Source organism: Caballeronia sordidicola (genome assembly GCF_000729995.1).
Lineage (GTDB): Bacteria > Pseudomonadota > Gammaproteobacteria > Burkholderiales > Burkholderiaceae > Caballeronia > Caballeronia sordidicola_A.
In genome coordinates this window covers 113343-170875 of the sequence record NZ_JNFG01000015.1, presented here as the reverse complement: position 1 = coordinate 170875, position 57533 = coordinate 113343, and the positions used below count along the sequence as shown (strand labels likewise).

The following is a 57533-nucleotide window of genomic DNA, read 5'->3' as shown; positions in this document are numbered from 1 at the left end:
CGCCGCGTAATATCGCCGTGCTCGGCGACTCTATCGATGGGATCGTCAATGGCTTCGATCCGGCTGAAGCCTACGACGAGAGCGTGGTAGTTCTGTCGAATCTCTATCGCACACTGATGACATTCGATCCGTTCAAGCCTGACGGACTCACAGGCGATCTGGCGGAGCGGGTGGATATCTCCGCCAGCGGACTCGAGTATCGCTTCACGCTGCGCGCAGATGCCAAATTTGACAGCGGTGCGCCCGTGACAGCGCAGGATGTCGTGTACAGCCTGCAGCGGGCGGTGAAGATGAACAAATCGCCGAGCTTCATGTTGACTCAGATCGGTCTCACCGCCGCATCGGTGGACGGTGCGTTGCATGCTTCCTCTGGCAACGTCGTGACAATCACACTACCTCAAGCACTCGCTAGCGGGCTTGTGCTTGCTACGTTCTCGACAACCGTGTCCGGCATCGTCGAACAAAAGACGGTTATGCAACATGACGTGAACGGAGACATGGGCAGTCTATGGCTGCGCAAGCATTCCGCCGGATCGGGGTCGTATCGCCTCGTCGATTGGCAGGCTGGTTCGCAGATCGTCCTCGAGGCCAATGCGAATGCAGCGGTGCAGCCGAAAGTACCGCGGCTTGTGATCCGTCATATGGCGGAACCGTCGGCCGAATTGCTGCAACTGCAGAAAGGTGATCTTGATGTCGCGCGCACGCTGGGTTCAGACGAGTTGCATACGGTGTCGTCGGATAAGTCGATCGGCGTGACCGGCACCGACGCGCTCACATTGATCTTTGTGCAGATGAATATGGGTGTACCGATGTTTCAGAAACGCGAGGTGCTGCAGGCGATGAAGTGGGCGATCGACTACGACGCGATCGCGCAGCACGTCACGCCGGGTCTGTGGATGCAATGGCAGTCGGTCCTGCCGAAGGGGACGCCCGGTGCTCTTGTCGAGAAGCCATTTCACAGGGATGTCGCCAAGGCGAAGTCATTGCTTGCAGCAGCCGGTTATCCCAACGGCTTCACGGTGAAGTTCGACCATCCCAACACCTGGCCATACCCGGATATCGCGCAAGCGCTGCAGGCCCAGTTCGCGCAAGTCGGGATTCGCCTGCAACTGCTCGCCGGAGACTACGCGCAGGTACTCGCCAAGCGTCGTGCACGAAAGCATGAGATGCAGATCGGCCGTTTTTTTGCGGACCACGTCGACGCGAGTTCATTTGTCTCGTACTTCGCACCCAACGTGGACGACAGCGATAGCGCGAAGGTTCACAACGGCGCGTGGAACAACCATTTCGTCAACGCAAAGCTTACTGCTGCGTCGCAGGCAGCAGACCGTGAGCTCGATCCCGCCAGGCGTCTTGCGATGTACGCGCAGATCCAGCGCGACTTCTGGGAAACCGCTCCGCTCATTTTCATGCTGCAAAAGCGGAATGTGGCGGCCACTCGCGCGGGTGTGAGCGGTCTGTCGCTTGGACCCATTGATGCCTATACGCATTACGCGGGAATTCAAAAATCATGAGTACGCTTAGGACAGGACCGTTGGCCTCGCGCGTCCATACGTCGGTGTCAGCGCTTTTGGCCATTGTTGCCACGTTCTTCGGGCTCGTGCTCGTAACGTTTGTGATCGGCCGTGCAATGCCGCTCGACCCCGTTCTGGCCATTGTCGGTGATCGTGCAACTCCGGATGTGGTCGAGCGGGTACGACAGGAGATGGGGTTCGACAAGCCGTTGCTCGAACAGTTCTGGATCTATCTGCAGCACGTCGCGCACGGCAATTTTGGCACCTCGGTGATGACGGGGCAATCGGTGATCGCCGACATCCGCCAGTTTTTTCCCGCGACGCTGGAGCTTGCTACGGTCGCGATCCTGGTTGCTGTACTGATCGGAGTGCCGATCGGTGTTCTCTCCGCTGCGCGTGCCGGATCGCGTGTCGACGGTTTGATCCGCCTGATCAGCCTGAGCGGGCAGTCGATTCCTGTGTTCGTACTGGCGCTGCTTTGCCTGCTGGTGTTCTACGTGAAACTGGGCGTTGCGCCGGGTGTCGGGCAGCAGGACGTCGCCTATGACGGGATGGTGCCCTTCGTCACCGGCGCGCTGGTGATCGACGCGGCGCTCGGCGGGCAGTGGGACGTGTTTCGCGACGCGCTCGCGCATCTTGCGATGCCGGCGCTGATGCTCGCGTTCGTGAGCATGTCGATGATCGTCCGGATGACCCGTACCTTCATGCTGGATGCGCTGGCTGGAGAATTCATCGTGACGGCGCGCGCCAAAGGACTCTCGCCGATGCGGATTGTCTGGCGGCACGCGTTCGGGAATATATCCGGACGATTGGTTGTCGTAATCGCACTCGCTTACGCAGGCCTGCTCGAGGGCTCGGTGTTGACCGAGACGGTATTCAACTGGCCGGGACTCGGTCAGTACCTGACGCGTTCTCTACTGAATGCAGATATGAATGCGGTACTGGGCGCGACGCTGGTGATCGGCGCCGTGTATGTCGCGTCGAACTTTGTCGCCGACGTGGCTTACCGGCTGCTCGATCCGCGCGTGAAGTGAAGGAGGACTGGAAATGGATACGCTATTGAGTGGTAACAGAATGAGACATTGGCGCAGTTGGGTACTGTCGGACACGCCGCAATCGAGGCGTCAGGCTGCGATCGGGATGCTGTACCGCGGCTGGTTGCAATTCAGCCGGAACTGGCTTGCGATGACCGGTCTGATCGTATTGCTCGCGCTGTTTGCGCTCGCGATCTTCGCGCCGCAACTGGCCACGCATGATCCAGATGCACAAGACCTCGCACAGCGGCTTGCCCCGCCGTCGGCCGCTCACTGGTTCGGCACAGACCAGCTCGGCCGCGATCTGTATAGCCGACTCCTGTTCGGCGCGCGCATCACACTGGGCATGGCTGCGCTGATTGTAGCGATCGTCGCACCCGTCGGCCTTCTAATGGGAAGCGTGGCGGGTTATGCGGGCGGCTGGACTGACCGCATCCTGATGCGTATCACCGACGTCTTTCTGGCGTTTCCCAAACTCGTGCTGGCACTCGCATTCGTGGCGGCGTTGAAGCCGGGTCTCACGAGCGTCGTGCTCGCGATTGCGCTGACCGCATGGCCCCCGTATGCGCGCCTTGCCCGCGCGGAAACGCTGGTGATTCGCGAAGCGGACTTCGTTTCTGCGATACGCCTGACAGGCGCGTCGGCCACGCGCATCGTGCTACGCCACATCATGCCGCTGTGCATCTCCTCGGTGATCGTGCGCGTCGCGTTGGATGTCAGCGGCATCGTACTGACGGCGGCCGGTCTGGGCTTTCTCGGCATGGGTGCACAGGCGCCGTCGCCGGAATGGGGGACGATGATCGCGAGCACGCGCGGCTTCATCCTGCAGCAGTGGTGGGTGCCCGCGATTCCGGGCATTGCGATCTTCGTTGCATCTTTTGCATTCAATCTGCTCGGCGACGGTCTGCGCGACGTCTTCGACCCAAAGTCGGAGTGAGCGATGGAAATCAACGTTAGCAATCTCAAGATCAGGTTCGCTTCGCCGGCCGGCGAGGTCGAGGTGGTAAAGGGTGTGTCGTTCCGTCTGGGAGAGGAGAAGCTCGGCATCGTCGGCGAGTCGGGATCCGGAAAGTCGCTCACCGCGCGTTCGATACTCAAACTGTTGCCGACCCAGGCGAGGGTGTCCGCAGACACGCTCACGTTCGACGGAATTGATATTCAGCGCGCGGACGACGCTCAGATGCGACAGATTCGCGGCAAGCGCGCGGGTCTCATCATGCAAGACCCGAAATACTCGCTCAATCCTGTTATGAGCGTTGGCGCGCAGATCGCCGAAACATGGCGCGCACATCGAGGCGGTGGTCGCAAGGAATCGTTGGAGGCCACCTTCAATCTGCTTGATCAGGTCAAGATCCGCGATCCGCGCCGCGTTGCCTCGGCGTATCCGATGGAATTGTCCGGGGGCATGGGGCAGCGCGTCATGATCGCAATGATGCTCGCGCCCGACCCGGAAATGCTCATCGCGGACGAACCCACCAGTGCGCTCGACGTCTCCGTCCAGGCGGACATCCTGCGGTTGCTCGAAGGCTTGGTCGCGGAGCGTGGCATGGCGTTGCTGCTTATCAGCCACGACCTGCCGCTGGTTTCGCGTTTCTGCGACCGGGTGCTGGTGATGTACGCGGGACGAGTTGTCGAGGAACTGAAGGCAAGTGAGCTGACCCACGCGCGTCATCCGTACACGCGCGGCCTGCTCGAATGCATGCCGTCGCTTGCGCGCCCGCAGGCGCGTCTGAAGACCCTGGAAAGGAGCGCCGCATGGAGCGAATGATCGAAGTCGAAAGCCTTAACGTGCGCTTCAGCGGCTTCCAGGCCGTCAAGCGCGTGTCGTTCTCGGTTGAGCAGGGCCAGGCATTCGGTCTTGTCGGCGAAAGCGGCTCAGGCAAGTCGACCGTGCTGCGCGCGCTCGCCGGGCTCAACGGCGCCTGGGATGGCTCGGTGCGGATCAACGGGCGTGCCGAGGGTGTGAAGCGCAGCAAGGCCTTCTATCGCGATGTACAAATGGTGTTCCAGGATCCCTACGGTTCCTTGCATCCGCGGCAGACCGTCGATCGCGCGCTCTGCGAGCCACTAGCGATTCATGGCATCAGGGACGCGGACAGCAGGATCGGACGCGCGATGAGTGAAGTCGCATTACCGATGTCCGTGCGTTATCGATATCCCCATCAGCTTTCCGGCGGACAGCGCCAGCGTGTTGCGATCGCACGCGCGTTGATCGCGGGCCCGAAGATCTTGCTACTCGACGAACCCACCAGCGCACTCGACGTCTCTATACAGGCCGAAGTGTTGAATCTGCTGAAGGATCTGCGCATGTCGCTCGGACTCACCTACATCATGGTCGGCCACAACCTGGCCGCAGTCGCACATCTATGCGAGCAGATCGCGGTCATGAAGAGCGGCGAGATTGTCGAGTGCCTGTCGGCAAAAGACCTTCGCGAGCGGCGCATCGAGTCGGACTATACGCGCCGTCTTCGCGAACTGAGCGACGACATCGAAGATCCGTTCGCTATCGGCGCACATTGAATTCAGGACGCGGTTGTCCGTGAACGGGATAGTCGTGTCGTAGCTCTGCGAAACCGGAAATAAAAATCTAATCATGGAAATTGAATCAAGCATCCGCCAGATCGTCAATCAGGCGACGGTCTGGGAAAACCACGCGTGTATGCCGCTTCGTGCGGACGACAGCTTTCTTCCGCAACTCGAACGATATCGGCAGTCGGGTTACACCATCGTGTCGCTCAACGTCGGCATGGATCTTAATTCGATTCAGGAAGTTTTCAGCACACTTGCGCACTTCCGGAACTGGGTGAAGCGTCACCCTGATCGTTTTTTGCTCATCAACGATGTCGAGGAAGTGAAGCTCGCCAAAGCCGAAGGGCGCCTCGGGATCGTCTTCGATCTGGAAGGTGCCGCGTTGCTGGGCGGCCAGTTGAGCATGGTCCAGATGTACTACGAGCTCGGCGTACGCTGGATGTTGATCGCCTACAACCGCAACAACGACGTCGGCGGTGGGTGTCTCGACGACGATCCGGGTTTGACGGATTTCGGACGTGATGTGCTCGACGAGATGAAACACGTCGGCATGGTGCCGTGCTGTTCGCACACAGGTTGGCGCACTGCGCGAGAGGTCATCGATCACTTCGAAGGTCCCGTCATTTTTTCGCACTCGAATGCTTACGCGGTGTACGGGCAGCCGCGCAATATCCCTGACGACCTGATCGTCGCATGCGCACAGACGGGTGGCGTAGTGGGCTTGAACGGTCTCGGCCGTTTCATCGGGAAGGACGAACACGGCAATCTCGATAATCGCAATGAAGCACTGTTTCGGCACCTCGAACATATGATCCACCTCGTAGGCCCGGATCACGTAGGCATCGGATTCGACTATGTGTTCGATGTCGACGAGCTGGTGGCTCATTACAAGGCACGTCCTGACCTGTTTCCACCGGCACGTGGCTACCCAGCGCCCACACCGATGGTCGAGCCAGAACGTCTTCCGTCGATCGTGAAGATGATGCTTGACAATGGCTACCCGGTCGATGCCATCGGGAAAATTCTTGGCGGCAACCATCTTCGCGTTGCCCAGGCGGCATGGAAATAGGTCGGAGTTCAACTTGAACAGCCCTGGCGGATCGATGGGCCGCGACGGAGTCGGTGCACTTTCGAACAGGTCGTCGATCCGGTTGGGCTAGTAACGGCGCGTCGCTTATCCCGATGTATCCAGAGGCGAGGTGTGGGTGTTGGAGAGATCGATGAACGACATATAAGTTAGGTTAGCTAATAAAAAATGTTTTTTACAACGATGGCGGATCGATAGACCGCATGCACAAGGAGAATGGAATGAAAACGAAGCTCATGTCGACGGCGGCCATACTGATGGCGATCGATTCGATTTCGGTGGTACATGCGCAGAATTCGGTGACGCTGTATGGCTTGATCGACGCCGGGATCAGTTACACGAATAATGTTGCAAATTCCACGGGGAAAAATAGCAGCCAGATTGCGTTCACTCACAGCACACTTGACGCTGACAGATGGGGCATGCGCGTTAAGGAGGACCTGGGTGGGAACCTGTCTGCGATCGCCGTTCTGGAGGGGGGATTCAATATAGGTAACGGAACACTCAGTCAGGGCGGGCGAGAGTTCGGCCGGCAGGCGTATGTCGGGCTAAGCGGGAAAGACTGGGGAACGCTCACGGTGGGTCGTCAGTATGATCCCCTCAAGGATCTGCTCCAACCACTGACAGCAGACAACATCTGGGGCACTGTCAACGTCACGCCAGGCGACCTTGACAACTATGACGACTCACTTCGAGTGAGCAACGCGATCAAATACGTGAGTCCTGACTGGAATAACCTGAAGTTGGACGCCATGTACGCACTCGGCGGCGTAGCGGGCGATTTCACCGCCGGCCAGACCGCAGCGGTGGCTCTAAGCTATAAGTTCGCCGGCCTGGCCGTTGCGGGCGGTTACTATCTCGCCAAATACAATCCGAATAATGCTGCCGTCGGCACATCGGACCTAAGCGACAACTCGCTCGCGAACAGTGGATATGCCACGGCTGCACGTTCGCTTCAGATTGCTCGGGCTGTCGCCAGCTATGACATCAACAGCTTCACCATTGGCGCCGGTTACAGCAATACGCGTTACAAGCCGGCGTCCACATCCGGTACAGCATTCACCGAGACGGAGGCATTTAATTCGCTATCGGCATTTGCCAATTACAAGTTCACCCCGGCGCTTACCGTTGGGCTGAACTATAGCTATACGAAGTCTAACGGAGCGCAATCCGCACACTACAACCAGATCGGTGCCGGAGTGGAGTACGACCTCTCGAAGCGAACCGCGCTCTATGCGCTTGCGGGCTATCAGCGTTCCGCGGGCCAGACGTTGAATGGCAATATGGCGGTTCCTGCAACGGCATCGATAGGCGATTCCGGCTATCAGTCCGCGAGCATGTCACAGATCCAGACGTACATCGGTGTGGCACACCATTTCTGACACTCGTATCCCTTCTTGTACAGAGAGGGCTGGCTGCGTGTGGCGGTGTCTGCATGCAGGTGAAAGTGCAGCACTACCGCCGTTCGCTATTGAACGATGTACCGTTACTGCGCGGTTAGCCATCTTGTTTAACAGAGCGGACAAAGGACATCCGGGACAAACCAGGCGATAGATCGTCAGACGAAAATCACCTGGTATGCCGGCCTGATTGATGAAGGGAACGCGACTATAATCGCTTGAACATCACGAGCCTCTACCCGCCAGTCATGGACCTCTCAGACAGTTCGCCCAAACGCTACCCGGAATGGGAGCCTCTGATGACGTGGGTCGCCGTTTTCGAAACAGGTTCAGTTTCCGCAGCGTCTCTTCGGCTTGGTTTGTCACATGCTGCTGTATCACAGCGCATCAAGCTGCTGGAAGAAATCTTCGGTACGCTCCTGCTCGACCGCGCAAGTCGTCCTGCGCGTCCGACTGCTGCCGGCGAAAGATTATATGACCATGCCACGTCAATGCTGCGCAGCGCGGATCATATGATGGAGGGGGTGCGACGCATTTCACGCTCAAAGCGGCAAATCGTGCGCCTTGGATGCACAGACTCCGTGGCCGCGGCGGGCGGTCCGACCATCATCCGGGCTTTGTCGTCGACCGCTCATCAGGTACGCCTGTGGTCGGGGTCCACGGAGCAGCTTGAGAGGGAACTGGAACAACGTCAACTCGACATTGCTATCACTGCCGCAGAAGGCTTGTTTACCGAAGGGATCAGGCGGGTAGAACTTTTCTCAGAGCCCTACGTGGCTGCGTTGCCGGCGTCAGGAAATTGGGACAGCTTAGGAACGCTGACCGAACTGGCGAGGTGTTTGCCACTAATCCGCTATTCCGCCCGTAGCCGGATCGGCAAATCCATTGAAGCGTATCTCAACGGGAACGGAGACACGGCAGAACGAACGTGCGAATTCGATACGACGGAACCGCTGCTTGGCATGGTAAGCACGGGGATGGGGTTTGCCATCACCACGCCCCTTTGCATCTGGCAGGTGCGTCATCACATTCCAAATCTTAAAATCGTCCCGCTTACGGCTTTTCGTCGTATGGGCGTGGGATACACCGCGCTGTCACGGACGTTTTATCTGTCGTATCGGGAGAGCGAATTCGAGCCTCTCATCAATGAATTGCATAGTCTTATCAAACAGACATTCAGCCGCCAGGTGAATCGGGATGTCGTTACCGCCCTGTCGTTTGGAAAGGAAGATGCCATCTCAGTGGCCTCCTAGAAGGCTGAAGAAAAAGTTCGGGTACAGCTATCCTCGCCGGTATCGGCCCGGCGTCGTGCCCAATACGCGATGGAAAGAAGCGGTCATGTGGGCTTGGCTGGAAAGACCGCATGCGATAGCAATCTCCGCGAACGTCTCGTGATCCTCTCGAAGCATTCGTTGAGCGCGTTGGATTCTTTGCGCAAGAATATATTGGTGCGGAGTTTGTCCGACATCATCAATGTCTGTAATTCAATCGGCAAGGACTTCTCGGTAGTCTTGGACATGGCGGATGATGGCCAAGGCATGGTCGGCCAGTCCTGCAGGCAGTTGATGATTACTAGGCTGCTCGCGCTTGCGTGAAATCAAACCCGTGGCACCTTCGATCCGATACCGGCTCGTCAGCCGTTCCACCTGACGCCGGCTGATACCGAGTCGCTCAGCGGCACGCCAAGGCATCAGCAGTCCATCTGCGACCGCTTGGATTGCCTTCAGTCGATCAAGCTCATGCATGCTCATGGTGATCATCCCATTGCGATCCATGATCGACTCCCATCCACGACGGAGCTTCAGGATGGACCTGACGAGCCTCAAGTGCGACATTTCTACTTGGCTCAAGTACGACATTACTACTTTGCCCTTAGAGTTTAAAAGTTGATAATTTATGTTATGTCAAGTTACGACTTGAACCGTTCGCCGGCAGGAAGGTCCCTCATCGGCGATCATCGCGCATGTGGACTATATTGCACATGTTTTCAAACATGGAGATGCGCATGGGAAAAACGCTCGAAGTCCGCACGCGTAAGTCCACGAACGTCACGTTGCCGCTTGAAGTCATGGATCGAGCCAAGGAGATCGGAATTAACCTTTCGCGCGCGAGTGAGCGTGGTGTGCGTGAAGAAATTCAGGAGACTGAAGCTCGCCGTTGGGCCGACGACAATTCTGAGTTAGTCGCAGCATACACTTCGATGGTCGAACGCGATGGGCTGCCGCTTGCGAAGTACAGGACATTTTAATGGCGCGTTTTGATTTCTACGATAATCCCGACGATGGGATATGCGGCGCCTTGCACCGTACCTGCTCGACGTACAGAGCACGCATGTCGGAATCTTGCCGACGCGCATCGTGATTCCTCTGCGACCTATCCCGGATCTCGGGTTCCCACGCAAACCGTCCGATTTGCTGCCAGTGTTCGAGATCGATGGCAGAAATCATTTCCTCGACACGCCTGCCATGAGTGCTGTTCCCTTGAACGCGCTCGGCAGGCACATCGACTCGCTTGCGGGTCGCCGCGATGTCATCTTGGCCGCGCTCGACCGGATTTTCGCGCCTACTGAAGGCAACATGGGATCGGTCGGTCTCGCAGGCGGAAACTGCCCAAGTGGGGACATCAGCGGGTCTTTTTGCACTTCGCGTTGCGCGCTAGAGTTGATCTCCAACATTCAGAACCAGCCGCATCTTCAAGTTAGCCATCCACTGGTGAAAATCTATCCAATCGAGCCCCGCCAGAAACAATCAGTTCTGCGCATCGAGCCGCCCACCAACCCGCGTCAATATCTGATACGCAGCAGTCACCCGCTGAGCGATCGGATAATTCTTATTAGCAAGCATGACGATACCCAATTTCTGAGCCGGAACAAACGCGACGTAAGTCGCAAACCCGTTGGTTGATCCCGTTTTGTTGATAAACGCATTCGCTTGCGGCTGCAGCGGAGGGTTCAACGCGATCACCTTCGTCGCCTGATAAGCCATCGCGTCCGAATTACCCGCCAGTAGTGTTTTCAGCGCCACGGGATACGAATATTGCTCCCATATAAGGTCTTGCGTTATTTCACCCGCCCTGAAATATCCGGTGTGAGTCTCATTGATCGCGCGCTGCAACTCGCTGTCAATTTTAATCATTCCCATGTTGGCTGCGACAAACCGGATCATGTCCGGTGCGCTTGCTTTAATTCCGTAGGCTTCCGAAGACAAAACCCGCGCGCTCAACCTGATCGGAGCGCCCTGCTTCGTGTAGCCTTGCGCGTAGTCCTTCATCTGATCCGATGGCACATTAATATAGCTGTGCGTGATTCCGAGCATAGGGAATAATTTCTTTTCAATCGCATCATCGAAAGGCTCATTCATGCTCCGGGCGGCAATCATGCCGAGCATGCCAATACTGGGGTTCGAGTAGACCCTGTATGTGCCGGCAGCATAAGACGGTTGCCACTGCCGGAAATAATCCGTTAGTTGATCGTCGTTGTGAATAAAATCAGGCACTTGCAACGGCAGGCCGCCGGCGGTGTGTGTACCCAGATTTAGCAGACTAACGTTGTCAAAGCTGCTGCCGCGCAGCGATGGCAAATACTTGCTGGCGCTATCGGACAACGCAAGCTTGCCCTCGACCTGAGCGTAAGAAGCTAACGTCGCGGTAAATGTTTTGCTGGCTGACCCAATCTCAAAAAGAGTTTGATCTGTAATGGGTTGCTGCGTTTTGAGCGATGCCACACCGTAGTTATAAAAGTAGCTCTTTCCGTCGACGATGACCGCGACCGCCATGCCTGGAATTCGATATTCCTGCATTAGCGGACGTATGACGCTGTCCATCACGCGGGAAATCTCTGCCTGCTTGTCATTGCTTTCGCCATATGTGCTGGAAGCGATCAAGCCGGAAAACATCAAAGTGGAAAACAAAAGGCTCTTAAAAATACCGCAACGCATGCATTCTCCTTGGGCTAATAGCATGAATAAATACCGATTACTGCGGAACACTCACGTTAAACGGTTTCCCGGGCGTGGAAACCCAGGTTGCGATGACTGTCGCGCCTGCGAGCCCGGCCTTGGTGACATGAATTGCGTTAGCCGGGATCTGGAAGCTCCCTCCCTCGCGGATGACTTTCACCGGCCGACCCTCTACCTGCAAGATTATCTCTCCCCTCATGACGTAGCAGACCTCGGGTCCGGTCGCCAAGTGGCGGGGTTTTTCGGCGTTGGGCGGGAACTCGGACACTCCCATGCCCATTTCGCGATTCGTCCCGCTCACATTGACTCTTTCCAGTACCTGCGTCTCCTTTGCCGTGGGTACCGCAACGGCGGCCATGGAAGATTGCATCACAATCAAGGCGCCGAGAATCGTGGGGACAGAAAGGCGTGATTTCACAATTGTTCCTTCAGCTAAAAAAATCGAACCCACAACGCAGTGTGTCAACTGCAGCCAATCCAGGAATTGGTGAATTGCCATCCTGTGGCCCGCGCAAATTCACAATCGAAAACGTCCAGCGCGGAGCAGAATATCGTCCCTTTGCGAGTCGTCTACAAGCGAGCATAATTTCTGTTTGGGTAAAGAAAAACTTATGTCATGGCTTCCATCCGTCCTCGTCTCCCGTTGAATGCCCTGCGCGCCTTCGAATCATCGGCGCGACACCTCAGCTTTACGCGCGCGGCACTCGAGCTCAACGTGACCCAGGCCGCCGTCAGCCAGCAGGTCCGGATGCTCGAAGAACGACTGGGAACCACCCTCTTCAAACGGTTGCCGCGCGGACTTGGCATGACCGATGAAAGCCGCGCGCTGCTTCCCGTATTGACCGATGCATTCGGTCGTATCGAGGGCGTGCTCAAGCAATTCGAGGGCGGCCATTTTCACGAAGTGCTGACGATCGGCGTTGTCGGGACCTTCGCCGTTGGCTGGTTGCTGCCACGGCTCAAATCGTTTCGGGAGACACACCCCTTTGTGGAGCTGCGGCTGCTTACCCATAACAATCTGGTCGATCTGGCAGCGGAGGGACTGGATTTTGCAATTCGCTTTGGCGAAGGAGCCTGGCCTGCGACACACAATGTCATGTTGCTCGACGCGCCACTGAGTGTGCTTTGCGCACCGGACATTGCCAGAAGGCTTGCCACACCGCGTGATCTTGCGAAGGAAACACTGCTTCGTTCGTATCGTACCGACGAATGGACCGGCTGGTTTAGCGCCGCTGGACTCGATCCGTGGCCGGTAAATGGTCCGGTTTTTGACTCGTCACGCTTGATGGTGGAAGCCGCCGTTCAAGGCGCGGGAATCGCCCTGGCTCCGCCTGTGATGTTTGCCCGGGAACTGCAAGCAGAACTGCTCTTCCGCCCGTTCGATACGGAAGTCAGAACCGGCAGCTACTGGCTGACGTGGTTGAAATCGCGTCACATGTCGCCCGCCACGGAATTGTTCCGTCACTGGATTCTCGCGGAAGCGGCCGATCCAACGGCAATGACCGATCCAACTAGAATTGCTCCACCTGAGACCGCCAAAAAATCCGCTTCCTAAAGCAATGCAAGGTACTCAAGACAACGCACCCCATACCGGGCGATATGAACAACCACCCGGACACGAGCCTTCCCCGAGGAACCATCGATGTTCTTGCCACAAGAAATCGTTCGAAAAAAACGCGACGGACAAGCGCTCTCGAAGGAGGACATCGCCGGTTTCGTGCGTGGCATCGCCGAGGGCAGCGTGACTGAGGGACAAGTCGCTGCCTTCGCGATGGCCGTGTATTTCAACGACATGAGCATCGACGAACGCGTGGCGTTCACGCTCGCGCAGCGCGACTCGGGCCAGGTGCTGCAATGGCGTTCGTTCGACCTGCCGGGTCCGGTTCTCGACAAGCATTCGACGGGTGGCGTCGGCGACCTGACATCGCTGCTGCTCGGTCCTATGGTCGCAGCCTGCGGTGGATTCGTGCCGATGATCTCCGGCCGCGGCCTCGGCCACACCGGCGGCACACTCGACAAGCTCGCCTCGATCCCCGGCTACAACATCGCGCCCGACACCGGCACATTCCAGCGTATCGTGCGTGACACCGGCGTCGCGATCATCGGTCAAACGGCGCAACTGGCGCCTGCAGACCAGCGCATCTACGCCATCCGCGACACCACCGCGACGGTGGAATCGGTCGCGATGATCACTGCATCGATCCTCTCGAAGAAGCTCGCGGCGGGCCTCGATGGACTGACGATGGACATCAAGGTGGGTTCGGGCGCATTCATGCCGACCTACGAGAAGTCGATGGAACTGGCGAGAAGTATCGTCGACGTGGGTAACGGTGCCGGGTTGAAGACGACTGCCGTGCTGACCGACATGAACCAGCCGTTGGCGCGCTGCGCGGGTAACGCGCTCGAGATCCAGTGTGCCATCGACTACTTGACGGGGCGTGTCCGGCCGGCTCGGTTGCATGACGTCACCCTGGGGTTGGCGGCACAGATGCTCGTGCTCGGCGGTCTCGCCCATAACCTCGCTCAAGCTCAGGGAAAGCTAAATGCGGTCCTCGACTCGGGCGCGGCTGCCGAACGTTTCGCGCGTATGGTGAGCGCACTGGGTGGTCCCGGCGATCTGCTGGACGCGCCAGAGCGTCATCTGGGACGTGCACCGGTCGTCTTGCCAGTTGCCGCGCCGTGTGCGGGTTTTGTTGCGCGCATCGATTGCCGGGCGATCGGTCTGGCGGTCGTCGGCTTGGGCGGCGGCCGGCGCCGCCCCGAGGACAAGATCGACTATCAGGTTGGTTTGACGGAGTTCATCGAACTTGGTCAGCATGTTGATTCAGGCCACCCCCTCGCCGTTGTGCACGCCCGCGACATGGAGGCCGCACAAAGCGCGGCGAGTGAGATTCAAGCCGCGTATTCGTTCACGGCGAGCAGCGTGCCGGTGCCGCCGAGCGTGTATTGCCTCGTAGATTGAGATCCGTGACGAGGCATCACGGGAGCGCAATTGTCCGCACGCCTTTAAAGCATGCTGAGCGCGGTGGCGAGTACGGCCTTCTTGAACTTCACCGGATCTTTCGGAAGCGGAGAAAATACTGACAGCACGTGGCTGTACGACACCGTCTTGCTCACACCATTATTTAGCATGGCGAATAATACCTCGGGGTCGTTGGGCGCGAGTTCACCTGAATCGATTGCATCGGCGAGAAGCGGGACAAACACGTCGTGATAAGGGCGCATAAGACGTTCCATCAATACGTCCAGGCGCTCACCCTGCTCGGTTGCCGTGGTCGAGAAAAACATCCCGACATCCGGGTCGCTGAACACCTTGTCGATAAAAATGGCGAGCGCCCGCTCTACTCGCTGACGCTTTGTCAAATCGGCGGTACGCAGCTTTCCCGTTGCATCGATCATGGGTGCGGCATGCTGCGCTATCTGTTCGACAACCGCGATCCATAACGCCTCTTTCGAACCAAAGTGATGCGAAATGAGCGCAGGATCCACTCCCGAATCACGCGCGATTTCACGCACGCTGGTCGACTCGAATCCGCGTTTGGCGAACGCCCGCCGCGCGCTTTTGAGCAGCGCGTCGGAGCCGGCTATCGCGCTGCAGGCGGGCCGTCCGCGCGAGCGTTTCTCCTTGGCGGCTTGCGCCGGGCGTGCGGTTGAAACTGTCATGATCCGATCCGAATTCCAATGCTGTCTGTCGAGTCCAAAGTTTAACCGACCGATGCTAGCGAAGGCCTTGCTCTCGCACCGGTCCGCACGGCGTTTGACATCGACTGCGGGTATGCCCTACTATCTCATTTATTCATCACTCGTTGAATATTATTTCGCAGCGGACGCTTCGCGCAGTTGAGTCGCGCCACGCTTACCGACACCGGGAACGCCGGCTGCCCGGAATTTCTTGTAAAGGAAAGGTGAGATGCTCGAGAAACCTACCAGTGCATGGTCCCGAACCGTCGCGTTACTCGATAACGCACGCGCCCAGCAAGCCGCCGACGAAGCAACGCGAATCGCGCGGCGGCGTCCGGCAAAAACCATCTGGACCGATCACGCAGCCTTGATGGTCAGCGTGATCGAACTCCCCACTCCACGTACTGCAACGGTCTCATGGTGCGACCCTCTCTCGGGCTATTACGGACATCAGACGTGGCGTGTAGCACTGGCCAAACAAGGCGGCGAGTGCGTGCTGAGCGGCAAGTCCATCAAGCGGGGTGACTTCATTTATCGGCCGGCGACCTGCGAGCCGCCGCCTGGCAACGCAGGCGCGATGATCATCGCATCCGAGCTGGTGCCGCATAGCGCGCTCAGCCACTCGTAGGCAGCATATAAGTCGGCGCACAGCAAAGACCAGCACCGCTCAAGGATTCTCGCATCGAAAACTCGACGCGTTGTTCACGTTGCCCTTGCCCAAATACTTGGGGTAGCCGGGATACCGGCACAGCGGCCGGGTCCGGCCATTGGTCGCGCTCGCTATGTCCGTCCCGACCAGCGTCTCCGGCGCGATGTTCATAGTGACCCACCGGTCGAGCGCACCCAGTTCATCCCACGCAGGAATGAACACGCCGTTGCCGTGCTGGAATCCCGGCACCATGTAAAGCCGCATGAACGAGTCGACAATACTCTGCCCGTACTTCTCAACCAGCGCGTGATAAAACGCGATGGTCTGATTCGGGCTGATGACTTCATCGGCGAGACCGTGCATGGTGATCAGCTTGCCGCCATGTGCAATGAACTCAGACATGTCCGGATTCATCGCACCGACGGTCGACGATATATCGAACAGGCGTGATTTGTAGATTCCCGGGTGGTCGACATCGAAGCCAAGCGTGTTGAAACGCAGGTCATGCGTGACGAAGAATTTCATGAAGCTGTCGCCTTGCGTGAACAGATAACCGGTGACATCGAAGCGCAAGGGCTGCGTGAGCACGGGTGAGTTTCCGAGTCCCAGGCCGCTGGAAAAATCCACGCCCTGGAACACGTTGTAGCCGTAGTACTTCTTGACCCCATAGGCGAGTTCATACGGCAACGTAAAACCATCGCGCAGAACTTCCAGCGTCGCAAGCTGCGCCTCCGACAAGCAACTGTCCCGTAACGTTGGCCGTTGCCCGTTCGCGCATCGCAGTTGCGCGATGATCTGCGGTTCGTGTTCGCGACACGCTTCCACGTTCGAGACAATGCCGTCGACCACGCCATCCAGTCCGTCACATTCATGCAGCACGGTCTCGACCACGCGTTTTTGCTGGGCCGGCCCGACGAAACCGCCTGGCGTCCCATACGCCGCCTGCCCTACTTTCACGCCCATCAGCCGCACGCCCGAAAAGTTGATGGCTGGTGCGTTGGCGATCACGCCGTCGTAATCGTCGGGATATCGCTCGATCACCGTGAATGCTTCGCGTCCGCCGGTCGAGCCGCCGGCGAAGTAGGTTTTTTCGGGCTTGCGCCCATAGCCCATGATGATCAGCGCGAGCGCCACGTCATGGGTCTTCTTGAGATGACCGTAGCCGAAGTTGATTACCGCTTCGTCGTTCATCGCGAAATCGGCGCGGCCGGAGTTGCCTACGTGGCCTGAATCGGAGCCGAAAGTCGCGTAGCCGTTAGCCAGCGGCGAGCCGTAGGGCGCGAAAGCCGTAGGTTCGGTGCCGCTTACGATCACGCCGTTGTAGCCGCCCCCGCCCATCTGCAATGCACGCCCGTTCCAGCGCGCGGGCAAGTTGACCTCGAAGCGGATGTCGGGTGTGGTGTCCAGTTGCGCCTTGATGACGCCGACAAGCCGGCAATATTCCCCATTGCGGTTTTTCGGCGCGGCGGCGGCTACGACTGACGCGCTCAGGATGGTTGCGCCCTGAGTAGGCAAGCCGATCACCGATGCCGGCACCGACTGGCCTTCCAGTTCGGCGCAATGCTTGACGACGTACGATGCGGCGCCCGCTTGAGCGCTGCACGCGAACAAGGCGATGAACAGCAGCAGCGTACGCAGGAAAGGGGGGGTAGCTTGGGGCATCGCCTAATGGGTGAATTGCTGCGGTGCCTGACTGCAATCAATTGCGGCGCCAGGGCTGAAGCGGAAAACCGACAGCGTTTTTCGCCGCACAATATATAAGAAGCTTCTTATTGGCAGTACTCGGATTGTCCGAATTCGTTGCGTTTGCACAACCGGCTTGCACGGCCGCGGCTCTGCGCTGCGATTTGATCCGATGAATTAATCCGATGAATCGCCACACCCGCGCCAGCCCTTAGCGCACGCGTCATGCCAGGATCAAACCAACAGCCGCTCATTCGCCGGCCCATTCGCCGCGCAGATCGCTGTTTTGCAAAATCTCCAGCAACGTCTCTGCAGGGCGGCTCAAATGCTTCGCCCCCAACGCGATGAACTCGACCTTCGGCAATTCAGGCAGCGCCGCGCGATTCACCGGCGGCGAAAGTCCCCTGCCCGCGAGGAAATGAGACCGCACGGTAAGCCCCAGCCCACCGCGCGCAGCAGCTATGCAACCTGCATACGAACTACTCGTGCAGACCACCTGCCAGCGCGCGCCGACCGCGGCCAGCGAGTCGAGCACCACGGCGCGCGTCACGCTCGGCTCCGCAACGAGGATCAACGGCAGCGGCTGCTCGAGGTCCACCTCGGTGCCCGTCAGCCCCAGCCATTCAAGCTGCCCGGAAAACAGCGGAATGCCGCGTGGGTCCCCAATGCGCCGTTTCCCGATCATCAAATCGATCGATCCAGCGTCCAGGTGCTCGTAAAGCCGCCCCGTCATGCCGATGGTAATTTCCAGCTCGACATCCGGATGAGTCCTGCGAAATGCCGCGAGCACGCTGGGCAAAGGCCCGAGCGCAACGTCGTCGGAGGAACCCAGGCGCACGCGGCCCCTGAGGCGCGGCGAGCGGAACTGCAATTCGGCGTGGGTCATCGCGTCCAGGATCATGCGGGCGTGGACCAGCATGGCTTCGCCGTCGGCGGTGAGCGCGAGCGAATGGGTATCGCGGATGAGCAACCGGCGCCCGACGTGTTCCTCCAGCCGCCGGATGTGCTCACTCACGCTGGATTGCGTGAGCCGGAGCTGGCGGCCGGCGTCGGTGAAACTGTGCGACGCGGCCACCGTCGCGAACGTGTTCAGCCAGACTGGATTGAGCATGATCTATTGTGATCGAATTTATCGATGATAGTCAACGCGGCTAGTGGGGTTCCCGATTGCCAATTGGAGTCTTAAAATCGACACATCGTGCTAACCCAGTGCGACATTGTTCCTGCTGTAATCGATGACTTCAAAAAACTCCCACACGGCGCTTTTGTGGATCGTGGCAGTCGGCTTTTTCATGCAAGCCCTGGATACGACCATCGTCAACACGGCCCTGCCCTCCATTGCGCGCAGCCTGCATACGCAACCGCTCGCGATGCAGCCTATCGTGGTCGCCTACACGCTGACCATGGCACTGCTCACGCCCGCGTCCGGCTGGCTCGCCGACCGTTTCGGCACTCGCCGCGTGTACTTCGTCGCCATCCTGTTGTTCGTCATCGGCTCGCTGTGCTGCGCTCAAGCGCAATCGTTGCATCAGCTGATCGTGGCGCGCGTGATCCAGGGGATCGGCGGCTCCATGTTGCTGCCTATCGGCCGGCTGGCTGTCTTGCGCAGCGTGACGGGCGAAGCGTATGTCTCTGCGCTCGCAGTCATTTCGATTGCCGGCCAGGTCGGCCCAATTCTCGGACCGACGCTCGGCGGCTGGTTCGTCGAATCGTTTACATGGCACTGGATTTTCCTGATCAACGTACCTATTGGCGCAGTGGGTTTGTTCGCCGTGCATCGTTTTCTTCCCAACGATGCCACTGCCGAAGCCACACCCTTCGACTTCAAGGGCTGCGCGTTGCTGTCGCTCTGCATGGTCGCGTTTTCAATGGCGCTCGACAGCCCCGCGCAAACGCACAAGCTTTTGGTGTCGGGCGGGCTGTTCGTGCTCTCGGCTATCGCTGCGCTTGCTTACATCCCGTATGCCAAACGCCGGCGCAATCCGCTGTTCAAGCTGTCGTTGTTCAGCGAGCCGAACTTCAGCGTGGGTTTGATCGGCAACCTGCTGTGCCGGATCGGATCGAGCGCGGTGCCATTTCTCCTGCCGCTCCTGATGCAACTGCAGCTCGGTTATACGCCGCTGCACTCGGGCCTGATGATGTTGCCCGCCGCGTTCGCCGGCACCGTTGCAAAGGGCTGGATCTCGCCGCTGGTCAAGCGTTATGGCTACGACAACTTCCTGCTGTGGAACACCATTCTTGTCGGTGCGTCGATAGTCGGCTTCGCTTCATTCTCGGTGAGCACGCCGCTCGTGATCGAGATCGCGATCCTGGCCGTCTTCGGCGCGTGCAATTCCATGCAGTTCGCCGCGATGAACAGCGTGACGCTCAAGGGCCTGTCGATCAAGGACGCAGGCAGCGGCAACAGCCTCTTTTCGATGGTGCAGATGCTGGCCATTGGCCTCGGTGTGTCGATTGGCGGCGGCCTGGTGTCGGTGTTCTCGGCGAACCTCGGCTCGGCGGCGCTCGCGTTCCGGATCGCGTTTGTATGCGTGGGCCTCGTGACGCTGGCATCGGCCATTGTGTTCCGTTTCCTCGATGCCGAGCCTGCGCGTACGGCGCCGCAGGCCGCAGCAACGTCTTAAGTACGCAGCCACGCCAATGCAGGCTCACGCCTGAACGTTTAAGCTGGCTGGACCTTCAACACGCAACAAGCCCCAAGGAGTTCGCCATGCAGTATCGTCAATTCGGCCGTACCGGCCTGAACGTCTCGCGTTTGTGCCTCGGCACGATGACCTTCGGTTTGCAGACTGAAGAGGATGTGTCGCGCAGCATCATGGATCGGGCGGCTGAAGCCGGTGTCAATTTCATCGATACCGCCGACGTCTATCCACTCGGCAGCACCGAAGACCGGGCCGGACGCACGGAGGAGATCGTCGGTCGCTGGTTGAAGGACACACCTACACGCCGCAGTCAGTTCATCCTGGCGACGAAAGCAGTCGGCAAGATGGGGCCTGCAGCGTGGGATCAGGGTGCATCGTGCAAGCATTTGCTGGACGCTATCGATGCATCGCTCAAACGTCTCAATACCGATTACGTCGACCTGTACCAACTGCATTCCGACGATCTCAACACGCCGCTCGATGAAACCCTGGAAGCACTCGATACCATCGTGCGCCATGGCAAGGCGCGTTACGTGGGGGTATCGAATTTCCTGGCGTATCGGCTTGCCACTGCGCTGGGCCGCTCTGATTTCCTGCGCGTGGCGCGCTTCGTTTCCGTTCAGCCGCGTTACAACCTGCTATTCAGGCAGATCGAGCGCGAACTGTTGCCGCTCGCCACCGACGAGCATCTGGCCGTGATCCCGTATAACCCGCTCGCGGGCGGCTTGCTGACGGGCAAACATAAACACGATGCAGCGCCGTCGGAAGGCCGATTTACAGCGACCGTCGGCAAGGCCGGCGCGACGTATCAGCAGCGCTACTGGCATGAGCGCGAGTTTGAAACCATCGAAAAATTGAAGAAGATCGTGAGCGCAACCGGCGAGTCGTTGACGAAGACATCGGTCGCGTGGGTGTTGGCGAATCCGGTGATTACGTCGGCGATTATCGGGGCAAGCCGGCCCGACCAGCTCACCGATACACTCGCTGCAATCGATCTCACACTGAATGACGAGCTCAAGGCGCAGTTGGACGATGCCACGGTGGAATACCGTTGGGGTGATGCCGCGAGGTAAATGATTCGGTCGTTTGGGCCCTAGACGCGAATGCGCGGGTTCGAACGATTGTTCTCTCTAATACCGCGCAATGTCCCGCGTCTCCAACACCCGCGACGCGGCGCCTTCCCTGGCCACTGCGATCATCGCCCGCCCCAACTGGCTGGTCGTCGTAATCGCGTTCGGGAATGCGCGCCGCATCACGGGAAACACGGGACGCAGCAGCGAAATCGCCATCTGATACACGGCTGTCTTCGAGCGAATTCCGTCCATCGGCTGGATCATTCCGGGGCGATACATATACGCTGCCTTGAACGGCATGCGCAGCAGCGCGTTTTCGGTGCGGCCTTTTACGCGCGCCCACATGCTGCGTCCGCGCTCGGTGGTATCGGTTCCCGCGCCCGTCACGTACGAGAAGGTCATGCCCGGATTAACACGCGACAAGGTCCTGCCGACTGCGACCGTCAGATCGTAAGTGAGGTGCGTGTAGTCGGCCTCACTCATCCGAAACGACGACACGCCCAGCAAGAAAAAGCAGGCATCGAAACCGGTGAGTTCGGCCTCGATCGACGTGAGGTCGAAGAGATCCTTATGCACGATCTCGGCGAGCTTCGGGTACTTCTGCCCCGTCGCATTGCGCCCCACGGTAACCACTCGTTCGATATCCTTATCAAGCAGGCATTCGCGCAATACGCCCTGCCCGACCATTCCCGTCGCGCCAAAAATAAGCACTTTCATGATTTTCCCGGCCAAGACACGCCTGTCAGTTTCACCGATACATCCCACAGTTTAGCGGCAACCGCCGTGTCCTTCGCCTGAGGATAGATGCGCGCCTCGGCGGGGGCGCCGATCAACTCCTGGAAACCGTTCGGGCCGTAATAAGCGGCAGCCCGTGCATCGGATGAGGTGGCCGCCAACAGCGTGGGCAGCGCGCCTTCCGCTGCGCTATGGCTGAGGAAAGGCATCATTACGCGACTGACCAGCGACATCACGCCCGAATTGCCGGGCCCGTTTGCGATGAGATCCGTCCGCGCAAAACCCGGATGCGCGGCGTTGCTCATGAGGCCCCAGCCGTTTGCGTCGCTGCGGCGTTGCAGCTCCAGTGCGAATATCAGCATGGCGAGCTTCGACTGTTCATACGCCGGCCACGCTTTATAAGCGCGCTCGCCTTGCAGATTGTCGAAAGCAATCTTTCCCCGCCGATGCGCAATGCTGCTCAGGTTAACCACGCGCGGCGCGACGCTCTTTTGCAACAACGGAAGCAACTGCGCGGTCAGCGCGAAGTGACCGAGATAGTTGGTGCCGAACTGGCGTTCGAAGCCATCGGAGGTTGTTTCATGCTTGGGCAACATCATCACGCCGGCATTGTTCACGAGCAGATCGATCGACTCGCCTTCTTCAAGCAATCGCTGTGTGGCGCTCGAGATCGACGCGAGACTCGCGAGGTCGATGGCTTCAAAGCGGATCCGGGCATTGGGCACTTCACGGCGAATGCGTTCGAGCGCGGTTCGCCCTTTCGCGTCGCTGCGCCCGGTGAGAATCACGTCGGCGCCTGCCCGGGCCAGTTCAAGCGATGTTTCGTAACCCAGTCCACCGGTCGCGCCGGTCACCAACGCGCGCTTGCCCGTTTGCGGGGGAATGTTGGCTGTGGTCCATGTACTCATGTGCTAGTCCTTCAGAGTGTTTTTGCGTGAGTAATCAGTCATTAAAACGTCAGATAAAGCCAACGACAAAACGCGCTCGGTGATCAATCGGTCATTCAACTATCCGCATTGCGAGCGATGCCGTTCCAGAACACCTTGAATCCGATCGTCCGATAACGACTGGCTTCTTCCGGATAAGCGGTCATGAAAGCCATCGTGGTTTCGGCCATCGACTTCATGCTTGCAGCAATAAACGCGACCGGATAAGCATGCAAAATGCCGGTGTCGATACTGTTTTGTGCGAGCGCTTCGATCTCGGCAAACGGTTCATAACCGACTGCCTTCGACTCTTCGCTGACCACATCCGCCACCGACAACTGATCGAGCACATTCAGCCGCTGTGGATTCGCAACACCCCAATCAACGAATGCGTTCCACAAATACTCGAGCCGATCGCGTATGGATCCCGTCCGGGGAAACCGCGTCATAAGCGCATCGGCCAGATCGAGCTTGATGGATCGGTATAGCGCGTTCACCAGTTCGTCCTTCGTGCGGAAGTATGTGAACAACGTACCTTCCGCCACACCCGCCTGCTTCGATATAGCCGACGTCGGCGCAGCCGCGAGTCCTCGCTTGGCAAAAACCTGTTCCGCGGCGAGCAGCAGCGCGTTGTATTTGTCGTCGCTTTTAGGTCGGGCCATCGTGCGTGATCGAATCGATTGATTAATGAGTGAATACTCAATTATACCTATTTTTGAGATACCGGCAAGACGACGGCGGGGGACTTGGCCATCAGACTCGCTACCAGCGTCACGTAACGCCGGTTGGTTTCATATCCGTTCACGACAACATCAATCCAGCCGGGCGACAGATTGCCGTGCAGCCCCTTATTGATATGATCTAACCCCACCTTGTCCTGTGCGGTGCAAATCGCGCCACCTGATCGATGTCCGACTCCTCCGACTCCTTTATCGCCCCCTTGCAGCCGTTCCTGATTTTTCTGCGTCACGCGGTGCAAGCAAAGCAGAATGGGCAAGCGGAGGCACAGTCGATCTGGCTGCAAGCAGCCGCATGTCTTCACAACATGGACGACGGCTCACTCGACGGACTGATGATCGGGCTGATCGAGCAAGAGCGCCATGACGAAGTCTTTGCACTAGCCAATGCGGTTGCACAACTCAATCCTGACAGCGTTGCCGCCAACGTTTGCCTCGGGTATGCGCTGCAGATGGCGAACCGGCACCACGACGCGCTGCAGCCATATCGCCACGCGATGAGCATCAAGGCTGACTTCCCGAATTTGCGAAAGAACCTTGCAATAGCACTCAGGACTTCAGGCGGTGATCCTTTCGAGGAAATGAAGCTTCTCGAGGAGGTGGTCGAGGCCGATCCGCAAGACGGCGACGCCTGGAGCAATCTCACCTTGGCCAGACTCGGGTGTCGGGACCTTGATGGAGCACTGGCTGCAAGCGCGCGGGCGGTGGAACTGAACGGTCGCAATGAGGCCGCGTGGACCAATCGTGTGCAGGCACTCAAGGAGTCGCAGAGGTGGGACGAGGCGGAGCACCATGCAATGGTCGCATCTGATCTGGCTCCGGATGATGCTTCGCTACGCACCGGTCTTGCGGTCCTGCGCCTGTTGCGAGGCAATTACGCCGAAGGCTGGCCTGGACACGAAGCGCGCTGGGAAGATCCATCGACTATGAAGTTGCATGCACGGCCAGTGTTTTCCGCCCCGCGCTGGCAGGGTGAGCCACTCGCAGACAAAACATTGCTGGTCTGGGGCGAACAGGGTATGGGTGACGTGCTGCAGTTCTGCCGCTATATCCCCGCTCTGGCCGCGCGTGTTCATCTCGAGGGCGGCCGCATTGTGTGGAACTCGTTTGCCCAGATGGGCGAACTCCTGGCGCGCAGTCTGGGCGAACACGTCGACGGGTATACAGCCGGCGGTGGCATCGAATCACTGCCGCCGTTCGACTATGAAATTCCACTGGTGAGCCTGCCGCTCGTGCTCGGCACCACCGAAGCCACGATTCCGAATGCTGTGCCCTATCTGCGCCCAGACCCCGCCGCAAGCGCCGCCTGGCGCGCGCGCCTTGCCGGAGAAAAACGACTCAAGGTTGGACTCGCCTGGACCGGAAGCCTTAATCACGGCCGCAATCCATTTCGCCGCGTCGGCTGGGAGCGCTACGCGTCCTGGTTCCGCGACATTGACGGCGTGGCGTTCTATTCGCTGCAACCAGGTGCGACGGACGACGTCGCGGCCGCGCAATCAGCGGGGCTGACGATAGCCGATTACACCGCCGAGTTCGCAACCTTCGACGACACGGCGGCATTCGTCACCGCGCTGGATCTGGTCATTACCGTGTGTACATCGGTTGCGCATCTCAGCGGAGCGCTCGGCCAGCGTACCTGGGTGTTGCTCGACGTCAATCCTTACTGGCCGTGGTTGCTGGAGCGGCGTGACAGCCCCTGGTACCCGAGCGCCACACTGTACCGCCAACGGCAGTTTGCGCAGTGGGACGCTGTGCTCGATGAAGTCGCCCGGGATCTGAGCGCGCTCGCGCAATCTCCCGTGTGATCGGCTGGCTGCTTTCCCCGACAAGGGGACCAAAACTTCCGCCATGGTCACGCTATCCAAACAGCCGTATGGATTTGGATTTAACCGGCGCCGTTCGCGCAGTCAAAGCAGCGGCAATTCTGAATCTTGGCGTACCAAAAAAGGCCATTTCTTGAAGGGTATCCCTGAATAAACCTTAAAAAGGCGGCTACCTGGACCAAAACTTGCGCGTGCTAGCATCCCGCAATCGCATTGGTCAGGGTGATCACGCGTTGATTCCCGCGCTCGTCATTCCAGGACTCCGCCTCAATCAGGGATCTCATGAATAGCCGCACGGTTCACCAGAACTTCTTCCACCTCTTGCTGTTCGTTGTCACAGTTGCGCTCTGCTGGATCTTGCTGCCGTTCTTTGGCGCGATCTTCTGGGGCACGATTCTCGCGATCCTGTTCCAGCCGTTGCAGCGTTATCTCGCCGCTAAATTCGGCAAGCGGCGCAATCTGGCGGCGTTCGCCACCCTGGGCTTGACGATCGTGATCGTGATCCTGCCGCTCAGCTTCGTCGCGGCCACGCTCGTCCAGGAAATTGGCTTGGCATATGCCCAGGTGAAGGCCGGCCAGCCCAATTTCACGACCTACTTCCAGCAGGCCATTCACGCGCTGCCGAACTCGGTGCAGACGCTGCTGGGCCGGTTCGGACTCACCGATATCCCGAGCATTCAGCAACGGCTGACCAGTGGCGCGGCTGCGATCAGCCAGTTCGTGGCCTCGCAAGCGTTGAACATTGGCCAGAACACGTTCCAGTTTGTGATCAGCTTCGGCGTGATGCTGTATCTCGTATTTTTCCTGTTGCGCGACGGCGGTGAAATCGGGCGGCGCATCCGTCGCGCGCTGCCCCTGGACGACGAGCCCAAGCGGCACTTGATCGCCAAGTTCACGACCGTCGTCCGGGCCACCGTGAAGGGCAATATCGCGGTCGCAGCCGTCCAGGGGTTCCTCGGCGGCATGATCTTCATGTTCCTGGGTATCCAGGGTTCGCTGCTGTGGGGCGTGCTGATGGCGTTCCTATCGCTGCTGCCGGCCATTGGCGCCGCGTTGGTCTGGGCACCGGCCGCCGCCTATTTCCTGCTCACCGGCGATATCTGGCGCGGCGTGATCCTGATTCTGTTTTGCGTGGTAGTCATCGGCCTGGTGGACAACGTGCTGCGCCCTATCCTGGTCGGCAAGGACACAAAAATGCCTGACTGGGTGGTGCTGATTTCCACGCTGGGTGGCATGGGATTGTTCGGGATCAACGGCTTCGTGATCGGACCGCTGATCGCCGCGCTGTTCATGGCGAGCTGGGATTTGTTCACGCAAGACGAAGAAGCCAGGAGGATCGATAAAGTCTAGGGTCCCGGTTCGGCTCAATAAAAAACCGGCTCGCTGATTAACTCAGCGAGCCGGTTTTTTTAAACCTCAACGCACGATGGCAAATGACTCAGCGTTTCTCCGCCCCTGCGTATTTACAATCGAAGCGCTTTCTCACCGTGCCGTTTTCGTCGACGCTTTCAAGATACACGTCGAATTGCCATAACCGCGCCATGTGCTTGAGGACCTCTTCGCTGTCATTGGTCAAATGACGGTTATCGGTCATGAAATGGCGCAGCGTCAGGCTGCGATCGCCACGGGTATTGACTGAATACACCTGGATATTCGGCTCACGATGATGCATGTCGTACTGCCGCGACAACGCCTGGCGGACATATCGGTATCCGCTTTCGTCGTGAATAGCGGAGACCTCCAGCGAGTCGCGCATATCGTCGTCGAGAATGGAGAACAAGCGCATTTCGCGAATCAGATGCGGCGATAAATACTGCGCAATAAAACTCTCGTCCTTGAAATTGCGCATGGCGTAGTGCAGCGCTTCAAGCCAGTCGCTGCCGGCAAGCTCCGGAAACCATTCGCGATCCTCGTCCGTTGGGTGTTCGCAGATGCGGCGAATATCGCTCATCATGGAAAAGCCCAGCGCATACGGATTGATGCCGCTGTAATACTGCTTGGTCACAGGCGGTTGATACACCACGTTGCTGTGCGAATGCAGGAACTCCATCATGAAACCGTCTTCCAGACGGCCTTCCGCATAAAGCGTATTGAGCAGCGTGTAATGCCAGAACGTGGCCCACCCTTCGTTCATGACCTGCGTTTGCCGCTGCGGATAGAAATACTGGCCGACCTTTCGGACAATGCGAATAACTTCGCGCTCCCATGGCTCGAGCAGCGGCGCATTTTTCTCCGCGAAATACAGCAGGTTTTCCTGCGGTTCCGGCGGATAACGGCTTTCAATTTCCTCGGTCGTTGTCGCCTTTTTATTGGGCAGCGTACGCCAGAGTTCATTCACTTGCGACTGCAAATAGGCTTCGCGCTCGCGCCGCGCGGCCACTTCCTTCGCCAGCGACAATTTCTGCGGCCGCTTATACCGGTCCACGCCATAGTTCATCAGCGCGTGACATGAGTCGAGCAGTTCCTCCACCCGATCAATGCCATGTCGCTCCTCGCATTCCGCGATGTAATTCTTCGCATAAACGAGGTAGTCAACAATGGCGTGCGCGTCCGTCCACAGCCTGAACAGGTAGTTGCCCTTGAAAAACGAGTTGTGTCCGTACGCCGCGTGCGCGATGACGAGCGCCTGCATCGTCATCGTGTTTTCTTCCATCAGGTACGCAATGCAAGGATTCGAGTTGATGACGATCTCGTACGCCAGGCCCATTTGCCCGCGCCGGTAGCTCTTCTCGGTGGACAGGAAGTGCTTGCCGAACGACCAGTGCCGATAGTTCACCGGCATGCCGACCGATGCGTACGCGTCCATCATCTGCTCGGCACTGATGAGTTCGAGCTGGATCGGGTACACGTCAAGCCCATAGCGTTGCGCGACACGGGCAATCTCGGTGTCGTATTCCTCGATCAGCTCGAAGGTCCAGTCCGATGGACACGGCAACGGCCTTTTTTCCGCCACGTTCATGGTGTCTCCTTCCGACGCCGGGCTTTTGCGAGGCTTCCTGGCCTTTTGCGGCGCGCTGTCTTGTGCTTTCAGTTCTTCGCCAGGTTTGAGGTGATACCCACGTGCTTCGTTGTCCAAATGCCGAGTCGTCATGCAGCCGCCTGCTGTTTCTCAAACAATTCGCGAAAGACAGGATAAATATCCGCGGCCGATTGGACCTTCTTCATCGCGAGTTCAGGCGCGCTTTGCGCCAGATGAGCATATTCCACCCAGAGATTCTGCTCCTCAGGCGCGACTTGAATATAAGCAAAATAGCGCACCTTCTGCAAAATGTCCTCGGCGAGAAGCTTCCGGCACTTGGGTGAATCGTCGGTCCAGTTGTCGCCGTCGGACGCTTGCGCGCCGTAGATATTCCACTCGGCGGGGGAATACCGTTCATCCATGATCTTCTTCATCAACTCGAGCGCGCTGGACACGACCGTCCCGCCGCTTTCGGTCGAATGGAAGAACGTTTCTTCGTCCACTTCTTCGGCGCGCGTGTGATGCCGGATGAAGACGACTTCGATTTTTTCGTAATTCCGGTTCAGGAACAGGTACAAAAGAATGAAGAAGCGCTTTGACAGATCCTTGCGCTGCTCGTCCATGGAGCCGGACACGTCCATCAGACAAAACATCACGGCCTTGCTCGAGGGCGTGGGCTGTCTGGTCCGGTTGACGTAGCGCAGGTCGAATGGGTCGATGAAAGGAATTCGCGTGATGCGTCCTTTGATGATCACGATATCGGCTTCCAGCCGCGCGATCTCCTCGGGGTCGCCTTTCTCGTCAAGGAGCACTTCCAACTGCCGCTCCATCTCATGCAACTGACGCGCCAACGGCGACCCTAGCGCGATCCGCCGCCCGAGCGCGCTGCGCAGCGAACGGACGACATCGATATTGTTCGGCGTTCCTTCAGCCGAAAACCCTGCCCGCACGTTTTTCCACGTGGGCACGGCGGCCAGTTGAGTTTTGACGAGGCGCGGGAGCTCGAGGTCGTCGAAGAAATACTGCATGAATTCTTCGCGCGACAACTCGAACACGAAGTCGTCCTGCCCTTCGCCCTCGTTACTCGCGGTCTTACCGCCGCCACCGCCGCCGCCACTCGGGCGCGCAATCTTGTCGCCACGAATGTATTCGGCGTTACCCGGATGCACGAGCTCGCGCTTTCCGCCAGGACCATGCCGGAACGACGGTTCGGCGATGTCCTTTTTCGGAATTGTGATGCTTTGCGTACTCTGGATATCCTTGATGCTTCGGTCCCGAACGGCATCCGACACCGCGCGGCGAATATAGTTTTTGACACGACGCAAAAAGCGTTCGCGGTTGGCAATGCTCTTGTTCTTGCCGGCTAACCTGCGGTCGATGATTTGATGCAGCACATCCAGTCTCCCGCGTAATTGGCGAGGAAGCGAAGCGCTCGCGGTCTGAACCGCGCGCGGCGGCGCAAGACCGTAAGGCACTCGCCAAGATGTTCGCGTTTCCGCTGGCACGTGGGCCAGCATCACGCGAACCTTTGACTCAAAACTGACAGACTCAAAACTTGCAACGCAACCACGATTCAATCACGTTTTACCGGGCTTCGCTGAGAACTCATTCGCCTCCCTGTCGTAAACCATCAAAAATCACACTTTCTCACGCAGCATCACGGCGACCGCTTCACGGCGACCGCTTTACGACGACTTCCGCACCCGCAGATACCAATCGCAGAGCAGCCGCACTTGCTTCGGCGTATAGCCCTTCGCGACCATGCGGTTCACAAAGTCCTCATGCTTGCGCTGTTCTTCTGCCGATCCTTTGGCATTGAACGAGATCACCGGCAAAAGTTCTTCGGTGTTTGAGAACATCTTCTTCTCGATCACCACGCGCAACTTCTCGTAGCTGATCCACGCCGGATTCTTGCCGCCGTTCGCAGCTCGAGCCCGCAGCACGAAGTTCACGATCTCGTTGCGGAAGTCCTTCGGGTTGCTGATGCCAGCCGGCTTCTCGATCTTTTCCAGTTCCGCATTCAACGAAGCGCGGTCGAAACTTTCTCCGGTATCGTGATCGCGGAATTCCTGGTCCTGGATCCAGAAATCGGCGTACGTGACGTAACGATCGAAGATGTTTTGTCCATACTCCGAATACGATTCCAGGTACGCGGTCTGAATCTCCTTGCCAATGAACTCGGCATACCGCGACGCGAGGACGTCCTTGATGAACGACAGGTACTTCTGCTCCGTTTCCGGCGGGAACTGCTCGCGTTCGATCTGCTGTTCGAGCACGTACATCAGGTGCACCGGATTGGCTGCGACTTCGGTGGAATCGAAGTTGAATACCCGGGAAAGAATCTTGAATGCAAAGCGAGTAGAAACCCCGTTCATGCCTTCATCGACGCCCGCAAAATCGCGGTACTCCTGGAACGATTTTGCCTTCGGGTCCGTGTCCTTGAGGTTGTCACCGTCGTAGACCTGCATCTTCGAAAAGAGGCTGGAATTTTCCGGCTCATGCAGACGCGTGAGCACCGCCATTTGCGCCATCATCTTCAACGTACCTGGTGCGCAAACAGCGTTCGTCAACGAAGAATTACGCAGCAGCTTCTCGTAGATCTTCATCTCTTCGCTGTAGCGCAGGCAGTACGGCACCTTGACCACGAAGATACGATCGAGCAGTGCTTCGTTGTTCTTGTTATTGCGGAACGTCTTCCATTCCGACTCGTTCGAGTGAGCCAGGACCACACCGTCGAACGGGATTGCACCGAAACCTTCCGTGCCCTTGAAGTTGCCTTCCTGGGTAGCGGTCAGCAGCGGGTGCAGCACCTTGATCGGAGCCTTGAACATTTCGACGAACTCAAGCAAGCCCTGGTTCGCGAGACACAGTCCACCGGAGTAGCTGTACGCGTCAGCGTCGTCTTGCGAAAAGGTTTCGAGCTTGCGGATGTCGACCTTGCCGACGAGTGACGAGATGTCCTGATTGTTCTCATCGCCCGGTTCGGTCTTGGCTATACCGATCTGGCGCAGGATGGAGGGATAACGGCGAACGATGCGGAACTTGCGGATGTCGCCATTGAATTCGTGAAGGCGCTTCACTGCCCACGGACTCAGGATGTTCTTGAGATAGCGGCGCGGAATGCCGTATTGCTCTTCGAGGATAGGACCGTCTTCATCGTAGTCGAACAGCCCGAGCGGCGACTCATTGACGGGCGAACCCTTGATTGCATAGAACGGAACACGCTCGGCGAGTTGCTTCAGACGTTCGGCAATGGATGACTTGCCACCGCCTACCGGCCCAAGCAAATACAGAATCTGTTTCTTCTCTTCAAGACCCTGAGCAGCATGCCTGAAGTACGACACCACTTGCTCGATCACTTCCTCCATTCCGTAGAACTCACGGAACGCCGGATACACCTTGATGACCTTGTTTGCAAACACACGCGATAAGCGCGGGTCGGTACGTGTGTCGACGGACTCCGGTTCCCCGATTGCCGACAACATCCGTTCGCCCGCTGTTGCATACGTTGCAGGATCATCTTTGCAGAGCGCGAGATACTCTTCGAGCGAGAATTCCTCCTCGCGGGTTTTTTCGAAGCGGGTCGCGAAACTGCTGTAGATATCCATGCTACCTCCTCGCCGAAGTCAGAAAGCAATGTGTGCGCGGCGCGCCTAATCAGAACAACATCGCTTCAGTTCATCCTAAACCCTTTCGAATTTTTTTTCATGCAAATGCGTTGTTGATTTGCTTCGAAGTATTCCTAGCTTGGTGGAATATTTTCGTTCACCTACAATCATCATCCCGACTCGCGAAACGTTTTCCGTATTGGCTGCATAGCCTTGCTGTACAAGCCCCGGACCCATGCGACATGCTGGCAGCCGAACACCTTGGCTGCTGCTGCCGGTGGTCCAGCGTTGCCCGCATTTATGCATTGAGCGTTTATGTCGCTCATATGCCGCTCCTGTCCCATACCTGTCCCGCTTCTATCCTGCTTCTATCCCGCTTCTATCCCGTCCCTATGCTGCGCCTGTGCGGAGTTGTCCCTCTGTTGTCCCCCGCTCATCCACAAGCTCATCCACACGTTATCCACCGGTTATCCCATATACGCGTCGTAGCACCGGAACGATGCAACGCATGGTGCGTTTTTTTTACAATCGGCTCTCCAATGTCATTCGATAGCAGGCTCTCAAATGGTGTGCGCCTCTCTTACTAAACGATAGGCCCCCGCATCCGTTGACCGCTTAAACCCCGCTTGAACCCCGCCCAACCTCCCGTTATACCCGCTTGACGGACAGGGATTTAAACGCCAAAAAAAAGCACCCGAGTGAGTGCCTTTTTTGATGTAACACGGGCGCATGAATGTTTTCCGCACGCCCTGTCACCACGTCGCCGGATGCTGCAAAAATGTCATTCCAGCGTCAGTTCGATGTCGCCGATCCGGTCCACCCGACCGCTTACCAACCCTGGCCCGTCGACCCGCCGCGCGCCCGTGTAGGAGCCGGTGGTGATGGTCCAGAAGGGCTGGACCGTGTGTCCGTGAGTGCTGCAGTGATTGACGAACCACACCAGCAGTTCCCGGGGATCGCCGGCCGGATTGCCGGTGCTCGCCGGCACGATCGAGACGCCGTCGACAGACAGTTCGAGCAGCGGTGAGAGGAAATCGAAGCTGGGAGCGATCACGTCATACGGCTCCATCTTGCCGACGACCAGTGCTCCGTTGTTCTGCGAGTCGGCAAGTTGTGCCAGCGTCGCCAGGTTCGGCCATTGGGCGAAGCGGCTATCCACCACCTCAAGCGCCACGGCCATGCTGCCCAGTGCCGCGAACACTTCGCTGCGGCTGTAAGGTTCGTCACGAGGCGGCAATGCGTACGAAAAACGAAACGCAATCTCAAGTTCAATCAGCGCGCGGAAAAACGAAGCGTGCGCAATGCGCGCCGGCGACGTGTGGACGAGTTCCGCGTCAATGGGCGCCGTGTTCGCCAGCGCGCCCGGCGCACGCGCACCGACCTTCCAGGCGCCGATTCGCGCGCCGGAAAGGGTCAGAACTTCGTGCTGGATGGCGTAAGCCGCTTCGGCGTCGGCGGGGATATCGACTGACTCGAGGTCTTCTATCAGCGTGCGCTGGCGGCGGGCCTGAACGAGTTGCGCGGCAAGGGTGGATCCGGTCATGGCAAGCGTCCTGTGGTGGTGATCGAAACGCGTTCTAATCCCGTGAAGGTTGAACGAAATTCCGCTCAGTGTACGGGGAAGTCGACATAGATCGCGAGTTCGGGTCTCAGCAGCAGGGGTTTCGGGATGGCGGTTGCGCGATGCCTGGATCGCCGCGCGGGTGGGTTCTTGTGTTGAGCGCAGCGTGCATCCGGGCTCGACGGCAACGCGCTGATCGGGCCCTTGTCGCGTGTGCACATGCTGGAGCGTGTGCCCTGGGCGGCAGGATCGCCGATGGGAAGCGTCAACCCCGACAAGCCTGATCAGCGGCGTCCGGGTTGCGAGCGCATGCTCGGATTAATCGGGCCAATTGGGTTAATCGAAGCAAAGCAAACTGCTCGCGGTCAATAAAAAACGCTCCGCAAACGAGGTTCGCGGAGGGCGTTTGACTGAATCGACCCGCTCAGTCAATCAAAAGGTTTGCCAATCGCCGGTAGCTGCTGCTGCCACAGGCCGAGCCACCACCGGCCGAGCTGCAACCGACGCTTTAGCCGATGCCGATGCCGATCCCACTGCCGGCGCCGCACGCCGCGGCTTCGCCGCAACGGCCACGCGCGGCTTCGCTGCCGCGGATGATCCGGGCCTCGCAGCAGCGCGGCTGAAACCCGCTTCACCTGTGCCGTCGTCGTCGAGTTGAAATACCGCCACGGCCTGGCGCAGTTTCGCTGCCTGATCTTCCAGCGATTGCGCCGCCGCCGCTGCTTCCTCGACCAGCGCAGCGTTCTGCTGCGTCACTTCGTCCATCTGCGTGACCGCGCGCGCCACTTGTTCAATGCCGCTGCTCTGCTCCTGCGATGCTGCCGCGATCTCGCCCATGATGTCGGTGACACGTTGCACCGCGCCGATGATCTCGTTCATCGTGCGGCCGGCTTCGTCGACCAGCGAGGTCCCCGATTGGACGCGCTCGACCGACGTATCGATAAGACCCTTGATCTCCTTCGCCGCCGCCGACGAGCGTTGAGCGAGGTTGCGCACTTCGCCCGCGACGACGGCGAAACCGCGCCCTTCCTCACCGGCCCGTGCGGCTTCCACGGCCGCGTTCAGCGCGAGGATATTGGTCTGGAACGCAATTCCTTCGATAATCGTAATAATGTCCGCGATTTTCGCCGAGCTCTGGTTGATATCGCCCATGGTGTCGACCACTTGAGCCACCACGCGGCTGCCCTTGTTGGCGATCTCCGACGCGTTCGCCGCCAGCGAACTTGCCTGCCGGGCGTTATCGGCGTTCTGCTTCACGGTGCCGGTCAGTTCGTCCATGCTCGACGCGGTTTCCTGCAGCGCCGACGCCTGTTCTTCCGTGCGCGACGACAAGTCGATATTGCCCGCTGCGATCTCCTTGGTCGCCGTCGCGATGGATTCGGTGCCCGAACGCACGCTGCGAACCGTCCCCACGAGACTGGCCTGCATCCGCGCCAGACCTTGCATCAGCAGGCCCATTTCGTCGCGTGAAGTGGCGACGACCTTGCCGCGCAGATCGCCGGCTGCGATCGCTTCGAAATGCTCGAGCGCGGCGTCCAGCGGCCGGCCGATCGCGCGGCGCAGCGCAATCCACGAAAACACAGCGGCGGCCAGTCCGGCGACGATCGCGATCACGCTCAACGTGCGAAAAGTCGCCGCTGCCGATTGAGCCGCGTCGTAGCCTTGCCTCGCGCCATCGAACTGGAATTTGCGCAGCGCGTCGTTGGCTGTCGACAGTTCGCCGTAGGCGACCTGCATCGCTTTGGCTGTCTCGACGATGCGCGCCTGGTCGTTGGCCTTGACAGCCTCATAGCCGCTGTCGATCACCTTTTGCAGCGCGAGGCGTTTGGCGTTGGAGGTATCGGCGAGTTGCTTTTCGGTAGGGTCCTGCGGCAGCTCGGAGTACTTTTTCCAGAAGTCGTTGGCAAAGCCGCGCATCATGCCGCCTCGCTCGATGGTCGCCGCTACTTCCGGCGTCCCAGCCAGAAACGCCGCCCGGTCGAATATGAGCCGTTCCCGTGCCGTATAAAGCTCCGCGTTGCTGACGGCGTTGGCGCTCGGCATCTGGTCTTCGAACGTGTTGCGATAGGCCTGGTTCGACTGCGTCATGCCATAAAGCCCCAATGCGCCGATCGCGAGCAGCAGCAGCCCCAGAAAGGCCATCGTCAGACCGAGACGTGCCTTGATCGTTAAACTCATGTTCATGATTTTCCTTGGAGCTGCGTATAAAAATGTCGGCACGGCGGGGATCTGACATCGCGATTCGGAGCGAGATCAAATTCGCGTGCTTGGACATCTTTTACGGCGTGTGCGCGGTGCACTTGAGGAAATCCATGAAATGTTATTTCGTCTAATGATTTACCCTGAGAACTTTAGATGCGCGTTATTCAGCAAAAGATCTCATTAATGCAATTGTTGTAAACAATTCAGGATGAATGCCACCGTCGGATCAATGACCGCGGGTGGAACGGGTTGCGGTTTGATTCGGGAGAAAGGGGAAGCGAGGATGCTGCCTGGCGCGGTGGTTGAAGAGTCTCTCGAGATTTTTTGATCCCTATCGCGAACGGTTCGCGCGCCGCATGGCACTGACGCACGGGGTTTGCCGACGCGACGCCGGCAAACCCCGAATGCGAATGCCCCGTTGCCCGGCTTCAGGCTTTCTCGGTATTGCCCTGACCTAGCGCCACGGAATTCGCTGCAGCATTTGATCCGGCCGCCGCATCTTTCCGATACGCCAGCGGCATCACCTCCGGCACGACCGCGGTCGATTCACGCAGGATCATGCGCGGCGTCACGACGCGCCGCCGCGTGGTCGCCGGCACCTTGCCCGCGATCCGGTCAATCAACGTCTGCGCGGCCAGCTCCCCGAGTTCGCGTACCGATTGCCCGACCGTCGACAACGCCGGATAGGTGTATCGGCTCAATTCGATATCGTCGAAACCGATGATCGAACAGTCACGCGGCACGTTGATGCCCCGCTCCGCCGCCGCCCGCAACGCACCGACGCCCATCATGTCGTTGCACGCAAAAATGCCGGTGGGCTTGAGGGTATCGAAGAGCTGGGAGGCCGCTTCGTAACCGCCGGTGGCCGAAAATCCGCTTTGCTGAATGGCGTTCGGCTCGATCTCGATGCCCCGCTCCGCCATTGCACGGATAAATCCGTGGACGCGCATTGCGCTGACCGCCGTGCCGATCGGGCCCGTGATGCAGCCTACCCGCGAGTGGCCGAGTTGCAGCAAGTGGCGGGTCGCCAGATAGCCGCCCTTCTCGTGGTCGATCTGCACCAGATCCGCCGATACGCCTTCAATATTCCGGTCCAGGATCACCAGCGGTTCGCGCGAACCGGCCAGGCTTTGCGCCAGCACCGCATCTTCGCCCGCCGACGCAATCACCAGCCCGTCGATGCGTTTTTCCTGCAATACACGCAAGTAGCTGCGCTGCTTGGCAGGGTCGTCGTCCGAATTGCAGAAGAACATGCAGTAGCCATTCTTCGCGCAGCCGTCTTCCACCCCGCGCGCCAGTTCCGCGAAGTACGGATTAGTTGCGTTCGGCACCAGCAAGCCGATGGTGAGCGTGTTGCGCGCCTTGAGAGAACGCGCCACTGCCGAGGGCACGTAATCCAGTTCCAGGATCGCGCGCTCCACCTTCAGCCGCACTTCAGCCGACACGGGCCGCGAGTTGTTCACGACATGAGACACCGTTGTGAACGATACGCCCGCAATGGCTGCTACATCTTTGATCGTCGCCATACTTGGTCCTTCTCTCTAACTTGGTCTTGCTTCTAGCTCTTCTTGATTGGCCCCCGCAACGCGCATCCTGCTGCGCTGCCCGCTAGCCTTGCGTCACCGGTTGCCAGCTTGGTCTGACGTACTTCGACTGCCTGTTTGCGGCCTTGTTTGCTGCCTCGTTTGCTGCCATTCGGACCGCCCACCGGCGTTTTCCCCGCGCCGGCTTTCCTGCTTCGCGGGCACCGCAGCTTTTTGCTGCTTTGCGCCTGCTTTAACTGCCTTTCACTACGGTGACGCCACTGCTTTGAATATTTTCATGGTGCTGATTCAGCGCTTCACTGCGGATTCTCCGCTGCTCGGGCTCGGCGGCGCCTTGGCGTCCGGCACAGTGGGTTCCTGGAGGATTTCGTCGCGTTTCGCGTAGCCGGCAAAAGCCGCCGCCAACAGCGCGTCTTGCGACCATGTGTCTCGCTCAAAAACCCCGGTCATCCGTCCCGCCGACATCACCCCGATCCGGTCGCAAATCAGCATTAGTTCACGCAGATCGCTCGACACCACCACCAGCGCTCGCCCTTCCAGCGCCAACGCGCCCATCAACGCATAAATATCGAACTTCGCGCCAACATCGATGCCGCGCGTGGGTTCATCGAATAACAGCACCGTTGAATCGCGCGCGAGCCAGCGGCCGATCACCACCTTTTGCTGATTACCGCCCGACAACTCCGACACTGGCTGCGACGGACCGGCGGCGCGAATGTGCATTGCATCGATCTGCTGTTGCGCCAGCGCCTCTTCGCGCCGTGCATCGACAAAACCGTTGCTCGACACCGCGCCGATATTGCCGAGCGAAATGTTCGCGGCAATCGGCTGCGGCAGCAGCAAACCCTCGCCCTTGCGGTCCTCGGTGATCAGCGCAATGCCGTTCTTCACTGCGTCGGCTGGCGACGTAATCTTCACCGGCATGAGCGCCGCGCCCTCGTGCGCTACCGAGACCACGCCGCTATCGGCCCGATCCGCGCCGTAGATCAGCCGCATCAGTTCCGTGCGGCCCGCGCCAATCAACCCGCTGATGCCGAAGATCTCGCCCGCCTTCACTTCGAACGACACATCGCGGACCACGTGGCCGCGGCTCATGCCGGCAACTTTCAGCGCGACATCGCGAATCTTCCGCTCGCCCAAATCGATCCGCTCGCCGATGTCACGCCCCACCATGAGGGTGACCAGGCGATCGCTGGACAGATTCTGCATGGCGTCGATATGAACCAGCCGGCCGTCGCGCAGCACCGCTGCGCGCCCGGCGATCCGCCTTAATTCTTCCAGCCGGTGCGAGATATACACCAGCGCCACGCCCCGCTCTTTCAGGCGTTCAACTTGCTCGAACAACAGGTCCACTTCACGCGCCGTCAGCATGGCGGTGGGTTCATCGAGAATCAGCACCCGGCAATCGCCAATCAGGTTCCGCGCGATCTCCACCATCTGCTGATGCCCGATCCCCAGCTCGCCCACGAGCGTATCCGGGTCGATTGCGTCGAGCCCAACCTGCTGCATGGCGTGGCGGGCGTCCTCGCGCAGCGCCGCCCGGTCGATCCAGCCAAATTTGAATCCCTTGCGCTGCGGCAAGCGGTTCAGGAACAGGTTTTCCGCCACCGATAACGTAGGCAGCAGGTTTAATTCCTGCATCACCATGCGCACACCGAGCGCTTCCGCCTCCTTGCGGCTGGCCGGGGCGTAAGGCGTACCACCCAGGGTCATGGTGCCGGTAGTCGGATTGACCAGGCCGCCGACGATCTTGGACAGCGTGCTTTTCCCGGCGCCGTTTTCCCCGGTCAACGCGAGCACTTCACCAGCGTGCAGATCCAGCGTGACATCGGATAAAACCGGCTCCACGTAGGTCTTGCCTAACCCGCTCACCGTGAGAACGGGCGCGGTTGCCACTTTGTCGTCCATCCTCTTCTCCGGCGAAAAGCCGCTGCGTTCTTCGAACGCGCGCCCCTCTCGCTGTGCCCGGCTAAAAACCGGACGTCGCGGACTTCGCGAACCTTGCGGACCTGAATATGGCGAAGCTTCAATTCCTGAACAGGCTCGAGCGCAATCGTTTGCAGCCGGGCTTGTTCCGAAGCTTCAACCAGACTAATCCAAGCCCATCCAGCCTACTGTGCGGTCCACCAGGTTCAGATACAAGATTTCGGGCTCCGTCTGACCATTCATCGAAGAAACGAGTTAATCATCCCATTCTTTCGTTTATCGGCAGCGGCGCCCGTTTCTTAAGATTTTAAGCAGACGAATCCAATTTACTATGCGTGTAATACCTATTTTTTGGTGATCAGGACGACTGGCGTTTCAACCACGCCCGACAATTCCGATTGTTTCTTATGCTCGGAAATCGCCTTCAAAGCCGTGTCGATACCAAATACCCCTTGTTTGGCGGCGTACTGATCGGCGGTTGCCAACACCCGGCCGTCGGCCAGCATCGGCTTGATGGCGTTGATGTTGTCGTAACCGACCACATACACTTTCCCCGCCTTGCCGGCCGCCCGCACGGCAGCCACTGCACCGAGCGCCATGTTGTCGTTGCCGCACAGCAGCGCCTTGATGTTCGGGTTCGCGGTCAGGATCTGCGATGCCACCGCGTTGCCCTTATCGATTTCCCAGTCTCCGGATTGCAGCGCAACGACCTTCATGCCGCCTGCCTGCATCGCGTCCTTGAAGCCCGCCGTGCGTTGCTGCGCGTTGGTTGTAGTCGATACGCCTTCGATAATGCCGACTTCATCGCCGGCCTTGAGCCGCTTCGCCAGATAATCCCCGACCAGCCTCGCGCCCTTCTGGTTGTCCGGGCCGACGAACGGCACGTTCAGGTCCTTCGACTTGAGCACATCCGGGTCCAGCCGGTTATCGATATTCACCACGATGATCCCTGCATCCACGGCCTTCTTGATGACCGGAACGAGTGCTTTCGAATCAGCGGGGGCGATCACGAGCGCATCGACCTTCGAGACGATCATCTGCTCGACAATGCGGATCTGGTTGGCGGTATCGGTTTCGTCCTTGATACCGTTCGTGATCAGGTCGAACTGGCTCGCGTTATGTTTCTGATAGTCCTTGGCGCCGGTTTCCATGGTCAGGAAAAACTCGTTCGCCAGCGATTTCATCACGAGCGCGACCTTCGGCTTGTGCGCGGCTTGCGCGGCGGCGCCCGTGGAATACAGCGACAACGGTAATGCGGCGCACGCGCTCAGCGACAGTGCGACCGACAAGAAACGGCGGCGCAGCGCGGGTTTGACAAGTTTGTGATGTGAGTTCATGCGGCAAATCTCCTCGGTTCGTTTTGAGTTGTTGGATATTTAGTTATTGGATGAAACGGGATGGGTGTTGGAGCGTCGAAATGTCGGTTCCGGCAACCTCTGTTCGGGACGAGTCGAGTCGAGTGCCTCCGGCGACCCCCGGTCGGGATTTGGGCGTCGCGTCCGACATCAAGACACGACCCGTCAGATATCGGATTCAACATCGCGCGAGATCTCCGTGCGGGCTTGCGTGTCTTCGGCCCATGTGACAAGCGCCCTTCACACGGCTCAATGAGCGTGGACGTTTCCGCTGGCCACCGCAAGTGCTGTTGGCCCTGATCTTCGCGCAACACGATGCAAAACGATGCACCGCGACTACGCCCGCCAAGCTGCCAATCAACTTCCGTGTGCGAAATGTCGTCAAGTTTTCTCCGGCGCCACCCATGTCCACCCGCTTTCACAGTTCATCGACGGACTCTCCTTCCACCTTCTTGTCGATGATCGCCCGCGCGTACTCAATACCCGCACGTGTCGCTTCAATGGGACTCTCGAACGGCTCCTGCTCCGGCACGCCGAACATCTCCGATCTGCTGCCTTCGCCGCTGGCGCTGCGCGAAATGTTGACGACGATATCGAAATGACGCGGGCCGTCGTCCGGTTCGTCGCGTTCTTTTCCGCGGCGCAACGCCTGGACGGTGATTTCGAAACCTTTGTAGTGATCGGATAAAGGACGAGACATACGCGACTCCTTTCAGCAGTAGAACGACAGGATCGCACGGCTTTGCAACGCAGCGCACGCAAGAGTGTAGAGAGAGACTGTGAAGGCGCTCTGTCGGTGTGATGACACCGTTCAGGCGAATGTTGCGGTGCTACAACGGAGGCTTTTCTCAGCGAAGACCTCCGGGTGCCCGTCGTTGCCGGCCGCGAAATCATCGAGCGACATTCGCTATTCAATTGCGTGAGCGAAATGAAAATTGTAAGCGCTCCCGCGCAGAACCGTTGCCGTCGATGAAAGAAAGCTTACAAAGCGTGTATAGATGAACGCGGCACGGGTCGAATTGATTTTGATTGGTCTGAATAGATTAATGCGTGCGCTTTTTGAATGACGCGGACGTCATGTGCTTTTCTTTTCGATTTCCAAGGTTCGAAACCGTACGGCATTTGTATGGCTTTTTGCCATAATGGCTTGCCCGGTTTTGCCTGATCAAGCTGCCTGATGGTGATGGTGGCGATGGTGGTGATGAGATGACAATCACGGCAAAACCGAAGGCAAACGCCGCAGCGGTATTTTTACGTGCCTGACCTTGCAGCACCTCACCTCGTTTCACGTTATCCATTTAAAGGGAGAAAACGCATGAAGATCCGGGCAACCATGGCAGCGCTCGCACTGGGCGTCGCTTTAAGCGTGACCTTCGCTGCAACACCGGCGTTTGCCGATAACAGCCAGCAATCGAAGATGACCACCTGCAATGCGCAGGCGTCGGGCAAGAAAGGCGATGACCGCAAGGCTTTCATGAAAGATTGCCTCTCGTCGACGCCAGCGGCCGCAGCGCCGATGACCCAGCAGCAGAAAATGACGGCGTGCAACAAATCGGCGACGGGCAAGAAAGGCGACGATCGGAAGGCCTTCATGAAGGACTGCCTGAGCAACAAGAGCTGAACCGGAGCGTGGTGACGTTCGATTGCTGGCTAAGCCGCGTGGCTTTGAACACGCGGCTTTTTTCATGGTTTCTTCGGGTATGCACAGGGGCGAAAGCCGCGCAAAAGCCGCGCACAAATCGCACGTAGGTGAAGTCCCGAACGCGGGAAAACCCCGCCCCGTCTTATTGCAGTGCAGCTACGGTCGTGCTACGCGCCACGCGTTTTATCTCATAAGATGACGCTCAGGCGGCCCACCAGAAGCACGTTTGCGCCATCGGTCCGCCACAGTCTAGCCGGCTTGCAGCACTGCAACGGACGGAGGCCCGAGGATGGTATGGCGATATAAAAACCGCTGGTTCAGGCGGTGGCTGGTCTTGATCATTTTTTGGGCGGTTCCGGTCATGATCGTTGCGGCAAACGAGCTTCGCGAGCAACTCGCGTACGATGCCCAGGATCTTGATCACTCGCTGTCCACCTGGACGTTCACCGACGCGCAACGTGCCTCTCCCGCCGTTTCGCGCTGCCACGGCTCCCTCGATGAAGCGCGCACCGCCGGCTGCCCGCCTGACGTAGTCGCAGCCAATGCTGCCAAGAACCAGGACGCCCTGGCGGAGTATTCGACTCGCCGCAGCGTGCTGTTCGGTTATCTATGGCACGCCTTTGTCGGCTACTGGGTCGTACCGGCGGTCACGCTGTTTTTGCTCGGCGCAGTGATCGGCGTGATTCGACGCTCGCTCCGGCGCCCGCCTGCAAAAAACGACAAACCGAAGCAAGCCAACGAATCCACCCGGATTGCCAAGCCATAACGTCGCGTTGCAGCGCGGGCACAACACCTTTGCAAGCTTTTTCGCACTATCTGACGCAGTTTTTCATTTTATTTTGACGGGTAACTTTGACCGGAATTTGATCTATCGGACAGGGCTGGCCCGCCGTTTGCGTCCTTGAATTTTGTCTTTTATGAGAGACGAATGTTTCGCGCAAACAAGCGCTTTCTCATGGGGACGGCATCTCGGTCGGGCAGGTCAAAATTACCTCATTGCATTTGCCTGACACGGCGCAAGCCAAGCGGGGTAAGGCTCCGCGAGATTTCAGGTCATGTTGCTCACGGACGTGCTGTGTTATAAAACGCCATGCTGCAACACCCGTAGATGGGGTTTCCCAAAAACCACGATGGAGAAAACGATGCAAAGACGAAACTTCATGATCAAATCGACCGCGGCGCTTGCAATGGGTGGCTTCGCGCTAGCCGGTTGCACGACGACCTCGGATCAGGGCGCACAAAAGACTGCCGGCGACGCGGACGCTCGCCGTTCGATCGATTCGGATATTGACGCGAGCCTGCAACGCCTCTATGTCACCGCGCGCGGTTCGCGTGAGCTCGTTGGGAAATCGCGCGGCGTGCTCGTGTTCCCGTCGGTGCTGCAGGCAGGTTTTATCGTCGGGGCGCAGTACGGCAAGGGCGCGCTGCGGGTGGGCGGCAGCTCGGTCGGCTACTACAGCACAACGTCGGGATCGGTCGGTCTGCAAGCCGGTGCGCAATCGAAATCGATCATCTTCCTGTTCATGACGCAGGACGCGCTCGACACATTCCGCAATACGGATGGCTGGTCGGTCGGCGGCGATGCATCGGTGGCGCTGGTCAAGATGGGCGCCAACGGCGCTATCGATTCGAACACCGCTACGGCACCGGTCGAAGTGTTCGTGCTGACGAACGCCGGCTTGATGGCAGACGTCTCGCTGCAAGGCACCAAGGTGTCGCGTCTAAAGATGTGATCTCGGTCTTCGGCTGGCAAGCGCCGGCCTGAATCCTGAATCAAGCGCGCAAGTTAAAACCGCCGCGCAGCATGACCGGAAGGTCGTGCTGCGCGGCGGTTTTTTTGCTTTGACGCGCTGACGAAGCGCATTTTAGAAGCGTTTTTTAGCTGGTCGCGCTGTCAATGAGCTTGAAGCGCGAACGTTTCTGCGCGCGCATGACTGCCTGATAAGCATCAACGTATTGCTGCGCCATGCGATGCGACGTGAAGCGCTCTTCAAAGCGCTTGCGCACGCCCGCGCGCGACACTGTATGCAGCCGGTTCACGGCCGCCACTGCGCCAATCTCGTCCTCGACGATAAACCCCGTCACGCCCTCGTCCAGCACTTCCGGCACCGAGCCGCGGTTGAACGCGATCACCGGCGTGCCGCACGCCATCGACTCGATCATGACCAGTCCGAACGGCTCCGGCCAGTCGATCGGGAACAGCAACGCGTGGGCGCCGGAGAGGAAGCTGGCCTTCTGGTCATCGGCAATTTCACCGATGAATTCCACATACGGCAGCTCCATCAGCGGCGCAATTTCGCGTTCGAAATACTCACGGTCCGCTGAGTCCACCTTTGCAGCAATCTTGATTTTCATCCCGCACCGGCCGGCAATCCGGATGGCGGTATCGACACGTTTTTCCGGCGATATACGCCCAAGGAACGCCAGGTACGTCTGCTCGACCGGCTGCGGCATGTAGCGCGTTTCCGGCAACCCGTGATAGACGGTAGTCAGCCATTTGGCCTGCGGCAACGGATGGCGTTGCGCGTCCGAAATGGAGATGACCGGCGCGGTATCGAACGTGTTGAATATCGGCTGTTGCTCCGGCAAGTCCAGACGCCCGTGCAACGTGGTCACGAATGGCGTGTCCTGCCGCTTGAACAGCGAGAACGAGTAGTAATCCAGGTGGAAATGCAGCACGTCGAAGTCGTCGGCGCGGCGCCGCACCATTTCCATCAGCAGCATATGCGGGGCGATCCGGTCGCGGATTGCCGGGTCCAGGCGCAACGCGCGCGGCCACACGGCTTCCAGCTTTGCCTTGGTTTGCGAGTCTCCTGAAGCGAACAGGGTCACATCGTGGCCAAGTTCCACCAGTGCCTCGGTGATATACGAAACCACCCGCTCAGTGCCGCCATACAGCTTGGGCGGCACCGATTCGGTCAACGGGGCTATTTGTGCAATTCTCATTGTTGCTGTCTCCACTCGGTCTTACGTCGCCGTGATGTTTAGTCGGTGATAGTGATCCGCACGGGCGCCGGACGCCCTCGCGCGCGACGGTGAACGAAACCACGCGCGAGTACGACACCGTATTATTGGCCGTGGAAGCCCAAAAGTTAGCAAAACTTTCACTTTCACGACCCTGTTACAGTCGCGAAACACTCGGATATCGTCGAATTTTTGAGGTTTTCAGGCCGATATTCGGTTAACGAGCAGTGTTCTTCGTCGACGCTGCATCAGGTGTTATTTGTTGTTCGCCGGGCGTTTGCTCTGCTGTTTGTCCAATTTCACGCCTCGCAGGTCGGCGAGAAACGAGTCGCGCCAGACGCCCAGGTCGTATTTGCGCAGCATCACCATGTTGGTTTCGTAGCGCTCGCGGCGTTCGGCGAGCGGCATGGAGAGCGCCCGTCCAATGGCCTCGCTCATGCCTACTATGTCGTGCGGATTCACCATCAGCGCACCCTTCATTTCGTCAGCGGCGCCTGCGAACTGGGACAGCACGAGCACGCCGGGATCGTCGGGGTTTTGCGCCGCGACATATTCCTTCGCGACCAGGTTCATGCCGTCGCGCAACGGCGTAACCAGCCCGATCTGCGACTCGCGAAACAGCGACATCAGCTTCCACCGGTCATAACGCTGGTTCATGTAGCGGATCGGCGTGTAGTCGAGGCCCGAGTAACGGCCGTTGATACGTCCTGCTTCGTATTCCAGGTTATGGCGGATCTGCTGGTACGTATCCACGTCCGAGCGTGTGGGCGGCGCGATTTGCACCAGCGTGACATTGCCCCGCCATTCCGGCGATTTTTCGAGGAAATGCTCGAACGCCTTGAAGCGTTCGACAAGGCCCTTTGAATAGTCCAGCCGGTCCACGCTCATGATGAGCTTACGGCCTTCCAGGCTTTGCTTCAGGTCCATCACATCCTGACGCGCTTCGCCGCGAGTGGCTTGCTCGGCGATTTCATCCGGGAAGATGCCGATGCGGTAGACGCCCGTTTTTAACTTGCGGCCGAACGCCTCCACTTCGCCATCGGCCGTGGCTGTTCCATGCGCGTGACGCACGATGTAATCGTGGAAAGCAGCCTGGTCGCCGGGCGTCTGGAAACCTACTACGTCGTAGCAGCACAGCGACTTGACCAGTTCCTCATGCGGCGGAATGTTGAGCAGGATCTGCGGTGAAGGGAAAGGGATATGCAGGAAAAAGCCCATCCGGTTGGTCACGCCTTCCGAACGCAGCGCTTCGCCAAACGGGATCAAATGATAGTCGTGGACCCAGATGACGTCGTCCGGTTGCAGCAGCTTGATGGCGCGATGCGCCAGCCAGGAATTGACCCGTCTGTATCCCGCGTATTCGTCGCGGTCGTAGACGGCCAGGTCGTTGCGATAGTGAAAGACAGGCCATAAGGTCGCGTTCGAAAAACCGCGGTAATACTGGTCGTAGTCCTTCTTCGGCAAGCCGACGGTGGCGAACGTGACTGCGCCGTCCTGTTCGAGTTTAGGTCCCTGGTTCGCCACGCTGTCGCTGACTACATCGCCGCTCCAGCCGAACCAGACACCACCGCTGTCCTTCAGCGCGCCGAAGACGCCCACGGCGAGGCCGCCGGCCGAGCCTTTGGTTTCTGTCGGAGAGGCTACTCGGTTCGATACAACGACTAAGCGGGTCATTACTGGCTTCCTTTTTTGCGAATCTCAGGGTGTGTGTATTTTTTCGCGGCCGCATACGCGTGAGATGTTCCAGGGTCGCGGCCGTTTATTTTTTGTCGATGATCTTTGTTCGGCTCCGGACAACCGCCTCAGTTCAATTTCATTGCCACGTTCTTCGATGCCCGGGCGGGCTTCTTGGTCTCTCGTTCTCTTGATCTCGCCGCCTGGGCTCTCATTGTCGCTTGGTGCGAGCTGGTGCGCAGTCTTACCGCCACCGAGCTTGGCTCAGCGCCGCTCAGCGGGTTTCGGCGCGCCATCGCCGGGTGCACTCGGCGCGGTGCTCGCCGCCGAATTCGCCGATGCGTCAGGGCCGTGCCGCTCTCCCCGGCTCGCCACCGGATCGGCTTCCGTATTGGCGGTCCCGCGGGATACCGGTGGCCTGATCGTGCGAGCTGCAACTTCGGCACCGTCAATGCCGTCAGTGCCGTCTGCCATGCTGCGTTCGAGCGGCGGGACAAAATCGACATGCTCCCCCTCCGGCGATATATCCGCCCGCGTGCGCGGCAGGAACTGCGGATACGACGACTGCATGAAGTCCAGCAGACCTTCGCGCACCCGGCATCGAAGATCCCAGTTCAAGCCGGAATCGAAGGAACTGACGAGCACGCGAAGCTGCATGGACTTTTCGGTGGCATCGGTGACCTGCAGCACCTGCACCCGCTGATCCCACTCCGGCGCGTTCTGCAAAATCCGCTCGAGCTCTTCGCGCAACGGCGCGAGCGGCATGCGGTAATCGACGAAGAAAAACACCGTGCCAATGATCTGCGAACTATTGCGCGTCCAGTTGGTGAACGGATTCTCGATAAACCATTGCAGCGGCACGATCAGGCGCCGCTGGTCCCAGATGCGGATAGATACATAGGTGCCGGTGATCTCCTCCACCCGTCCCCATTCGCCCTGGATCACCACGACATCGTCGAGCCGGATGGGTTGCGACAACGCGATCTGTAATCCGGCGATCAGGTTGCCGAGCACCGGCCGTGCGGCGATACCGGCCACCAGCCCCGCCACACCCGCCGACGCCAGCAAACTCGCGCCGACCTGACGCACGGCGGGAAACGTCATCAACGCCCCGCCGAAGCCGATGATCACGATCACCACCATCACCGAGCGCGCCAGCACGCGCGCCTGCGTGTGAATCCGGCGCGCTTGCAGGTTGTCCTGGCTGTCGAGCGGATGGGCTTGCACCAGCGCCTCGGCCACCGCGCCCACTGAGCGCACGGCAAGCCACGTCAGCGCGACAATCAGCAGCACGGTGAGCAAGTCGCGCAATGCGGCGGCGAATGGCAGCGCATCAGGGGTTTCAACCAGCACGAAACCCAGGCCGAGAATGATCAGCAGCGTGAGCGCGGGCTTGTCGATAAAGCGCAATACCACGCTCATCAAGGGGTACGGCCGCGCAATGCGCCCCAGAATGCGAGCGCCCACGCGATGCACGCCAATGGCGAACAGCACGGAAAGCGCCGCCACGACAAGCGTGCCGGGCCAGGTATTGAGCGGAGCGGAGGCGATTCGCTCGAAGGAGTCGAAATCGATGGAGCTGAAATTGATGGAGTCGAGAGAGGTCATCGTCGTCGTGGGATCAGCCTTGGAAGGTGATATCGGGGGATACGACGGGATTATGCAAAGCCCGATTGCGTCTGAGTGCGCATGGAGCGCGGTGACGTCAGTGGCATCAGTGACATCGGCGGCCGGCCGGATTGACCTGCCAGCCGCGTGATGAGATGACTATTCTATTGCACGGCAGCATGCGCTGCGCCGGCCGGGCGGCATGGATGAACCGCGCCACGCCCGCGCCACGCCCAATGGCAGCTTACTTTTCAGCTTTGCAGGGGAACGCCTTGCCGAGCCCGAGGGACACCATGGTCGTGGCGTTGAAGTTGCCGCGCGTGGGATTGTCGGCGATGAACTTGCGTACCGCGTCCGTCAGTTCCTGCGGTTTGACATCGACTGGCAGGCAAAAATACTGGCCGATCTGCGGTCCCGATGTGCCGCCAATCGCTTCGATGGTGTTGTAGATGCCGTCAGCGGCACCTTCTATATAAGCCGCGCATGCGCTGCGTGAGGCTGTGTCCGTCTTGGTACAAAGCATGTTCAGATCGTTGCCTGTGAACGCGGCCGCGCTAAGCGGAAACGCGAGCACACTGGCCATGACAAAAACCCGCTGCATGATGGTCCTTTCTTATGTTGGCAGTTGCGGGCCGGCCTGGATGCGCAGGTGAAAACAACCTGTCTTGAAGGCCCAAACCCGTCTTATCAGCGAGCGCACCCGGACGCCTTTCTTCGGATTATCACGCCGGATCACACCCGCTGTTCCTCGTATCGCGCGGTCGGGACCTGTTGCCGGTCAAACCCGGGTCAGGTTCCTCGCCGTGCGAGCGTCATTTTGCACTGTTTGCGCCGCTTTGCGGGGCTCCAGACGCGCCCGCCGCGCCCTGGTTTTGCATCGCTGCCAACCGTGCCGCCAGCCCTTCCGCCACGTCCTTCTCGTGATACTGCTTCGCGAAGTCCACCGCCGTCAGGCCAATCTGGTTCTTCACGCGCAAATCGGCGCCTTCATCGAGCAGCAGCTTGACCGTCGACAAATGGCCGCCGCGCGCCGCCATCATCAGCGGGGTCGTGCCGTTGGGCGAGCCCGAGTCGATGTAAGCCGAATGGTCGAGCAACACCTTCACCACGTCGTCGTGACCGTTGGTCGCAGCGTAGTGCAGCGGCGTCCAGCCCTTCTTGTTCACTTCCGCATCCTTCGCGATCAGGATGTTCACGAAGTTGAGGTCGTCGTTTAGGGCGGCGAGCATCATTGCGTTTTCACCGGCGGGATCGAGCTTTTCAAGGTCGATATTCGGGTTATCGGCGAGCAGCTTGCCTACCTTGTCAGACTTTTCCCTCGCCGCGATCACGAGCAACGGCGTGCCGGTGTCATCAACCAGATTCGGGTCCACGCCCTGTGCCAACAGCTTTTTAACGGCAGATATGTCGTCGAACTTTACTGCCTTGATCATGGAGTCGGCAGGCGTCGCGAAAGCGGGTTGCGCGATGGCGGCCGCCGTCAGCACCAGGCCCGTCATGAGGGTTCGCCACGTTTTACGTGTTGAATGGGCTCGCCGAATGGCTCCCGAATGGGTTCCCGGAAGGGGCGAAGAGGAAATCGTCGAAAATTTAAGCATGTGTTCCTTGGGGATTACTTAACGTTCTAATAACGAAATACCGGATCTTTCAGGCGATCGATCGGACGCGCTGCAGTGAAGAGACCGCGGCGAGACCGTACCGAGCTTCAATGCTCAGCTGGCTGCGCCTGCGGAATCTTGAACAGCGTGAAAAAATTACGCGTGGTGGCTGCCGCCAGCGCTTCATCCGGCATCTCGCGCAATTGCGCGATGAAGCGTCCGACATAACTTACGTACGCAGGTTCATTCGATTTCCCGCGATACGGCACCGGCGCCAGATACGGCGAGTCCGTTTCAATCAGCAAACGCTCGAGCGGCACGCGCCCCGCGACGTCGTGCACGTCTTTCGCGCTCTTGAACGTGACAATGCCCGACAGCGAAATGTAAAAATCCTGGGCGAGCGCCGCCTCGGCGACGTGCCACGGTTCCGTGAAGCAATGCATGACGCCGCCCGGCACGCTTGCTCGCTCCTCGGCCATGATCCGCAGCGTGTCTTCCCACGACGACCGCGTATGAATAATCAGCGGTTTCGCCGTCGCATGCGCGGCGCGGATGTGCGTGCGAAAGCGTTCACGTTGCCATTCCATATCCGCGATGCTGCGGCCTTCCAGACGGTAATAATCCAGCCCCGTCTCGCCAATAGCCACTACTTTCGGATGCCGCGCCAGCTCCACGAGCTCCGCTACGCTCGGCTCACGCGCGTCCTCATGATCCGGATGCACACCGACCGATGCGTAAATATGCTCGTTTTCTTCGGCGATCTTCAACACCGAAGGCAGCGTCTCCAGATCAACCGAGACGCACAGCGCATGCGTCACCTTCAGCTCGCGCATTTTGTCGAGCACTTCGGGCAGACGGTCGGCCAGGCCTTCGAAATTGATGTGGCAATGCGAATCGACGAACATGGGAATTCCGTTAAAGCGGGATTGGGTGGGCTCTCAAGTGATGGTTCATCTAGCCGCTCAGCCGAGCCGCCGGCCGAGAATCACGAGGTCTCGCTCAACGCCGTCCAGCACCGCGACGCGCGGCAGTGTGCCCCACGTCTGGAATTCGAAGCGCTGGAACAGGCGCAGGCTTGCTTCGTTGTGGCCGAAGATGAAGCCCAACAGTGTGTCGATACCCAACGCCGGCGCACGTTCCAGTGCTGCTTGCAGCAGCTGCTTCCCAAGCCCTTTGCCACGCGCGCTTTCGGCCAGATAGATGCTGACTTCAGCCGTGCGAAGGTAAGCCGGACGGCCGTAGAAATCGGAAAAACTCAGCCACGCGATAACCTCGCCGTTTTCTTCGACCACCCAGAGCGGGCGAGCCTTCGGGCCATGGGCATGAAACCACTGGAGCCGGCTTTCGAGCGTCACGGGTTCCAGGTCGGCGGTCACAAGGCGCGACGGCACCGTGGAATTGTAGATAGCCACAATGCCGGGAAGATCGTCGAGCGTGGCGTCGCGGAAGTCGAGGTTCATAGTGCGGTCGTGTGCAAAAAGAGTGAATCGAATGTCATGAAGCTTATTCGGGCCGCATTTTCAGGCGGCAGTGAACACGTCGCGGTACGCAAGGAACAGTTCTTCGAACACCAGCCGCGCGTTCAGCGGATGATTTTCCACCGCGCGCTGCCGTGTCACCGTCTTTTGAAAGCGGGCGAAACGCTCGGTATCGATCTGCGCGGCGCAGCGTTCGAGCGCCTTCGATGCTCCCGGAAAGTAACGCGGACGCCCCGCCGTTTTCTGGGCGAGCAGATCGTAAAGCCAGCGCTGCAGCCAGCCGAGCACCATAGGCACCGGCAGCTTCTGCAGGCTTTCTCCGCACGCGAACGCGTCGCAAGCGGGGCCGGCGGCCAGTTGCGCCAGCGCGAAATCACGCAGCGCGCGGTTTTCATCGGAGGCGAGCGCCAGCGCGGTCAGCGGCGCTCCGCCGGCTTCTGCCAGCACGGCTGCGGGACGCTCCACGCCCTGCTGCGCCAGCCATGCAACGGCGGGCTCGGTGGCCGGGAGGGTCATCGGCCATTGGCGGCAGCGGCTGATGATCGTCGGCAGCAAGCGGTCCACGCGTGCTGTCACCAGAATGAACACCACGCCCGCAGGCGGCTCTTCCAGTGTCTTGAGCAATGCGTTTGCGGCGAACACGTTGATCGATTCAGCCGGATACAGCAACACGACCCGCAAACCGCCCCGGTGCGAGCCGAGGCTGAAAAAATTCATCAGCCCGAGCACCTGATCGATCTTGATCTCCTTGCTCAGGACCTTCGTTTTCTTGCCGTCCTCGGCGTCTGCCTTTTCGGCCTTATCGGCCTTGTCGTCGTTGACCAATTCACCGGCGAGCGCTTCCGGCAGAACCGCCCGATAGTCGGGATGGTTGCCCTGGCTGAACCACAGGCACGCAACGCACTTTCCGCACGGTTCGCGCGTGTCGGTCGGTGTTTCGCAGAGCAGGCTTTGAGCAAGATGCTGCGCAAACTGCAATTTACCGATGCCCGCGCGACCATGTAGGAGCAATGCATGCGGCCAGCTTGCACGCAGTTGCTCAAGACGGGTCCAGTCATCGGTTTGCCACGGATAGATCATGAAAAGTCTTTTGGATCAGGTGTTTGCGGTGCAATCTTGTGAATCTGAATTTACTTTAACTTGTCGGTAAAACTCAACTGATTCAATTGTTTGTTGACAATAATTGAAGTTTTTTCGAGCTTCTGATCGGAGGCACTGTCAGCGATAAAACCGCCTGGGATCACGACTTAAAGTAAATTCTATTTACCGATTTTTATTTAAAATCAGATATTTGCGATCACTAATTCAAGTTGTTTCTGGATATCCACTATCGATTGCGTAGCATCAATTATCACAAATCGTTCCGGCGATTCCTCCGCCCGGCGCAAATACTCAGCCCGGGTGCGGCCGAAAAACGAATCGGATTCGCTCTCGAACTTATCCGGCGAGCGGACCGCGCCGCGTCGTTCGCTGGCCACGTTCGTCGGGACATCGAAGAGCACGGTCAGATCCGGCTGGAAACCGCCCTGCACCCAGCGCTCGAGTGCTTCCAGCTTGTCGCGCGGCAAACCGCGGCCGCCGCCTTGATACGCGAAGGTGGCATCGGAGAAACGGTCCGACAGCACCCAGTCGCCCCGCGCCAGCGCCGGCTCAATGATCTGCGCCAGATGTTCCCGGCGTGCGGCGAACATCAGCAACGCCTCGGTTTCGAGGTCCATCGGCTGGTTGAGCAGCAATTCTCGCAGGCTTTCTCCCAGCGACGTGCCGCCGGGTTCCCGCGTGATCACGACCAAACGGCCCGTGGCTGCGATCTTGTCTTCCAGGCGCTGACGAAACCACGCGAGGTGCGTCGTCTTGCCCGCGCCGTCGATGCCTTCAAACGTGATGAATCTGCCGCGCACCATCATTGTCCCCGGATGTACTTGTCGACGGCCCGATTGTGGTCGCCGAGATTGTCTGAAAAGAAGCTGCTGCCGTCGCCGCGCGACACGAAATACAGTGCCGCGCTGGAGGCAGGATTGACCGTCGCCGCGAGGGCTGCCACGCCCGGCAGCGCGATCGGACCGGGCGGAAGGCCCATGCGCGTGTAGGTATTGTACGGAGTGTCGGTTTGCAGGTCTTTTTTACGCAGGCGGCCGCCGTAGGCCGAACCCAGTCCGTAGATCACCGAAGGGTCCGTTTGCAGCGGCATGCCGATGCGCAGCCGGTTCGTGAACACCGCCGCGACCAACGGCCGGTCGGCGGCGCGCCCGGTTTCCTTTTCGACAATCGACGCCATGATCAGCGCCTCATAAGGCGTCTTGTACGGCAAATTCTGCGCGCGAGTGGTCCAGGCTTCGTCGAGGCGCTGCTGCATCAGCTTGTACGCCCGTTTGTAGACGGCGATGTCGCTCGTGCCTTTATCGAAGAGATAGGTGTCGGGGAAAAACAGGCCTTCCGCGCTCGCCCGCGCAATCACGTCATCCGGCGCGCCAACGGCCTTCAGCAAGTCGGTGTCGGTCATGCCCGCCGTGTCGTGCTGCAGCGCCGGATTGCCGTCCAGTTCGTTGCGCATTTTCTGGAACGTCCACCCTTCGATTACGGTCGCCACGTACTCGTTGACGTCGCCGCGGGCGATTTTCTGCAGCATCTCGTAGGGCGTAATGCCCTCCTTGAACGCGTAGTTACCGGACTTGAGCTGCGCTGAAAGACCGAGCGCGCGCGTCATCAGCACGAACAACTGCTGTTGGACGTGCGCGCCGCCGCGGTCCAGCTGGAGGGCCACGCTGCGTAACGTGCTGTGGGATTTGATGGTGATGTCGAGTTCGGGTGATGCCAGGTCGACCGGGCTGTTCGCCCATTTGAACACGCCCCCGACGAGCGCACCGCCAACCGCGACCGCGACGACAGCCGCGATCAAACATTTCTTCAAAAGGGACATGCGAAACACGCTCTAGGTAAGACCCATATAATAACTTCGTTCGCATCCGTCAAAGTCAGTTCATGAATTCCCCGACCGTCTCACCGCTTTCATCTTCCTTCGACGCCGCCCTTCACGCCGGCGTTTTCGTGCCGCTGACGCAGTTCGGCATTATCGATACCACCGGCGACGACGCCGCTGCTTTTCTTCACACGCAATTGACAAGCGACGTCCAGCATCTGGATGCGTCAAACGCGCGTCTGGCGGGTTATTGCTCACCGAAGGGCCGCTTGCTGGCGTCGTTTTTGATGTGGCGTTGCGGCGAGGCCGTGCGCCTGATGCTCTCCGCCGACATCCAGGCATCGGTGCAAAAACGCTTGTCGATGTTCGTGATGCGCGCGAAAGCGAAGCTCGCCGATGCCACGCCGTCGCTCGCCGCGGTGGGTTTTGCCGGCGATGTCCGCAAGACGCTGTCCCATCTCTTCGATGCCATGCCCGACGGGGTGCATGTGAAAGTGGACGGTCCGCTCGGCTCGCTGATCCGCGTTCCCGATGCCGCCGGCCGGCCGCGTTTCCTGTGGGTCGGCCCGAAGGCTGAAGTCGAAGCGCGCCTCGCCGAGATGGAAAAACAGCTCGTGCGCGCCCCTGCCGAGTTATGGGACTGGCTCGACATTCACGCAGGCGAACCGCGCATCACGCAGCCGACTTCCGAGCAATTCGTGCCGCAGATGGTCAACTTTGACGTGCTCGGCGGCGTCAACTTCAAGAAGGGGTGTTATCCGGGGCAGGAAGTGGTTGCGCGCAGTCAGTATCGCGGCACGATCAAGCGCCGCACATCGCTGGCTCATGTCGATACCGCTAAAGCCGGCGACGAACTGTTCCACTCCGACGACCCGGGCCAGCCTTGCGGCCTGGTGGTCAACGTGGCGCCCGCGCCTGGCGGCGGCGTGGATGCGCTCGTGGAAATCAAGCTCGCGGCGCTTGAGCAGGGCTCGGTACACGTCGGTGCTGCGGAGGGGCCTGCGTTGAAGTTCTCGCCGCTACCCTACGCGCTGCCGAGCGAAGTCTGACTTATTGCGGACGGTTCGCTCATGTGTCTCATCGTCTTCGATTGGCAACCGGACGCGACAGCGTCTGACGCTGATCGCCCGTTTCCGTTCCCGTTACTCACGCTTGCGGCTAATCGCGACGAGTTTTTTCATCGTGAAACCGAGCCGTTGCATTGGTGGGAAAGCTTGGAAAGCGCGCCGAAGATGCTCGCCGGACGCGATCTGACGGGCGGTGGAACCTGGCTTGGGGTCACGCGTGATGGCCGTTTTGCCGCGTTGACGAACTATCGGGCGCCGGCGGAAGTGCGGCCCAATGCGCCGACTCGCGGGACGCTGGTCAGCGACTTTCTGTCCGGCGCACCGGTTGCGCCAATGGCCTATCTGGACGCAGTGGCCCGCGACGGGCATCGGTATAACGGCTTCAATCTGGTTGTCGGTGACTTCACGCGGGGCGAACTCGCCTGGTACGGCAATCGTGCCGATGCCCCGCCTTCGCTGCTTGACCCTGGTATTCACGGGTTGTCGAATAGTCTGCTCGACACACCCTGGCCCAAGCTTGTCGCGCAACGCGACGCGTTGCGGGATCTGCTTCACGTCGATGAACGGCCGTCGCTGGACAGCCTGATCGAGACCATGCGCAACCCCCAACTCGCCGATGATCATCTGCTGCCGTCCACCGGGCTCTCGCTTGAGCGCGAGCGGGTGTTGTCGGCGGCGTTTATCGAGTCGGAGGGGTATGGCACGCGCAGCACCACGGCGTTGCGAGTGGTGGCGGTTGGCGGTGACTTGACGCTGCAGATCAAGGAACTCAGCGACGACGATGGTTCACATAACATCCAACGTCCCGGCGCGTTTGAACGAAGCGATGCGTTCACGATCGTGCGGGCGGTTTAAAAGCCGTTGAACTTGGAGCGAAACTTTGTGCGCGTAAAGTTCTCGGCGCCGGTTTTCAACTCTCTGTGACGTTCATGTATCGACGCAACGCATCGGCTGCGTCCGCATGCGCTTTCGCCACTTCCGGCACAAAACCGCCCATTTTGAAGAACTCGTGCGTCATGCCTTCGTAGCGGACCAGTTCAACCGGCACATCCGCCCTTTCGAGTTTGGCCGCGTAGGCTATGTCTTCGTCGAAGAGCGGATCGTGATCGGCAGCGGCGATCCACGCAGGAGCGATACCGGTGAAATCCGGTACCGGCCCGCGTGCGTCCAGCGGGGCGAAACGCCAGTCGTCACGGTCTTTGTCGTCGCGAAGATACTGGGCAAAAAACCACTGAATGGTCTTCGACGACAACACAAAACCTTCGGCAAATTGCGCGTGCGATTGCGTGTCCTGCCGCGCGCTTACGCCGGGATAAATCAGCAATTGGAGGCGTAGCGGGATGCCGGCATCGCGTGCGAGCAATGCGCACACCGTCGCGAGTGTGCCGCCTGCGCTGTCGCCACCCACCGAGAAACGCGTGTTGTCGAGCCCCAGCGACGCCGCTTGCGCGTAAAGCCACGTGAGGGCATCGAAGGCATCGTGCACGGCGGTTGGAAACATGTGCTCGGGCGCGAGCCGGTAATCGACCGATGCCACCGCGCAACCCGAATCGGCGGCGAGGCTTCGACAGAGCGAATCGTGGGTATCGATACTGCCGATCACAAAACCACCGCCATGAAAATAGACCAGCGTAGGTGTAGGGGCCGCCCAGTTCGGTTCGACCGGGTGATAAAGGCGCGCACGGATGGACGCTTGATCGCGCGTGGGGATGGTGAGCTCGTGGACCTCGAACATTGCGGCCGGCGCGATGTCGAGAATCAGCGCGCTGCGCTCGTAGGACGCGCGCGCGGCGGAAGCCGAAAGCGTGTGAATCGGCGGCCGCTTGGCCTTCGCGATGAGTTCAACGACCTGTGCAATGGCAGGATTCAGCGGCATGGGGGCGGGGAATTGGCGGGTGTTGGAAGCTCGGGATGATGACATAGCACCGCGAATCTGATGCGATTCGGTGCGTTAGTCG

General features: G+C 59.2%; 53 protein-coding genes and 1 pseudogene (1 of these 54 only partly in view). 22 read left to right on the top strand and 32 right to left on the bottom strand.

What is annotated here, in order from left to right; all coding sequences use genetic code 11:
• The 8 genes from FH08_RS0116485 to FH08_RS0116450 form a co-directional block, all read left to right on the top strand.
• Window positions 1-1514: the 3' portion of an ABC transporter substrate-binding protein gene (locus tag FH08_RS0116485; protein WP_035566357.1), read on the top strand. Its footprint begins 82 nt before the window's first position; the window shows 1514 of its 1596 coding nt (coding positions 83-1596); the start codon falls outside the window, past its left edge; the stop codon is at window positions 1512-1514.
• Window positions 1511-2548: an ABC transporter permease gene (locus FH08_RS0116480; protein WP_031359375.1), complete on the top strand. Its 1038-nt coding sequence runs from the start codon at window positions 1511-1513 to the stop codon at window positions 2546-2548. Before FH08_RS0116485 ends, FH08_RS0116480 begins: the two co-directional genes overlap by 4 nt.
• 13 nt (window positions 2549-2561) lie before the next feature.
• Entirely contained in the window at window positions 2562-3485 is a 924-nt protein-coding gene (locus FH08_RS0116475) for an ABC transporter permease (RefSeq protein ID WP_031359374.1), read from the top strand.
• A 3-nt stretch (window positions 3486-3488) separates the two neighbouring features.
• Window positions 3489-4316 (top strand): ABC transporter ATP-binding protein, encoded by an 828-nt coding sequence (locus FH08_RS0116470; protein ID WP_031359373.1) that lies wholly within the window; start codon window positions 3489-3491, stop codon window positions 4314-4316.
• Complete coding sequence (locus FH08_RS0116465; protein WP_031359372.1) at window positions 4313-5068, top strand: ABC transporter ATP-binding protein; 756 nt, start codon at window positions 4313-4315, stop codon at window positions 5066-5068. Before FH08_RS0116470 ends, FH08_RS0116465 begins: the two co-directional genes overlap by 4 nt.
• Before the next feature lie 73 nt (window positions 5069-5141).
• Complete coding sequence (locus FH08_RS0116460) at window positions 5142-6146, top strand: dipeptidase (protein ID WP_031359371.1); 1005 nt, start codon at window positions 5142-5144, stop codon at window positions 6144-6146.
• Between the two features lie 239 nt (window positions 6147-6385).
• The gene (locus FH08_RS0116455) at window positions 6386-7546 is read left to right on the top strand and encodes a porin (RefSeq protein WP_031359370.1); all 1161 of its coding nucleotides are present in this window, start codon (window positions 6386-6388) and stop codon (window positions 7544-7546) included.
• A 317-nt stretch (window positions 7547-7863) separates the two neighbouring features.
• Window positions 7864-8817 carry a LysR family transcriptional regulator gene (locus tag FH08_RS0116450; protein WP_235210380.1) on the top strand — a complete coding sequence of 318 codons (954 nt, stop codon included), beginning with the start codon at window positions 7864-7866 and terminating at the stop codon, window positions 8815-8817.
• 27 nt (window positions 8818-8844) lie between these two features.
• Here FH08_RS0116450 and FH08_RS54385 read toward each other — a convergent pair whose 3' ends face one another.
• A complete protein-coding gene (locus tag FH08_RS54385; protein ID WP_419178011.1) occupies window positions 8845-9039 on the bottom strand; it encodes a helix-turn-helix domain-containing protein in 195 nt (64 codons plus the stop codon).
• A 9-nt stretch (window positions 9040-9048) separates the two neighbouring features.
• Complete coding sequence (locus FH08_RS51900; protein ID WP_419178009.1) at window positions 9049-9339, bottom strand: helix-turn-helix domain-containing protein; 291 nt, start codon at window positions 9337-9339, stop codon at window positions 9049-9051.
• A gap of 230 nt (window positions 9340-9569) precedes the next feature.
• Between FH08_RS51900 and FH08_RS0116440 the strand changes: the two genes are divergently transcribed.
• Both FH08_RS0116440 and FH08_RS54380 read left to right on the top strand, forming a co-directional pair.
• Window positions 9570-9812, top strand: a complete 243-nt coding sequence (locus FH08_RS0116440; protein ID WP_031359367.1) for a type II toxin-antitoxin system CcdA family antitoxin — start codon at window positions 9570-9572, stop codon at window positions 9810-9812.
• A gap of 40 nt (window positions 9813-9852) precedes the next feature.
• Window positions 9853-10110: pseudogene (locus FH08_RS54380) on the top strand (CcdB family protein); the annotation flags it as partial.
• 201 nt (window positions 10111-10311) lie between these two features.
• Here FH08_RS54380 and ampC read toward each other — a convergent pair.
• Together ampC and FH08_RS0116425 are read right to left on the bottom strand one after the other, a co-directional pair.
• A complete protein-coding gene (ampC, locus tag FH08_RS0116430; protein ID WP_235210381.1) occupies window positions 10312-11457 on the bottom strand; it encodes a class C beta-lactamase in 1146 nt (381 codons plus the stop codon).
• Between the two features lie 79 nt (window positions 11458-11536).
• Window positions 11537-12019 (bottom strand): cupin domain-containing protein, encoded by a 483-nt coding sequence (locus tag FH08_RS0116425; RefSeq protein WP_235210379.1) that lies wholly within the window; start codon window positions 12017-12019, stop codon window positions 11537-11539.
• 117 nt (window positions 12020-12136) lie between these two features.
• Between FH08_RS0116425 and FH08_RS0116420 the strand changes: the two genes are divergently transcribed.
• Window positions 12137-13075, top strand: coding sequence for a LysR family transcriptional regulator (locus FH08_RS0116420; RefSeq protein ID WP_051888309.1), 939 nt, complete (start codon window positions 12137-12139; stop codon window positions 13073-13075).
• A gap of 87 nt (window positions 13076-13162) precedes the next feature.
• Entirely contained in the window at window positions 13163-14482 is a 1320-nt protein-coding gene (gene deoA, locus FH08_RS0116415) for a thymidine phosphorylase (RefSeq protein WP_031359362.1), read from the top strand.
• A 44-nt stretch (window positions 14483-14526) separates the two neighbouring features.
• Here deoA and FH08_RS0116410 read toward each other — a convergent pair whose 3' ends face one another.
• On the bottom strand, window positions 14527-15183 hold the full coding sequence (locus FH08_RS0116410; protein ID WP_031359361.1) for a TetR/AcrR family transcriptional regulator: 657 nt from the start codon (window positions 15181-15183) through the stop codon (window positions 14527-14529).
• Window positions 15184-15430: 247 nt separating this feature from the next.
• Here FH08_RS0116410 and FH08_RS48440 point away from each other — a divergent pair, with 247 nt between their 5' ends.
• On the top strand, window positions 15431-15829 hold the full coding sequence (locus FH08_RS48440) for a DUF3331 domain-containing protein (protein WP_035566355.1): 399 nt from the start codon (window positions 15431-15433) through the stop codon (window positions 15827-15829).
• Between the two features lie 39 nt (window positions 15830-15868).
• Here FH08_RS48440 and FH08_RS0116400 read toward each other — a convergent pair whose 3' ends face one another.
• Window positions 15869-17512 carry a tannase/feruloyl esterase family alpha/beta hydrolase gene (locus tag FH08_RS0116400; protein WP_031359359.1) on the bottom strand — a complete coding sequence of 548 codons (1644 nt, stop codon included), beginning with the start codon at window positions 17510-17512 and terminating at the stop codon, window positions 15869-15871.
• Window positions 17513-17783: 271 nt separating this feature from the next.
• Window positions 17784-18644 carry a LysR family transcriptional regulator gene (locus FH08_RS0116390; RefSeq protein ID WP_031359357.1) on the bottom strand — a complete coding sequence of 287 codons (861 nt, stop codon included), beginning with the start codon at window positions 18642-18644 and terminating at the stop codon, window positions 17784-17786.
• A gap of 124 nt (window positions 18645-18768) precedes the next feature.
• On the opposite strand from FH08_RS0116390, the gene FH08_RS0116385 reads away from it, so the two are divergent.
• Together FH08_RS0116385 and FH08_RS0116380 are read left to right on the top strand one after the other, a co-directional pair.
• On the top strand, window positions 18769-20157 hold the full coding sequence (locus FH08_RS0116385; RefSeq protein WP_031359356.1) for a DHA2 family efflux MFS transporter permease subunit: 1389 nt from the start codon (window positions 18769-18771) through the stop codon (window positions 20155-20157).
• A gap of 86 nt (window positions 20158-20243) precedes the next feature.
• Window positions 20244-21248, top strand: coding sequence for an aldo/keto reductase (locus tag FH08_RS0116380; RefSeq protein WP_031359355.1), 1005 nt, complete (start codon window positions 20244-20246; stop codon window positions 21246-21248).
• Between the two features lie 57 nt (window positions 21249-21305).
• Here FH08_RS0116380 and FH08_RS0116375 read toward each other — a convergent pair whose 3' ends face one another.
• The 3 genes from FH08_RS0116375 to FH08_RS0116365 form a co-directional block, all read right to left on the bottom strand.
• The gene (locus tag FH08_RS0116375) at window positions 21306-21965 is read right to left on the bottom strand and encodes an NAD-dependent epimerase/dehydratase family protein (protein ID WP_031359354.1); all 660 of its coding nucleotides are present in this window, start codon (window positions 21963-21965) and stop codon (window positions 21306-21308) included.
• The gene (locus tag FH08_RS0116370; RefSeq protein ID WP_031359353.1) at window positions 21962-22891 is read right to left on the bottom strand and encodes an SDR family oxidoreductase; all 930 of its coding nucleotides are present in this window, start codon (window positions 22889-22891) and stop codon (window positions 21962-21964) included. The genes FH08_RS0116375 and FH08_RS0116370 overlap by 4 nt, the downstream gene beginning before the upstream one ends.
• A 95-nt stretch (window positions 22892-22986) precedes the next feature.
• Window positions 22987-23571, bottom strand: coding sequence for a TetR/AcrR family transcriptional regulator (locus FH08_RS0116365; protein WP_031359352.1), 585 nt, complete (start codon window positions 23569-23571; stop codon window positions 22987-22989).
• A gap of 245 nt (window positions 23572-23816) precedes the next feature.
• Between FH08_RS0116365 and FH08_RS0116360 the strand changes: the two genes are divergently transcribed.
• Entirely contained in the window at window positions 23817-25451 is a 1635-nt protein-coding gene (locus FH08_RS0116360) for a hypothetical protein (protein WP_031359351.1), read from the top strand.
• 300 nt (window positions 25452-25751) lie between these two features.
• Entirely contained in the window at window positions 25752-26819 is a 1068-nt protein-coding gene (locus tag FH08_RS0116355; RefSeq protein ID WP_031359350.1) for an AI-2E family transporter, read from the top strand.
• Between the two features lie 88 nt (window positions 26820-26907).
• On the opposite strand, the gene FH08_RS0116350 is transcribed toward FH08_RS0116355, so the two are convergent.
• The 11 genes from FH08_RS0116350 to FH08_RS51890 form a co-directional block, all read right to left on the bottom strand.
• Complete coding sequence (locus tag FH08_RS0116350; protein ID WP_419178010.1) at window positions 26908-28428, bottom strand: SpoVR family protein; 1521 nt, start codon at window positions 28426-28428, stop codon at window positions 26908-26910.
• Window positions 28429-28556: 128 nt separating this feature from the next.
• The gene (locus FH08_RS0116345) at window positions 28557-29822 is read right to left on the bottom strand and encodes a YeaH/YhbH family protein (protein ID WP_031359348.1); all 1266 of its coding nucleotides are present in this window, start codon (window positions 29820-29822) and stop codon (window positions 28557-28559) included.
• A gap of 291 nt (window positions 29823-30113) precedes the next feature.
• Window positions 30114-32036, bottom strand: coding sequence for a PrkA family serine protein kinase (locus FH08_RS0116340; protein WP_031359347.1), 1923 nt, complete (start codon window positions 32034-32036; stop codon window positions 30114-30116).
• Window positions 32037-32817: 781 nt separating this feature from the next.
• Window positions 32818-33579, bottom strand: coding sequence for a 2-keto-4-pentenoate hydratase (locus tag FH08_RS0116335; RefSeq protein WP_031359346.1), 762 nt, complete (start codon window positions 33577-33579; stop codon window positions 32818-32820).
• Between the two features lie 65 nt (window positions 33580-33644).
• On the bottom strand, window positions 33645-33866 hold the full coding sequence (locus FH08_RS51895) for a hypothetical protein (protein WP_152602848.1): 222 nt from the start codon (window positions 33864-33866) through the stop codon (window positions 33645-33647).
• Between the two features lie 163 nt (window positions 33867-34029).
• Window positions 34030-35781, bottom strand: a complete 1752-nt coding sequence (locus FH08_RS0116330) for a methyl-accepting chemotaxis protein (protein ID WP_031359345.1) — start codon at window positions 35779-35781, stop codon at window positions 34030-34032.
• A 446-nt stretch (window positions 35782-36227) separates the two neighbouring features.
• Entirely contained in the window at window positions 36228-37325 is a 1098-nt protein-coding gene (locus FH08_RS0116320; RefSeq protein WP_081889490.1) for a LacI family DNA-binding transcriptional regulator, read from the bottom strand.
• Between the two features lie 306 nt (window positions 37326-37631).
• A complete protein-coding gene (locus FH08_RS0116315; protein ID WP_035566351.1) occupies window positions 37632-39251 on the bottom strand; it encodes a sugar ABC transporter ATP-binding protein in 1620 nt (539 codons plus the stop codon).
• A gap of 362 nt (window positions 39252-39613) precedes the next feature.
• Window positions 39614-40606, bottom strand: a complete 993-nt coding sequence (locus tag FH08_RS0116310; protein ID WP_031359342.1) for a sugar ABC transporter substrate-binding protein — start codon at window positions 40604-40606, stop codon at window positions 39614-39616.
• Between the two features lie 436 nt (window positions 40607-41042).
• Window positions 41043-41324, bottom strand: coding sequence for a hypothetical protein (locus FH08_RS0116305; protein ID WP_031359341.1), 282 nt, complete (start codon window positions 41322-41324; stop codon window positions 41043-41045).
• A gap of 343 nt (window positions 41325-41667) precedes the next feature.
• On the bottom strand, window positions 41668-41913 hold the full coding sequence (locus FH08_RS51890; RefSeq protein ID WP_160172478.1) for a hypothetical protein: 246 nt from the start codon (window positions 41911-41913) through the stop codon (window positions 41668-41670).
• Between the two features lie 26 nt (window positions 41914-41939).
• Between FH08_RS51890 and FH08_RS0116295 the strand changes: the two genes are divergently transcribed.
• The 3 genes from FH08_RS0116295 to FH08_RS0116285 all read left to right on the top strand — a co-directional run bounded on the left by FH08_RS0116295 (window position 41940) and on the right by FH08_RS0116285 (window position 43999).
• Entirely contained in the window at window positions 41940-42245 is a 306-nt protein-coding gene (locus FH08_RS0116295; protein WP_031359340.1) for a PsiF family protein, read from the top strand.
• Between the two features lie 310 nt (window positions 42246-42555).
• A complete protein-coding gene (locus tag FH08_RS0116290) occupies window positions 42556-43032 on the top strand; it encodes a hypothetical protein (RefSeq protein ID WP_051888308.1) in 477 nt (158 codons plus the stop codon).
• 376 nt (window positions 43033-43408) lie between these two features.
• Window positions 43409-43999, top strand: coding sequence for a YSC84-related protein (locus FH08_RS0116285; RefSeq protein WP_031359338.1), 591 nt, complete (start codon window positions 43409-43411; stop codon window positions 43997-43999).
• Window positions 44000-44144: 145 nt separating this feature from the next.
• On the opposite strand, the gene FH08_RS0116280 is transcribed toward FH08_RS0116285, so the two are convergent.
• From FH08_RS0116280 to mltG, 10 genes are all read right to left on the bottom strand, one after another.
• A complete protein-coding gene (locus tag FH08_RS0116280) occupies window positions 44145-45212 on the bottom strand; it encodes a glycosyltransferase family 4 protein (protein ID WP_031359337.1) in 1068 nt (355 codons plus the stop codon).
• Window positions 45213-45485: 273 nt separating this feature from the next.
• A complete protein-coding gene (gene otsA / locus FH08_RS0116275; protein ID WP_031359336.1) occupies window positions 45486-46904 on the bottom strand; it encodes an alpha,alpha-trehalose-phosphate synthase (UDP-forming) in 1419 nt (472 codons plus the stop codon).
• 264 nt (window positions 46905-47168) lie between these two features.
• Entirely contained in the window at window positions 47169-48512 is a 1344-nt protein-coding gene (locus FH08_RS0116270) for a mechanosensitive ion channel family protein (protein WP_051888307.1), read from the bottom strand.
• Window positions 48513-48756: 244 nt separating this feature from the next.
• Window positions 48757-49113 carry a Rap1a/Tai family immunity protein gene (locus FH08_RS0116265; RefSeq protein ID WP_031359334.1) on the bottom strand — a complete coding sequence of 119 codons (357 nt, stop codon included), beginning with the start codon at window positions 49111-49113 and terminating at the stop codon, window positions 48757-48759.
• A 211-nt stretch (window positions 49114-49324) separates the two neighbouring features.
• Window positions 49325-50011: an ankyrin repeat domain-containing protein gene (locus FH08_RS0116260; protein WP_235210378.1), complete on the bottom strand. Its 687-nt coding sequence runs from the start codon at window positions 50009-50011 to the stop codon at window positions 49325-49327.
• A gap of 206 nt (window positions 50012-50217) precedes the next feature.
• Entirely contained in the window at window positions 50218-51015 is a 798-nt protein-coding gene (locus FH08_RS0116255; protein WP_031359332.1) for a TatD family hydrolase, read from the bottom strand.
• 57 nt (window positions 51016-51072) lie between these two features.
• Complete coding sequence (locus tag FH08_RS0116250) at window positions 51073-51570, bottom strand: GNAT family N-acetyltransferase (protein WP_031359331.1); 498 nt, start codon at window positions 51568-51570, stop codon at window positions 51073-51075.
• A gap of 60 nt (window positions 51571-51630) precedes the next feature.
• On the bottom strand, window positions 51631-52668 hold the full coding sequence (locus FH08_RS0116245; RefSeq protein WP_031359330.1) for a DNA polymerase III subunit delta': 1038 nt from the start codon (window positions 52666-52668) through the stop codon (window positions 51631-51633).
• A gap of 203 nt (window positions 52669-52871) precedes the next feature.
• The gene (tmk, locus tag FH08_RS0116240; RefSeq protein ID WP_031359329.1) at window positions 52872-53492 is read right to left on the bottom strand and encodes a dTMP kinase; all 621 of its coding nucleotides are present in this window, start codon (window positions 53490-53492) and stop codon (window positions 52872-52874) included.
• The gene (gene mltG, locus FH08_RS0116235; RefSeq protein WP_031359328.1) at window positions 53492-54508 is read right to left on the bottom strand and encodes an endolytic transglycosylase MltG; all 1017 of its coding nucleotides are present in this window, start codon (window positions 54506-54508) and stop codon (window positions 53492-53494) included. Before mltG ends, tmk begins: the two co-directional genes overlap by 1 nt.
• A gap of 62 nt (window positions 54509-54570) precedes the next feature.
• Here mltG and FH08_RS0116230 point away from each other — a divergent pair, with 62 nt between their 5' ends.
• Window positions 54571-55557: a YgfZ/GcvT domain-containing protein gene (locus FH08_RS0116230; RefSeq protein WP_031359327.1), complete on the top strand. Its 987-nt coding sequence runs from the start codon at window positions 54571-54573 to the stop codon at window positions 55555-55557.
• Window positions 55558-55578: 21 nt separating this feature from the next.
• Window positions 55579-56430 (top strand): NRDE family protein, encoded by an 852-nt coding sequence (locus tag FH08_RS0116225; protein WP_031359326.1) that lies wholly within the window; start codon window positions 55579-55581, stop codon window positions 56428-56430.
• Window positions 56431-56485: 55 nt separating this feature from the next.
• Here FH08_RS0116225 and FH08_RS0116220 read toward each other — a convergent pair whose 3' ends face one another.
• Entirely contained in the window at window positions 56486-57451 is a 966-nt protein-coding gene (locus tag FH08_RS0116220) for an alpha/beta hydrolase (protein ID WP_031359325.1), read from the bottom strand.
• Window positions 57452-57533 lie beyond the last annotated feature (82 nt).

Coding starts and splice junctions, on each gene's coding strand:
- FH08_RS0116480 (WP_031359375.1), top strand. CDS start 1,511: ATGAGTACGCTTAGGACAGGACCGTTGGCCTCGCGCGTCCATACGTCG.
- FH08_RS0116475 (WP_031359374.1), top strand. CDS start 2,562: ATGGATACGCTATTGAGTGGTAACAGAATGAGACATTGGCGCAGTTGG.
- FH08_RS0116470 (WP_031359373.1), top strand. CDS start 3,489: ATGGAAATCAACGTTAGCAATCTCAAGATCAGGTTCGCTTCGCCGGCC.
- FH08_RS0116465 (WP_031359372.1), top strand. CDS start 4,313: ATGATCGAAGTCGAAAGCCTTAACGTGCGCTTCAGCGGCTTCCAGGCC.
- FH08_RS0116460 (WP_031359371.1), top strand. CDS start 5,142: ATGGAAATTGAATCAAGCATCCGCCAGATCGTCAATCAGGCGACGGTC.
- FH08_RS0116455 (WP_031359370.1), top strand. CDS start 6,386: ATGAAAACGAAGCTCATGTCGACGGCGGCCATACTGATGGCGATCGAT.
- FH08_RS0116450 (WP_235210380.1), top strand. CDS start 7,864: ATGACGTGGGTCGCCGTTTTCGAAACAGGTTCAGTTTCCGCAGCGTCT.
- FH08_RS51900 (WP_419178009.1), bottom strand. CDS start 9,339: ATGGATCGCAATGGGATGATCACCATGAGCATGCATGAGCTTGATCGA.
- FH08_RS0116440 (WP_031359367.1), top strand. CDS start 9,570: ATGGGAAAAACGCTCGAAGTCCGCACGCGTAAGTCCACGAACGTCACG.
- ampC (WP_235210381.1), bottom strand. CDS start 11,457: ATGTTTTCCGGCTTGATCGCTTCCAGCACATATGGCGAAAGCAATGAC.
- FH08_RS0116425 (WP_235210379.1), bottom strand. CDS start 12,019: ATGGCAATTCACCAATTCCTGGATTGGCTGCAGTTGACACACTGCGTT.
- FH08_RS0116420 (WP_051888309.1), top strand. CDS start 12,137: ATGGCTTCCATCCGTCCTCGTCTCCCGTTGAATGCCCTGCGCGCCTTC.
- deoA (WP_031359362.1), top strand. CDS start 13,163: ATGTTCTTGCCACAAGAAATCGTTCGAAAAAAACGCGACGGACAAGCG.
- FH08_RS0116410 (WP_031359361.1), bottom strand. CDS start 15,183: ATGACAGTTTCAACCGCACGCCCGGCGCAAGCCGCCAAGGAGAAACGC.
- FH08_RS48440 (WP_035566355.1), top strand. CDS start 15,431: ATGCTCGAGAAACCTACCAGTGCATGGTCCCGAACCGTCGCGTTACTC.
- FH08_RS0116400 (WP_031359359.1), bottom strand. CDS start 17,512: ATGCCCCAAGCTACCCCCCCTTTCCTGCGTACGCTGCTGCTGTTCATC.
- FH08_RS0116390 (WP_031359357.1), bottom strand. CDS start 18,644: ATGCTCAATCCAGTCTGGCTGAACACGTTCGCGACGGTGGCCGCGTCG.
- FH08_RS0116385 (WP_031359356.1), top strand. CDS start 18,769: ATGACTTCAAAAAACTCCCACACGGCGCTTTTGTGGATCGTGGCAGTC.
- FH08_RS0116380 (WP_031359355.1), top strand. CDS start 20,244: ATGCAGTATCGTCAATTCGGCCGTACCGGCCTGAACGTCTCGCGTTTG.
- FH08_RS0116375 (WP_031359354.1), bottom strand. CDS start 21,965: ATGAAAGTGCTTATTTTTGGCGCGACGGGAATGGTCGGGCAGGGCGTA.
- FH08_RS0116370 (WP_031359353.1), bottom strand. CDS start 22,891: ATGAGTACATGGACCACAGCCAACATTCCCCCGCAAACGGGCAAGCGC.
- FH08_RS0116365 (WP_031359352.1), bottom strand. CDS start 23,571: ATGGCCCGACCTAAAAGCGACGACAAATACAACGCGCTGCTGCTCGCC.
- FH08_RS0116360 (WP_031359351.1), top strand. CDS start 23,817: ATGTCCGACTCCTCCGACTCCTTTATCGCCCCCTTGCAGCCGTTCCTG.
- FH08_RS0116355 (WP_031359350.1), top strand. CDS start 25,752: ATGAATAGCCGCACGGTTCACCAGAACTTCTTCCACCTCTTGCTGTTC.
- FH08_RS0116350 (WP_419178010.1), bottom strand. CDS start 28,428: ATGAACGTGGCGGAAAAAAGGCCGTTGCCGTGTCCATCGGACTGGACC.
- FH08_RS0116340 (WP_031359347.1), bottom strand. CDS start 32,036: ATGGATATCTACAGCAGTTTCGCGACCCGCTTCGAAAAAACCCGCGAG.
- FH08_RS0116335 (WP_031359346.1), bottom strand. CDS start 33,579: ATGACCGGATCCACCCTTGCCGCGCAACTCGTTCAGGCCCGCCGCCAG.
- FH08_RS0116330 (WP_031359345.1), bottom strand. CDS start 35,781: ATGAACATGAGTTTAACGATCAAGGCACGTCTCGGTCTGACGATGGCC.
- FH08_RS0116320 (WP_081889490.1), bottom strand. CDS start 37,325: ATGGCGACGATCAAAGATGTAGCAGCCATTGCGGGCGTATCGTTCACA.
- FH08_RS0116315 (WP_035566351.1), bottom strand. CDS start 39,251: ATGGACGACAAAGTGGCAACCGCGCCCGTTCTCACGGTGAGCGGGTTA.
- FH08_RS0116310 (WP_031359342.1), bottom strand. CDS start 40,606: ATGAACTCACATCACAAACTTGTCAAACCCGCGCTGCGCCGCCGTTTC.
- FH08_RS0116305 (WP_031359341.1), bottom strand. CDS start 41,324: ATGTCTCGTCCTTTATCCGATCACTACAAAGGTTTCGAAATCACCGTC.
- FH08_RS0116295 (WP_031359340.1), top strand. CDS start 41,940: ATGAAGATCCGGGCAACCATGGCAGCGCTCGCACTGGGCGTCGCTTTA.
- FH08_RS0116290 (WP_051888308.1), top strand. CDS start 42,556: ATGGTATGGCGATATAAAAACCGCTGGTTCAGGCGGTGGCTGGTCTTG.
- FH08_RS0116285 (WP_031359338.1), top strand. CDS start 43,409: ATGCAAAGACGAAACTTCATGATCAAATCGACCGCGGCGCTTGCAATG.
- FH08_RS0116280 (WP_031359337.1), bottom strand. CDS start 45,212: ATGAGAATTGCACAAATAGCCCCGTTGACCGAATCGGTGCCGCCCAAG.
- otsA (WP_031359336.1), bottom strand. CDS start 46,904: ATGACCCGCTTAGTCGTTGTATCGAACCGAGTAGCCTCTCCGACAGAA.
- FH08_RS0116270 (WP_051888307.1), bottom strand. CDS start 48,512: ATGACCTCTCTCGACTCCATCAATTTCAGCTCCATCGATTTCGACTCC.
- FH08_RS0116265 (WP_031359334.1), bottom strand. CDS start 49,113: ATGCAGCGGGTTTTTGTCATGGCCAGTGTGCTCGCGTTTCCGCTTAGC.
- FH08_RS0116260 (WP_235210378.1), bottom strand. CDS start 50,011: ATGACGGGCCTGGTGCTGACGGCGGCCGCCATCGCGCAACCCGCTTTC.
- FH08_RS0116255 (WP_031359332.1), bottom strand. CDS start 51,015: ATGTTCGTCGATTCGCATTGCCACATCAATTTCGAAGGCCTGGCCGAC.
- FH08_RS0116250 (WP_031359331.1), bottom strand. CDS start 51,570: ATGAACCTCGACTTCCGCGACGCCACGCTCGACGATCTTCCCGGCATT.
- FH08_RS0116245 (WP_031359330.1), bottom strand. CDS start 52,668: ATGATCTATCCGTGGCAAACCGATGACTGGACCCGTCTTGAGCAACTG.
- tmk (WP_031359329.1), bottom strand. CDS start 53,492: ATGGTGCGCGGCAGATTCATCACGTTTGAAGGCATCGACGGCGCGGGC.
- mltG (WP_031359328.1), bottom strand. CDS start 54,508: ATGTCCCTTTTGAAGAAATGTTTGATCGCGGCTGTCGTCGCGGTCGCG.
- FH08_RS0116230 (WP_031359327.1), top strand. CDS start 54,571: ATGAATTCCCCGACCGTCTCACCGCTTTCATCTTCCTTCGACGCCGCC.
- FH08_RS0116225 (WP_031359326.1), top strand. CDS start 55,579: ATGTGTCTCATCGTCTTCGATTGGCAACCGGACGCGACAGCGTCTGAC.
- FH08_RS0116220 (WP_031359325.1), bottom strand. CDS start 57,451: ATGCCGCTGAATCCTGCCATTGCACAGGTCGTTGAACTCATCGCGAAG.